The sequence below is a fragment of the Knoellia pratensis genome (assembly GCF_042666395.1).
GTDB classification, from domain to species: domain Bacteria; phylum Actinomycetota; class Actinomycetes; order Actinomycetales; family Dermatophilaceae; genus Knoellia; species Knoellia pratensis.
Genome location: NZ_JBHTDJ010000003.1, coordinates 1 through 54,747, shown reverse-complemented (window position 1 = coordinate 54,747; position 54,747 = coordinate 1). Strand labels below are relative to the sequence as shown.

General features: G+C 68.9%; 54 protein-coding genes. 24 read left to right on the top strand and 30 right to left on the bottom strand.

Annotated elements, in window-relative coordinates; translation table 11 throughout:
* Positions 1-79 precede the first annotated feature (79 nt).
* Positions 80-592 carry a hypothetical protein gene (locus ACFQRE_RS10045; protein WP_380121794.1) on the bottom strand — a complete coding sequence of 171 codons (513 nt, stop codon included), beginning with the start codon at positions 590-592 and terminating at the stop codon, positions 80-82.
* 95 nt (positions 593-687) lie between these two features.
* Here ACFQRE_RS10045 and ACFQRE_RS10040 point away from each other — a divergent pair, with 95 nt between their 5' ends.
* Positions 688-1,038 carry a hypothetical protein gene (locus tag ACFQRE_RS10040; protein ID WP_380121792.1) on the top strand — a complete coding sequence of 117 codons (351 nt, stop codon included), beginning with the start codon at positions 688-690 and terminating at the stop codon, positions 1,036-1,038.
* A gap of 48 nt (positions 1,039-1,086) precedes the next feature.
* Here ACFQRE_RS10040 and ACFQRE_RS10035 read toward each other — a convergent pair whose 3' ends face one another.
* The 3 genes from ACFQRE_RS10035 to ACFQRE_RS10025 all read right to left on the bottom strand — a co-directional run bounded on the left by ACFQRE_RS10035 (position 1,087) and on the right by ACFQRE_RS10025 (position 4,666).
* Positions 1,087-2,346 (bottom strand): acyl-CoA dehydrogenase family protein, encoded by a 1,260-nt coding sequence (locus ACFQRE_RS10035; protein WP_380121790.1) that lies wholly within the window; start codon positions 2,344-2,346, stop codon positions 1,087-1,089.
* Positions 2,347-2,383: 37 nt separating this feature from the next.
* Positions 2,384-3,709, bottom strand: a complete 1,326-nt coding sequence (locus tag ACFQRE_RS10030; protein ID WP_380121787.1) for an acyl-CoA dehydrogenase family protein — start codon at positions 3,707-3,709, stop codon at positions 2,384-2,386.
* A gap of 183 nt (positions 3,710-3,892) precedes the next feature.
* The gene (locus ACFQRE_RS10025; protein WP_380121785.1) at positions 3,893-4,666 is read right to left on the bottom strand and encodes a helix-turn-helix domain-containing protein; all 774 of its coding nucleotides are present in this window, start codon (positions 4,664-4,666) and stop codon (positions 3,893-3,895) included.
* A gap of 115 nt (positions 4,667-4,781) precedes the next feature.
* On the opposite strand from ACFQRE_RS10025, the gene ACFQRE_RS10020 reads away from it, so the two are divergent.
* On the top strand, positions 4,782-5,144 hold the full coding sequence (locus ACFQRE_RS10020) for a DUF1330 domain-containing protein (RefSeq protein ID WP_380121783.1): 363 nt from the start codon (positions 4,782-4,784) through the stop codon (positions 5,142-5,144).
* A 25-nt stretch (positions 5,145-5,169) separates the two neighbouring features.
* Here the strand turns inward: ACFQRE_RS10020 and ACFQRE_RS10015 are convergent, their stop codons facing one another.
* Positions 5,170-5,850, bottom strand: a complete 681-nt coding sequence (locus ACFQRE_RS10015; protein ID WP_380121780.1) for a hypothetical protein — start codon at positions 5,848-5,850, stop codon at positions 5,170-5,172.
* Positions 5,851-5,897: 47 nt separating this feature from the next.
* Between ACFQRE_RS10015 and ACFQRE_RS10010 the strand changes: the two genes are divergently transcribed.
* On the top strand, positions 5,898-6,065 hold the full coding sequence (locus ACFQRE_RS10010; protein ID WP_380121778.1) for a hypothetical protein: 168 nt from the start codon (positions 5,898-5,900) through the stop codon (positions 6,063-6,065).
* A 69-nt stretch (positions 6,066-6,134) separates the two neighbouring features.
* Here the strand turns inward: ACFQRE_RS10010 and ACFQRE_RS10005 are convergent, their stop codons facing one another.
* The 3 genes from ACFQRE_RS10005 to ACFQRE_RS09995 form a co-directional block, all read right to left on the bottom strand.
* The gene (locus ACFQRE_RS10005; protein WP_380121776.1) at positions 6,135-7,004 is read right to left on the bottom strand and encodes a dimethylarginine dimethylaminohydrolase family protein; all 870 of its coding nucleotides are present in this window, start codon (positions 7,002-7,004) and stop codon (positions 6,135-6,137) included.
* Between the two features lie 125 nt (positions 7,005-7,129).
* Positions 7,130-7,939 (bottom strand): 2-oxo acid dehydrogenase subunit E2, encoded by an 810-nt coding sequence (locus ACFQRE_RS10000; protein ID WP_380121774.1) that lies wholly within the window; start codon positions 7,937-7,939, stop codon positions 7,130-7,132.
* Positions 7,940-7,948: 9 nt separating this feature from the next.
* Positions 7,949-8,959, bottom strand: a complete 1,011-nt coding sequence (locus tag ACFQRE_RS09995) for an aldo/keto reductase family protein (protein ID WP_380121772.1) — start codon at positions 8,957-8,959, stop codon at positions 7,949-7,951.
* A gap of 152 nt (positions 8,960-9,111) precedes the next feature.
* Here ACFQRE_RS09995 and ACFQRE_RS09990 point away from each other — a divergent pair, with 152 nt between their 5' ends.
* Positions 9,112-9,555: a ferritin-like domain-containing protein gene (locus ACFQRE_RS09990; RefSeq protein ID WP_380121770.1), complete on the top strand. Its 444-nt coding sequence runs from the start codon at positions 9,112-9,114 to the stop codon at positions 9,553-9,555.
* Positions 9,556-9,659: 104 nt separating this feature from the next.
* Here the strand turns inward: ACFQRE_RS09990 and ACFQRE_RS09985 are convergent, their stop codons facing one another.
* Positions 9,660-10,661: a hydroxyacid dehydrogenase gene (locus ACFQRE_RS09985; protein WP_380121768.1), complete on the bottom strand. Its 1,002-nt coding sequence runs from the start codon at positions 10,659-10,661 to the stop codon at positions 9,660-9,662.
* 42 nt (positions 10,662-10,703) lie between these two features.
* Here ACFQRE_RS09985 and ACFQRE_RS09980 point away from each other — a divergent pair, with 42 nt between their 5' ends.
* Both ACFQRE_RS09980 and ACFQRE_RS09975 read left to right on the top strand, forming a co-directional pair.
* Positions 10,704-11,489, top strand: a complete 786-nt coding sequence (locus tag ACFQRE_RS09980; protein WP_380121766.1) for a sugar phosphate isomerase/epimerase family protein — start codon at positions 10,704-10,706, stop codon at positions 11,487-11,489.
* Positions 11,486-12,010: a hypothetical protein gene (locus ACFQRE_RS09975; RefSeq protein ID WP_380121764.1), complete on the top strand. Its 525-nt coding sequence runs from the start codon at positions 11,486-11,488 to the stop codon at positions 12,008-12,010. Before ACFQRE_RS09980 ends, ACFQRE_RS09975 begins: the two co-directional genes overlap by 4 nt.
* 74 nt (positions 12,011-12,084) lie before the next feature.
* On the opposite strand, the gene ACFQRE_RS09970 is transcribed toward ACFQRE_RS09975, so the two are convergent.
* Positions 12,085-12,684, bottom strand: coding sequence for a hypothetical protein (locus tag ACFQRE_RS09970; RefSeq protein ID WP_380121762.1), 600 nt, complete (start codon positions 12,682-12,684; stop codon positions 12,085-12,087).
* A 28-nt stretch (positions 12,685-12,712) separates the two neighbouring features.
* Between ACFQRE_RS09970 and ACFQRE_RS09965 the strand changes: the two genes are divergently transcribed.
* Positions 12,713-13,120, top strand: a complete 408-nt coding sequence (locus ACFQRE_RS09965) for a winged helix-turn-helix transcriptional regulator (protein ID WP_380121760.1) — start codon at positions 12,713-12,715, stop codon at positions 13,118-13,120.
* 136 nt (positions 13,121-13,256) lie between these two features.
* Here the strand turns inward: ACFQRE_RS09965 and ACFQRE_RS09960 are convergent, their stop codons facing one another.
* The gene (locus ACFQRE_RS09960; protein ID WP_380121757.1) at positions 13,257-13,883 is read right to left on the bottom strand and encodes a cation transporter; all 627 of its coding nucleotides are present in this window, start codon (positions 13,881-13,883) and stop codon (positions 13,257-13,259) included.
* A gap of 315 nt (positions 13,884-14,198) precedes the next feature.
* Here ACFQRE_RS09960 and ACFQRE_RS09955 point away from each other — a divergent pair, with 315 nt between their 5' ends.
* Positions 14,199-15,026, top strand: a complete 828-nt coding sequence (locus ACFQRE_RS09955; protein WP_380121755.1) for a sulfite exporter TauE/SafE family protein — start codon at positions 14,199-14,201, stop codon at positions 15,024-15,026.
* A gap of 67 nt (positions 15,027-15,093) precedes the next feature.
* Here the strand turns inward: ACFQRE_RS09955 and ACFQRE_RS09950 are convergent, their stop codons facing one another.
* On the bottom strand, positions 15,094-15,522 hold the full coding sequence (locus ACFQRE_RS09950; RefSeq protein WP_380121753.1) for a phosphotransferase: 429 nt from the start codon (positions 15,520-15,522) through the stop codon (positions 15,094-15,096).
* A gap of 434 nt (positions 15,523-15,956) precedes the next feature.
* Here ACFQRE_RS09950 and ACFQRE_RS09945 point away from each other — a divergent pair, with 434 nt between their 5' ends.
* From ACFQRE_RS09945 to ACFQRE_RS09920, 6 genes are all read left to right on the top strand, one after another.
* Complete coding sequence (locus ACFQRE_RS09945; protein WP_380121751.1) at positions 15,957-18,113, top strand: fibronectin type III domain-containing protein; 2,157 nt, start codon at positions 15,957-15,959, stop codon at positions 18,111-18,113.
* 179 nt (positions 18,114-18,292) lie between these two features.
* Entirely contained in the window at positions 18,293-18,697 is a 405-nt protein-coding gene (locus tag ACFQRE_RS09940) for a M28 family peptidase (RefSeq protein ID WP_380121749.1), read from the top strand.
* Entirely contained in the window at positions 18,694-19,242 is a 549-nt protein-coding gene (locus ACFQRE_RS09935; RefSeq protein WP_380121747.1) for a hypothetical protein, read from the top strand. The genes ACFQRE_RS09940 and ACFQRE_RS09935 overlap by 4 nt, the downstream gene beginning before the upstream one ends.
* The gene (locus ACFQRE_RS09930) at positions 19,233-20,156 is read left to right on the top strand and encodes a glutaminase (protein ID WP_380121745.1); all 924 of its coding nucleotides are present in this window, start codon (positions 19,233-19,235) and stop codon (positions 20,154-20,156) included. Before ACFQRE_RS09935 ends, ACFQRE_RS09930 begins: the two co-directional genes overlap by 10 nt.
* Positions 20,157-20,190: 34 nt before the next feature.
* Positions 20,191-21,141, top strand: a complete 951-nt coding sequence (locus tag ACFQRE_RS09925) for a LysR family transcriptional regulator (RefSeq protein ID WP_380121742.1) — start codon at positions 20,191-20,193, stop codon at positions 21,139-21,141.
* A 121-nt stretch (positions 21,142-21,262) separates the two neighbouring features.
* Complete coding sequence (locus ACFQRE_RS09920) at positions 21,263-22,231, top strand: hypothetical protein (RefSeq protein WP_380121740.1); 969 nt, start codon at positions 21,263-21,265, stop codon at positions 22,229-22,231.
* A 273-nt stretch (positions 22,232-22,504) separates the two neighbouring features.
* Here the strand turns inward: ACFQRE_RS09920 and ACFQRE_RS09915 are convergent, their stop codons facing one another.
* The 6 genes from ACFQRE_RS09915 to ACFQRE_RS09890 form a co-directional block, all read right to left on the bottom strand.
* Positions 22,505-24,505 (bottom strand): acetoacetate--CoA ligase, encoded by a 2,001-nt coding sequence (locus ACFQRE_RS09915; protein WP_380121738.1) that lies wholly within the window; start codon positions 24,503-24,505, stop codon positions 22,505-22,507.
* Positions 24,502-25,494 (bottom strand): amidohydrolase family protein, encoded by a 993-nt coding sequence (locus tag ACFQRE_RS09910; protein WP_380121735.1) that lies wholly within the window; start codon positions 25,492-25,494, stop codon positions 24,502-24,504. The genes ACFQRE_RS09915 and ACFQRE_RS09910 overlap by 4 nt, the downstream gene beginning before the upstream one ends.
* A complete protein-coding gene (locus tag ACFQRE_RS09905) occupies positions 25,491-26,222 on the bottom strand; it encodes a nuclear transport factor 2 family protein (RefSeq protein ID WP_380121732.1) in 732 nt (243 codons plus the stop codon). The genes ACFQRE_RS09910 and ACFQRE_RS09905 overlap by 4 nt, the downstream gene beginning before the upstream one ends.
* Positions 26,223-26,236: 14 nt before the next feature.
* Positions 26,237-27,160 carry a VOC family protein gene (locus ACFQRE_RS09900; RefSeq protein WP_380121730.1) on the bottom strand — a complete coding sequence of 308 codons (924 nt, stop codon included), beginning with the start codon at positions 27,158-27,160 and terminating at the stop codon, positions 26,237-26,239.
* A 78-nt stretch (positions 27,161-27,238) separates the two neighbouring features.
* Entirely contained in the window at positions 27,239-28,102 is an 864-nt protein-coding gene (locus tag ACFQRE_RS09895) for a fumarylacetoacetate hydrolase family protein (RefSeq protein ID WP_380121727.1), read from the bottom strand.
* 43 nt (positions 28,103-28,145) lie between these two features.
* Positions 28,146-29,363 (bottom strand): acyl-CoA dehydrogenase family protein, encoded by a 1,218-nt coding sequence (locus tag ACFQRE_RS09890; protein ID WP_380121724.1) that lies wholly within the window; start codon positions 29,361-29,363, stop codon positions 28,146-28,148.
* A gap of 265 nt (positions 29,364-29,628) precedes the next feature.
* Between ACFQRE_RS09890 and ACFQRE_RS09885 the strand changes: the two genes are divergently transcribed.
* Positions 29,629-30,210 carry a flavin reductase family protein gene (locus tag ACFQRE_RS09885; RefSeq protein ID WP_380121721.1) on the top strand — a complete coding sequence of 194 codons (582 nt, stop codon included), beginning with the start codon at positions 29,629-29,631 and terminating at the stop codon, positions 30,208-30,210.
* The gene (locus tag ACFQRE_RS09880) at positions 30,207-31,532 is read left to right on the top strand and encodes a PucR family transcriptional regulator (RefSeq protein WP_380121718.1); all 1,326 of its coding nucleotides are present in this window, start codon (positions 30,207-30,209) and stop codon (positions 31,530-31,532) included. Before ACFQRE_RS09885 ends, ACFQRE_RS09880 begins: the two co-directional genes overlap by 4 nt.
* Positions 31,533-31,677: 145 nt before the next feature.
* Here ACFQRE_RS09880 and ACFQRE_RS09875 read toward each other — a convergent pair whose 3' ends face one another.
* On the bottom strand, positions 31,678-33,156 hold the full coding sequence (locus tag ACFQRE_RS09875) for a PucR family transcriptional regulator (protein WP_380121716.1): 1,479 nt from the start codon (positions 33,154-33,156) through the stop codon (positions 31,678-31,680).
* Positions 33,157-33,232: 76 nt separating this feature from the next.
* On the opposite strand from ACFQRE_RS09875, the gene gabT reads away from it, so the two are divergent.
* The 4 genes from gabT to ACFQRE_RS09855 are packed head-to-tail and all read left to right on the top strand — an operon-like array spanning position 33,233 to position 38,473.
* A complete protein-coding gene (gene gabT, locus ACFQRE_RS09870; protein ID WP_380121712.1) occupies positions 33,233-34,573 on the top strand; it encodes a 4-aminobutyrate--2-oxoglutarate transaminase in 1,341 nt (446 codons plus the stop codon).
* Positions 34,570-35,835, top strand: a complete 1,266-nt coding sequence (locus tag ACFQRE_RS09865; protein ID WP_380121709.1) for a Glu/Leu/Phe/Val family dehydrogenase — start codon at positions 34,570-34,572, stop codon at positions 35,833-35,835. Before gabT ends, ACFQRE_RS09865 begins: the two co-directional genes overlap by 4 nt.
* Entirely contained in the window at positions 35,832-37,202 is a 1,371-nt protein-coding gene (locus tag ACFQRE_RS09860; RefSeq protein WP_380121707.1) for an NAD-dependent succinate-semialdehyde dehydrogenase, read from the top strand. Before ACFQRE_RS09865 ends, ACFQRE_RS09860 begins: the two co-directional genes overlap by 4 nt.
* A complete protein-coding gene (locus ACFQRE_RS09855) occupies positions 37,199-38,473 on the top strand; it encodes an NAD(P)/FAD-dependent oxidoreductase (RefSeq protein WP_380121704.1) in 1,275 nt (424 codons plus the stop codon). The genes ACFQRE_RS09860 and ACFQRE_RS09855 overlap by 4 nt, the downstream gene beginning before the upstream one ends.
* A 34-nt stretch (positions 38,474-38,507) precedes the next feature.
* On the opposite strand, the gene ACFQRE_RS09850 is transcribed toward ACFQRE_RS09855, so the two are convergent.
* The 5 genes from ACFQRE_RS09850 to ACFQRE_RS09830 form a co-directional block, all read right to left on the bottom strand.
* Positions 38,508-39,542, bottom strand: a complete 1,035-nt coding sequence (locus ACFQRE_RS09850) for an agmatine deiminase family protein (RefSeq protein ID WP_380121702.1) — start codon at positions 39,540-39,542, stop codon at positions 38,508-38,510.
* Positions 39,542-40,504 (bottom strand): nitrilase-related carbon-nitrogen hydrolase, encoded by a 963-nt coding sequence (locus tag ACFQRE_RS09845; RefSeq protein ID WP_380121700.1) that lies wholly within the window; start codon positions 40,502-40,504, stop codon positions 39,542-39,544. Before ACFQRE_RS09845 ends, ACFQRE_RS09850 begins: the two co-directional genes overlap by 1 nt.
* Before the next feature lie 38 nt (positions 40,505-40,542).
* The gene (locus ACFQRE_RS09840) at positions 40,543-41,112 is read right to left on the bottom strand and encodes a TetR/AcrR family transcriptional regulator (protein WP_380121698.1); all 570 of its coding nucleotides are present in this window, start codon (positions 41,110-41,112) and stop codon (positions 40,543-40,545) included.
* Complete coding sequence (locus tag ACFQRE_RS09835; protein ID WP_380121695.1) at positions 41,109-42,620, bottom strand: purine-cytosine permease family protein; 1,512 nt, start codon at positions 42,618-42,620, stop codon at positions 41,109-41,111. Before ACFQRE_RS09835 ends, ACFQRE_RS09840 begins: the two co-directional genes overlap by 4 nt.
* Positions 42,621-42,860: 240 nt before the next feature.
* Positions 42,861-43,187, bottom strand: coding sequence for a DMT family transporter (locus tag ACFQRE_RS09830; protein ID WP_380121693.1), 327 nt, complete (start codon positions 43,185-43,187; stop codon positions 42,861-42,863).
* 70 nt (positions 43,188-43,257) lie between these two features.
* Here ACFQRE_RS09830 and ACFQRE_RS09825 point away from each other — a divergent pair, with 70 nt between their 5' ends.
* The gene (locus tag ACFQRE_RS09825) at positions 43,258-43,821 is read left to right on the top strand and encodes a TetR/AcrR family transcriptional regulator (protein WP_380121690.1); all 564 of its coding nucleotides are present in this window, start codon (positions 43,258-43,260) and stop codon (positions 43,819-43,821) included.
* A gap of 3 nt (positions 43,822-43,824) precedes the next feature.
* On the opposite strand, the gene ACFQRE_RS09820 is transcribed toward ACFQRE_RS09825, so the two are convergent.
* From ACFQRE_RS09820 to ACFQRE_RS09795, 6 genes are read right to left on the bottom strand one after another with little or no spacing between them, the layout of a single operon-like run.
* Complete coding sequence (locus ACFQRE_RS09820; RefSeq protein WP_380121687.1) at positions 43,825-45,246, bottom strand: aminobutyraldehyde dehydrogenase; 1,422 nt, start codon at positions 45,244-45,246, stop codon at positions 43,825-43,827.
* A 5-nt stretch (positions 45,247-45,251) separates the two neighbouring features.
* On the bottom strand, positions 45,252-46,670 hold the full coding sequence (locus ACFQRE_RS09815) for a flavin monoamine oxidase family protein (protein ID WP_380124224.1): 1,419 nt from the start codon (positions 46,668-46,670) through the stop codon (positions 45,252-45,254).
* The gene (locus tag ACFQRE_RS09810; protein ID WP_380121684.1) at positions 46,610-47,548 is read right to left on the bottom strand and encodes a nitrilase-related carbon-nitrogen hydrolase; all 939 of its coding nucleotides are present in this window, start codon (positions 47,546-47,548) and stop codon (positions 46,610-46,612) included. The genes ACFQRE_RS09815 and ACFQRE_RS09810 overlap by 61 nt, the downstream gene beginning before the upstream one ends.
* Positions 47,545-48,579: an agmatine deiminase family protein gene (locus tag ACFQRE_RS09805; protein WP_380121682.1), complete on the bottom strand. Its 1,035-nt coding sequence runs from the start codon at positions 48,577-48,579 to the stop codon at positions 47,545-47,547. Before ACFQRE_RS09805 ends, ACFQRE_RS09810 begins: the two co-directional genes overlap by 4 nt.
* Positions 48,576-50,207 carry an amidohydrolase gene (locus ACFQRE_RS09800; RefSeq protein WP_380121679.1) on the bottom strand — a complete coding sequence of 544 codons (1,632 nt, stop codon included), beginning with the start codon at positions 50,205-50,207 and terminating at the stop codon, positions 48,576-48,578. The genes ACFQRE_RS09805 and ACFQRE_RS09800 overlap by 4 nt, the downstream gene beginning before the upstream one ends.
* Positions 50,204-51,685 (bottom strand): APC family permease, encoded by a 1,482-nt coding sequence (locus ACFQRE_RS09795; RefSeq protein WP_380121676.1) that lies wholly within the window; start codon positions 51,683-51,685, stop codon positions 50,204-50,206. Before ACFQRE_RS09795 ends, ACFQRE_RS09800 begins: the two co-directional genes overlap by 4 nt.
* A 36-nt stretch (positions 51,686-51,721) precedes the next feature.
* On the opposite strand from ACFQRE_RS09795, the gene ACFQRE_RS09790 reads away from it, so the two are divergent.
* The 3 genes from ACFQRE_RS09790 (at position 51,722) to ACFQRE_RS09780 (ending at position 54,637) form a co-directional block, all read left to right on the top strand.
* On the top strand, positions 51,722-52,255 hold the full coding sequence (locus ACFQRE_RS09790) for a TetR/AcrR family transcriptional regulator (protein ID WP_380121674.1): 534 nt from the start codon (positions 51,722-51,724) through the stop codon (positions 52,253-52,255).
* 198 nt (positions 52,256-52,453) lie between these two features.
* Positions 52,454-53,119, top strand: a complete 666-nt coding sequence (locus ACFQRE_RS09785; protein WP_380121671.1) for a TetR family transcriptional regulator — start codon at positions 52,454-52,456, stop codon at positions 53,117-53,119.
* Between the two features lie 213 nt (positions 53,120-53,332).
* Positions 53,333-54,637 carry an ABC transporter substrate-binding protein gene (locus ACFQRE_RS09780; RefSeq protein ID WP_380121668.1) on the top strand — a complete coding sequence of 435 codons (1,305 nt, stop codon included), beginning with the start codon at positions 53,333-53,335 and terminating at the stop codon, positions 54,635-54,637.
* Positions 54,638-54,747: the final 110 nt, after the last annotated feature.

Sequence of the window (54,747 nt, the reverse complement as noted above, 5' to 3'; positions counted from 1 at the left end):
GCCTGAGTGCGCGCCTCATCCCAACGTACGGGTGCGACTCGCCCAGCGACACCCTTTTGCCTGATCAAGTCCCTTTTCCTCAGCTCGACGGCTGCTCCCACGTGGCACGCGCGCCCGCGTCGCCGGTGAGGAAGACATAGACGAGCGTCAGCGCGCCCGCGACCACGATCACCACGGGCAGGGCCGTCTCCATCCAGGGCGCCGCCCGCTCCTTCTCGCCTCTCCCGCTTGCGAGACCGGAGGTGCTCCCGAGCAGCACGGCACCGAGCGCGACCACCACGAGGAAGCCGATCGCGACGAGCGACAGCAGCTCGCCGTAGTCCTCGTGCTCGAGGATCGCGGCCCGCACCGGGCTGTCCGTCGGGAGGGACTCAAAGCGGGATTCGAAGAAGTCCTGTCCGCTGAGGCGAGCAACCCAGACGACCCCGGTCGCCACGACCGCCAGCACGACGGCCGGCCACCGGGTGAGGTAGCGCCACCTCGGCATCACCGCAAAGAGGATCGCGGTGAGGGCCGCAAGTGGAGTGAGAACCACCGCCCCATGGACGACGAGTACGTGCGCGGGTAGACCGTTGATGTCGATGATGAGCACCTGCCTGTCGCGCGAACCAGCGATGGGCTCAGTTCTACCCGCCACACGCTTCGAGCACCAGAGGGGAAGCCGGTGCGGGGCCTATGCTTCGCGTCATGCCCAAGCGCCGCCGCTCTGAGCCGATGCCGGACGTCTTCGAGACGTTTGCCCATCGGGTTGATGAGTGCGACGAGCCGAGCGGCCCCATCGACGCCGCGCAGGTCGCCAAGGGTGCCGGGCTCTCACTCGGGCTGATGGTCCTCGCGGCCTTCGGCTTCGTCCTCGGCTTCTGGACGGGAACGCAGAACGAACCCGACCTTGCCTATGACCACCTCGTGTGGGAGGGCGTCATCAAGGTCGGGTTCGCTGCGTTGTGCGGGGTGCTCGCCGCGGCCGTGGTGCTCGCCCTGGCCGCGCTCGCGATCGGTGTGCCGTGGGTCCAGCGCCAGCGCAACCGCGGCCATTGAGTCAGTTCGCGTCCGAACCTCTCACCTCCGGCGGGAATGTTGAGCTGACTACTTGAGCTGGCTCGAGCTCATTCCGAGCAGGCGACGGGCGATGACGAGCAGCTGGATCTGCTGCGTGCCCTCGAAGATGTCGAGGATCTTGGAGTCGCGCGCCCACTTCTCGAGAAGCTCGCGCTCGCTGTAGCCGGTTGCGCCGGCGAGCTCGACACAGGCCAGGGCGACGTTGACGCAGGTGCGTCCCGCCTTGGCCTTGGCCATCGAGGCCTCCATCGAGTTCGGCTTGCCGTTGTCGGCCATCCACGCAGCGCGCAGCGTGAGCGCGTGCGCGGCCTCGTAGTCGGCCTCCATCTGAAGCAGCTTCGCTGCCGCGAACGACTGGGCGTATGCCGGCGTGTCCCAGTCGACCGTGACGCCCGCCTTCGCGAGCAGCTCGGTCGTCGTGTCGAGGCATCCGCGGGTCAGGCCCAGGGCCATGGCCGCGACCAGGGGACGGGTGTTGTCGAAGGTCTGCATGGCGCCGCCGAAGCCGCCCGCGATCTTGATCTCCGGGTCACCGAGGAGGTCGTCGGCGGGGACGCGGCAGTTGTCGAGGTGGAACGCGGCCGTGTCGGAGGCGCGGATGCCGAGCTTGTGCTCGAGCCGGACGAGCTTGAGGCCCGGGTTGTCGCGGCGCACGACGAACGACTTGATGGCCTGTTTGCCGAGGCTCCTGTCGAGGGTCGCCCAGACGACGACGAGCTCGGCACGCTCACCGGAGGTGACGAAGATCTTCTCGCCGTTGAGGACGTACTCGTCGCCGTCCTTGACCGCGCTGGTGCGGATGGCGCCGGAGTCCGAGCCCGTGTCGGGTTCGGTGATGGCCATGGCGGCCCACTTGCCGTCGTAGCGCGCCTTCTGATCGTCATTGGCGACGGCAGCGATGGCGGCGTTGCCGAGTCCCTGGCGCGGGATGGACAGGGTGAGTCCGACGTCGCCGCGGCAGGTCTCGAGGATCGAGAGCACCGAGGAGAGGTTCGAGCCGTTCTTGACCGTCTTGTCCTCGCGGGTGTTGCGACCCGAGCCGACGGCCGCGAGGACACCTTCCTGGTCGTCGTCCTTGGCGCGGGTGGTGTGGGACGCACCAGCCCCCTGACCGGCGCCCGAGGAGCCCATGCCGTCGATCAGGGCGGAGACGAGGTCGAGCTCCTGCGGGTAGGCGTGCTCGGCCAGGTCGTACTTGCGGGAGATGGGGCGGAAGACCTCTTCGGCCATGCCGCGGGCCTGCTCGATGAGCGGGCGAAACTTCTTGGGAACCTCAAGATCGATCACTGCTCGTCCTTTGATTGCTGAGTTCTTGGTATGCCGGTCAGACGAGCAGGGTGCCCTCGAGGACACCCGCTCCACGGAGGTCGCGGTACCAACGCTCGTTGTCGAACTCCTTGACGAAGCCATGACCGCCGAGCAGCTGCACGGCGTGCGAGCCGATCTGCGCGGCATACGTCGCGGTGAGCGCACGCGCCTCGCCGATGACCTGGGCGGCGTCGGTGTCGGCGTCGAGGCGGGCGGCCGCCTTGAGGGTGACGAGGCGAAGACCGTCGAGCTCGACGGCGATGTCGGCGATCATGAAGGCGACGGCCTGGCGCTGGCCGATGGGCTCGCCGAACGCCTTGCGCTCCTGGGCGTAGGTGATGACCTGGTCGAGCACGGCCCTGGCCGTGCCACAGGCAGCAGCAGCCCAGGCGACGCGGGCACGGCGCACGGCGTCACGGTGGTCGTCGGCGGTGCCGAGCAGGTTGGCGCTGGGGACGGTGACATCGGTGAAGATCGCGCGACCGGTGTGGGCAGCGCGCACGCCCATCGCCGGGTCGTCCTCGATCGTGATGCCGTCGCTCGCGGCCTCGACGACAACCAGGCGGGCTTCGCCGTCGACCATCGCGGAGATGATGAAGATCTCGGCCTTGTCGGCGTTGGCCACGATGGCCTTGGTGCCGTTGATGACGAGCGAATCTCCCTGTGCGACAGCGGTGGTCGTCAGGGCGAAGGGGTCGAAGAGCGGCTGCGGCTCCTGGAGGGCCAGGGCTGCGGCGGCCACCGGCTCATCGCCCGTGAAGTGCGGGAGGTAGGTCGCCTGCTGGTCGGCGTCGCCGTAGAGGGCGAGGGCGGTGGCGACGGCGGCGGTGGCCATCTGCGAGACGGCGATGCCCATGTCGCCGCGCGCGAGCTGCTCGAGGACGAGGACGCCGGCGACGGCCGAACGCTCTTCGGCGATGCCGCCGAGCTCCTCGGGCACACCGACGAGCGCGAGGCCCATCTCCTGCATGGCCTCACGGACCTCGTCGGGCACGGCGCGCTCGGCGTCGGCGCGGGACCCGGCCGGCCGGATCACCTCGTCGGCGAGGTCGCTCGCAGCCTGCTGGAGCATCTGTTGGTCTTCGGTCGGCGTGAGGTCGAAGAGACCGCCGCGCTTCGTCGTTGTCGGGCGGGTGGCGTTGCCGGAGCCCTTGGACTTCTTGAAGGCGCGGCCGACAGCGACCTGCGCCTTGAACCCGGAGTGGGCGCTGCGGTTGAGGAGCTTCTCAACGCGGCCACGAACCTTCGGGTCGGCCATGACGGGGAGACCGCCGGCCTTGGAGATGAGACGAAGACCGAGGCGCTGACCCCGGTCGGCGAGGGTGGGTGGCGTCATCGCCATGGTGGGCTTCCCTTCGAGGAAACGTCGTCGGTCACGCACTGGAGCGTTCGAAACTATCCGATACCGCTAGTGCCTGATACCGAGAGTACCGCACACTTGTCACCCGGTAACCAGTTGTGACGAACGTCCGACTGCAGGTCGCAAGCCGTGGGTCAGCAGTCATGGTGTCCGTCATGGGGTCCGTCATGGCGTCGCGAGCGCACGGGTGGCGTCGTCGGCCGGATAGAACGTCTCGATGGCCAGCTCGGACAGGGTCACCTCGTGGGGTGTCCCGAACACCGTGGTCGTGGCGATGAACGACCAGATGTCGTCACCGACGCGCAGTCGCAGCGGGATCACGAGGTCCACGCCCGTCCCGGAAGGGTCCCGCGCCCGACCGAACTCCGCGAGCAGTTCACCCAGCCGAGGGTCGGCCGAGACCTCGTACTCACGGGCGACCCGGGCAAGCAGGTGGTCGCGCCACTGGTCGAGGTTGACGATGCGCGGCGCCAGCCCCCTCGGGTCGAGCGACAGGCGGATGACGTTGACCGGCGGCTCGAGCAGGGCCGGGTCGACGCCCTCGAGGAAGCGGTAGGTGGCGTCGTTGGCCGCCACGAGCTCCCAGCCTCGGTCCAGAACGAGCGCGGGCCACCGGTCGTGCGCGGTGAGGATCTGCTCGATCGCCAGGTTGGCCTGCGCCAGCGAGGGGTCTGTCAGAGCGTGCTCGGGCAGGGTGGGCGCATGGCCCCCAGCAAGCAGGATCGCGTTCTGCTCGCGCGGCGGGACCTGCAGGTGGTCGCACAGGCGCAGGATCATCGTGCTGCTGGGTCGTGACCGGCCGTTCTCCACGTAGCTCAGGTGCCGGGACGACACGTCAGCCCGGTTGGCCAGGTCGAGCTGGGACAGTCGACGGCGCTGTCGCCACGTGCGCAACAGTTGCCCGGCGGTCTCACCCCGGTACCCGGCTGTCTCGCTCATACCTCGACACCGTACTCGGAGGGCGTCTGCGGACCATGACCTCAGAGGTCATCGACGCCATGACCAAGTGGGTCAAGGCTGGTCGCACCACACACCGAACACCAAGGAGTCGACCATGAGCACCACGTCCAGCCCCGTCCCCGCCTACGCCATCGCCTACCTCCGCGAGGTCCGCTTCGGCAGCGAGATCGTCGAGTACCTCGAGCGCATCGACGCCACCCTCGAGCCGTTCGGCGGCCACTTCCTCGCGCACACCTCACCCCTCGTGGGACTCGAGGGCGAGTGGGACGGCAACGTCGTCATCATCGCGTTCCCCTCGATGCAGGCTGCGCGGGACTGGTATGCCTCGCCGGGCTACCAGCAGATCCTGCCGCTGCGCACCGAGCAGTCCGAATCCATCGCCGCGATCGTCGGTGGCGTTCCCGAGGGCTACACGGCCCGGGACGGACTGGCCAAGCTGCTGTCCGAGGTTGCCTGACGCTGCTGGGGTTGCCTGACGGTCGTCAGCCCATCGCGTCCGAGGCCCCGTGCGCCTGTCCGACCGCAATCTCGGTGCCGAGCTCCCACCCATGGGCGAGAGGCAGCGCGTCGCCGCTCCAGAACTTGCCGGGGTCGTACCAGTTCATCGGCGCATCCGGTGTGAGCAGCCCCATCTCCTCGTAGGTGAGCGCGACGACCTCGGCGCAGTAGGCCACTTCCGGCCGCATCGCCTTGAGGTCGAGGTCCCGCTTGGACAGGTGGGCGTCGCGACCAGAGAGCCAGCGCCACGCGAGCCGTCCCGTCGACGGGAAGGAGACACCGTCGAGCCGGGCGATGCATCGCAGAGCCGCATCCTCGTGCTCCTCGCCCACCTCGGGACTGAGCTGCCGAAGCCAGGCCCGCTGCTCATAGGTCTCCTGCCATCGCGTCACCGCGGTGCGCAGGTCGTGCAGCTGGACGCCACGGTGGAAGTCGCCGGTCCACATGTCCTGCAACGACTTCCCGAGCTCGGCGTGCCACAGCAGTGGCGGCAGGTCCTCGAGGACGACCGCCATGCCGACATGGTTGACCGGCGCGTTTGTCGCCGTCTGGATCGCCCGGTCGGCAACGGACCGCCCCCGGAAGATCCAGACGTCGCCGGTGCGGGTCAGCTCGACGGCCTCGTCGAGCGAGAGTCCGGCGGAGGTCTCGTGCGCAAAAGGCATGACCGCAGCGTATGCCGGGTGGCGAGCACCCGGCATACGCTGCGGTCATGCAGTCGAACTGGTGGAAGCTTCTCGGGCTGGCCGGCGTCGCGTCAGTGGTCGCGACCGGCGCGGTCATCGCGCGCAACGAGCGCCAGCGCCAGGCCTACACGCCGGAGGAGATCCGCGACCGCCTTCACGAGCGCCACGCCCGCGCCCAGCAGTCCCGTCCCTAACTCACCCAATAGGACGGTTAGGGACGCGGGCAGGGTGTCCCCAAGCGTCCTATTGGTGGGTTCGGGACGTCAGATCCAGAGGCTGGTGCAGCGGATGTAGCCGCCACCCTTGGCGAGCTCGTCGACGTGCGGGGTGATGACCGAAAGACCGGCGCTCTCGACGTCGGCCCGCAGCTGCGGCGCGCTGTCGCTCATGACGACGGTCGTCCCGGTGGAGACGAGGTTGCAGGCGAAGGACGCCCGTGCCTCGGCCTCGGAGATCTCGATCGTGTCGACGATGTCGAGGTTGGCCAGCAGCTCGCGACTCTCGGCCGTGAAGGCTTCGGGGCAGTACGCGATGAGGCCCTTGCTGGTCGAGTCCGGTTCGCGCAGAACGGAAAGCGTGAGGTCGATGTCGTACCAGTAGCTGTCGGGCCATCCGCTCACCACGTTGATGACGGGCTGGCCGGCGTCGTCGAGCTGCGGAAGCGTCTGCAACTGGATGCGTTCGAGACCGAAGTGCTGGGCGGCATACGCCAGGGCTTCTTCGTCCGAGCGGTAGCCGGCTCCGCAGAACACCAGGTCTCCACAGACCAGAGCATCGCCCTGGCCGCTGAAGCGCCACGGCTGCGGCAGGTCATCGATCTGGTAGCCGAGCTCGGTGAGCTGGGTGCGCGCCCAGGCCTCCTCGGTCTGGCGTGACGGGGGCAGGGTCGCCATGAGGGCGCGGCCACCTCGCACGAGCGCCCAGTTCGCGGTGTAGACGCCGTCCTGGCTCGTCGGGGGCGCCTTGACAGTGACGATCTCGGCGCCCGCGCGGTGCAACGCGTCCTTGATGCCGTTGTGCTCGACCTCGGCCTTGGCCGTGTTCACGGTCGCGCCGTCCTCGTAATAGGGGTTGAGCTTGTGGTCGTTGCCGAAGTAGTGCGCCGACGACATGAGGAGCGTTGAGTTCAGCAATGCCCCACCTCCTGATCCGAACGGACCCAGGGCGTCAACAGGCCGCGCACGACTGGGTCACCCTGCGCGGCCACGCCAGTGTGACACCCACCCGAAGCGAACACACAAACGCGCTGATGCGGTCCTCAGGCGCCGGCTCCGCCGACGGTGTCGAGCTGGTCGGGATGCAGCAGAAGGTCGCGCACGATGCTGACCATCTGCCCCGCGTGCGCACCGTCGACGATGCGGTGGTCCGCGGTCGCCACGAGCACGACGATCGGCCGCGCGACGACCTCGCCGTCCACCACGACCGCCCTCTCCCGGACCCCTCCGATCGCGAGGTAGAGCGGGGTGCGCGCGAAGGGCAGTGGAGCCAAGAACGCCTCCTCGAGCCCGAGCGAGCCGACGTTGGACACGAATGCCGCGCCGAGGGGGAAGCCGGGCTGACCCAGCACCGCCCGCCCCAGCCCTCCCGCGACGAGGCTCGCGACCGCGAGGCCGGGTCGGATCGCCCAGCTTGGTGCCAGCCGCACGATCCCGGAGCTACGACGGTAGGCCGCGTCCTCGTGGGCACGCAGCCGGCCGGCACCCGCGCCGAGGGCCTGGGCCACCTCCAACGGAGTCAACCTGTCCACGTCGTGCACCTTGACCGGCGCCAGGTCGGACCCCTCGTCGATGTCGACGGCGAAACCGATGTCACAGGTGTCGAGATCGACGAGGCGGCCCAGCACGACACGGGCGCGGATCTCGGGGACCTGCCGCAGCGCTCGCCCCAGCGCCGCCCCGACGAGGTGGGTGATGGTGACCCGCTCCCCCGTCTCGGACCGCACGCGCTCCAGATAGGCGAGGGCCGCGGTGACGTCCACCTCCATGCGCGCATAGATCCGGCCGTCCCGCGACGGTCGCCAAGACGCCACCGCGATCTTCCGGCGGATCGAGGTTCGGCGTCGGCTCATCCGACGATCTCAGACGACGCGCTGATGGGGCGCCGTCTCGGCGGTCTTGCCCGGGTCACGCTCGACCACGTCACCGAGGACGTCGTCGATGCGGCCCATGAGTTCCGGCTCCAGCCGCACACCCGCGGCCTTGACGTTCTCGTGGACCTGCTCCGGGCGCGAGGCCCCGACGAGAGCAGCCGCAACGTTGTCGTTCTGGAGCACCCAGGCGACAGCGAGCTGGGCCATGGTCAGCCCGGCCTCGTCGGCGATCGGCTTGAGACCCTGGACCCGCGTGAGGACGTCGTCGTTCATGAATCGCTTGATCATGTCGGCGCCGCCCTTCTCGTCGGTGGCGCGCGAGCCCTCCGGGGGCGCCTGTCCCGGCGCGTACTTGCCGGTGAGCACGCCCTGCGCGATCGGGCTCCAGACGATCTGACTGACCCCGAGTTCCGCGGACGTCGGGACGACCTCGTCCTCGATGACGCGCCACAGCATGGAGTACTGCGGCTGGCTCGAGATGAGCTGGATGTTCAGCTGCTTGGCGAGCGCCACGCCATCGCGGATCTGGTCGGCAGTCCACTCGCTGACGCCGATGTAGAGCGCCTTGCCCTGGCGCACGACGTCGGCGAAGGCCTGCATCGTCTCCTCGAGCGGGGTCTCGGTGTCGTAGCGGTGCGCTTGGTAGAGGTCGACGTAGTCGGTCTGCAGGCGCGTCAGTGAGCCGTTGATCGACTCCATGATGTGCTTGCGCGACAAGCCCGTGTCGTTCTTGCCGCCCGGGCCGGTGGGCCAGTAGACCTTGGTGAAGATCTCGAGGCTTTCGCGCCGCTCCCCCTTGAGCGCCTCGCCCAGAACTGTCTCGGCCTTGGTGTTGGCGTAGACGTCAGCAGTGTCGAAGGTGCTGATGCCCACCTCCAGTGCGGCCTGAACGCACTGCGTCGCCATGTCGTTCTCGACCTGGGAGCCGTGCGTGAGCCAGTTGCCGTAGGTGATCTCGGAGATCTTGAGTCCGCTGTTGCCGAGGTATCGATAGTCCATGCCCCCAACCGTATGCCGGGTCGCCACGGGCGCCGCACGTCACATGCCATTTTCGCAGGTCAGATGCCCTCTTTGGCCCTGCTTGCCCTCGTGTCCGCGTAACGTCGATGACGGACCCCCCTTGGTCCGCACCCCTATGCGAAGGAGCACCCATGTCGGACGACGAGAAGGCCGCCAAGGAACTGGTCGAAACCCTGCGCGACGGCGAGAAAGGCTTCACTGCGGCAGCCGACAAGCTGCGTGACGGCGATCGCCCCGAGTGGGCGACGCTGATGCAGCGCCTGTCCGAGCAGCGCGCGGGCTTCCGCCAGGAGATCGTCGCCCTCGGTCATGAGTACGGCGAGGACGTCGACGAGAGTGGCACCGCTGCAGCCGCCCTGCACCGCGGATGGATCTCGCTCAAGGACGCCCTGACCGGTGATGACGCTGGCGGTGTCCTTGGCGCGGCCGCGACCGGCGAGGACCACGCCGTGTCCGAGTACGAGAAGGCGCTCGAGCAGGACCTCAGCGCCGGGTTCCGTGAGGTCGTCTCCCGCCAGCACCAGGCCGTGGTCGCGGCGCGCGACGAGGTCAAGGCCCTCCAGGCCGCCGACTGACCCAGCTGAACCACGCGGCCGTGGCCGGCGCCCCCTGATGGGAGGCGCCGGCCACGGTCGTTCAGCGTGGGAGGTCAGGACATCATGTCCTCGAGGCGCACGAATCAGGCGGACGAACCGAGTCTGTCCGGGTCAACCGGTGCCGCGAAACGTTGGCCAGCACTCCAGCGCTCGAGCTCGTCGAGGGCGTGATCGACGAGGCGAGCGAGTTCGTCACCCATGGAGCCGGCGAGGTGTGGCGTGAGCAGGACGTTGGGGAGATCCCACAGTGGCGAGTCGGACGCGAGAACGTCGTCCTCGGTGACGTCCAGGACGCCGTGCAACCGCCCGGAGACGAGCTCGTCGGTGAGCGCAGCCTCGTCCACCAGGGCCCCGCGGGCGGTGTTGATGAACACCGCGCCGTCGGGCATGAGGCTGAGCCGCTGGCGGTCGATCATGCCTGCCGTCTCCGGGATGCTCGGCGCGTGCAAGGACACCGTGTCTGCCACGGTCATGAGCTGGTCGAGCTCGACGAGAGTGGCACCGAGACTTTGCGCCTCGGCATCGTCGATGGTCGGGTCGGCCAGCACGACCTCGACGTCGAAGGGCTTGAGGAGTTCGATGACTCGCCGCCCGATGCGCGACGCACCGACGATCCCGACAGTCCTGCGGTAGTTGCCCATGGACGGGTATGCCGCCGCCCACGCCACTTGTCCGCGTATCGCCCGATAGGCGTGACTCACCTCGATAACCCGCTTCTGGGAGAAGAGGATCGCGGCCAGCGTGTACTCGGCCACGGGGAGGGCGTTCTCCTCGACGGCCGAGGAGACGACGATGCCGCGGTCCCAACAGGCCTGGGTGACGTGGTGCTTGACGGAACCGGCGGTGTGGACGATCGCCTTGAGGTTGGGGGCGCGGTCGAGCACTGACGCGTCGACAGGCGGACAGCCCCAGCCAGTGAGCAGCACCTCGACGTCGGTCAGGTCTGGCACCCGGTCGAAGTCCTCCACCACGACGGAGGGGTCGACGTCCGCGAGTGCGGTGAGGCGGTGGGCGACCTCAGGGGTGTAGAGATCGGTCCAGGTCGCCCGCGACATGGCGACGAGGATTGTTGGGCGCCTGCTCATGTCGATCTCCACTCGTGGGTCCACCTGACATCATTCGGTGCCATGAACCGTCGCGACACCTGGTCCGATCATCTCGGACTCTGCTCCGTCACGCTGCGGCACCTGCCCGCGGAGGCTGTCATCGACGTCACGCGCTCGGCCGGACTGAGCCGCATCGAGTGGGGCGCCGACGTGCACGCCCCTCCCACGGATCTGGCTCGAGTGGCAGAGGTGCGCGAACTCACCGAGGCCGCCGGGCTGACCGTGGCGTCCTACGGCAGCTACTGGCGGGCGGGAGTCTCGCCCATGTCCGACCTGGAGTTGCTCATCACGGCTGCCGCGTCGCTCGGTGCGCCACGAATTCGGGTGTGGGCAGGCGAGATCGGGACGGCGCAGGCGGACCGAGCAACGTGGGACGGCGTCGTCGCTGGCCTGCGTGAGGCGTGCGTCGTGGCGCGAGATCACGACATCGAGCTCGCCCTCGAGTTCCACCCAAACACCCTCACTGACAGCGTCGACACCACTCTTGAGCTGCTCGAGCGCGTGGCCGACGACGGGTTGCGCACGTATTGGCAGCCGCGCCTCGACGAGGAGACCGAGCCCAGCGTCGCTGGTCTGCGACGACTCGTTCCGGTGCTCGCCGGCATACACGTCTTCTCCTGGTGGCCGGCCGCGAACCGGTTGCGCTTGGCGGAGCGCACAGAGCTGTGGGCTGCGGTGGCTGACCTGCTCGTCAGGGCGGTGACGCCCTGCGACCTGTTGCTCGAGTTCGTCCCCGACGACGACCAGGACCTCGTCGCCGAGGAAGCCGCCACCCTCCGCGACCTCTTCGCAGCGGCCGTGACGTGATGCGTTCGCGAGACGAACCGACGGTTGTTGGCACGGTCTCGTGGACGATCCACCGGCGGACCGGTCTGCGCGGATTCCTCGCCAGGGCCATCGAGATCGTCGCGGCGTTGATCGCCCTTCGATCGCAGGGTGGCTGGACCTTGTCACCGGTGAACGCACGGGTGCCCACCGACCCGACCATCGAGATGAAGCTGGATTCTCCCCTGGTGCGCGGCAAGGCCTCCTTCATGCCGCGCTACGTGGACGACAACGGGACCTTCATGGCGGTGTATGCCGACCGCGCCACGGTGGCGGTGCCGCGCCGCTTCGAGACCGTGGACGTCGTGGTCCCGTTGTCGGCGTTCGCACCCTTCCACGCGCGATGCCTGTCGGGCGGACGCTTCCCGAAGGCGGCCACGGCCGAGTGGGAACTCGTCCTCGGATCCGATGACACGGGAGAACGCGTCACCGTGACGGCCCCGTGGCTGACCCTGGCATGGCTCGGTCACCTCGGCGGCTGGCCCGAGCCCACGAACTCGTAGTCGCGGCTGTACGAAATGGTGCTGCAGGACGCGCGCCATTTCGCGCGCCCTGCAGCACTGCCGATCACCACCCGTCACATACGGCGGTCGACCGCGATCCAGTTGGTCTCCCAGGTGGCGCCGCCATCGTTCGAGAAAGCCTGAGTGAACGCGGCACGGTTGGGACCCTGGCGCTCGACGATGAACCGGACCTTGATGGGCTGCCCATTCAAGGTGTCGTCGCCATAGAACGTGCCGACGCCGCCGTCGAAGGTGCCGTATACCGACGGGGTCAGCATCCCGTCGCGCAGGTTGGCAAAGGTCGAGCTCCAGCGCTGGGCTCCCGGTTCGAAGAGCCGGAAGTTGAGCCCCTTGACCGTCCCGGCTGGTCCCGTGAGCCGCAGCTCCACGACGTTTGCATTGCCGTCCATGAGGGGTTTCACGACGCTGGTGCCATCGAACTTCAACCACTGGTCCTCGGTCGGCGACAGAGGCTCGGCGAGCACCTGGACGCTGGAGAGCCACGACCCGATCTCCCAGTCGAAGGCGTGTTGGGGGGTGCTCGATCCGGCCTTGCCTGCGACCGCTGAGGTCGGCGCCGCGCTGTAGGTCGCGAACACCACCACCGCGAACAGAGACAGGATCGTGGCCAGGATTCGCTTGCCATGCATGGACATCTTCGAGTGAATTGTCATGACACGACTATCCGAATGGAGTAGGTCGATGGACAAGAAGGCACTTTCAGGTAACCCCTCGGCGTCGCGCCCCAACCCCCTGCCCGGCTGCCCGATGGCCGCCACCTTCGCCGCGGTCGGCGGCAAGTGGAAGCTGACGATCCTCTACTGGCTCGCCCACGGTGAGACCCACTTCGCTGGCCTTCGCCGTCGCGTGCACCCCATCTCGGCGAAGGTGCTGGCCGAGCAGCTGCGCGAGCTCGAGGCCGACGGTCTCGTCCACCGTGACGAGACCGGACCGGTGCCGGCGCCCGTCTTCTATCGGCTGACCGACTATGGGCAGACCGCCCTCCCCCTCGTCGAGGCCGTCCGAGTCTGGGGTGAGGCCCACCTGGACCACACCGGCGCGGCCCACGCCTGCGACAGTCCCCGCGGCTGCGCCGACGAAGTGGCCTAGCTCCGGGTCGCTCGGGACTCAGGTCAGGCCGTTCGTCCAGACGGCCTGATGCCGACCGATGTAGGCAGCAGTGGTCTTCCAGTGGTCCCCGTGCCCGTCGACGTACATCGATGGTCAGCTCCCCGGAAAGGTCCCGTCAGTCGATCGCCTCGCCGGACAGTGCTTTCGCGGCCAGCCTCTCCTCTTCGCTGACTTCCCACACCTCATAGGCCGCATGCAGGGCCAACAAGATGATCAGACAGCCCAGGATCAGGTCCGGCCAGCCCGAGGCGGTCCACAGAGTCACCACAGCCATCACGATGATGGACACGTTGACCAGGACGTCGTTGCGGGCCGAGACAAAGGCCGCCCGGCTCAAGGAACCGCCCTGGCCACGAACGTTGACGAGCAGCCAAGCACTGGTGCCGTTAATGGCGATCGCGCCCAGCGAAGCGAGCACAACCGGAACGACAGCGGGCGCGACCGGGTCAGCGAAGCGCTGAACAGCCTCCCAGCCAGCGACGGCCGCCGGGCCCAAGATGACGATGGCCATGGCCTTTCCCATCGCGGCCCGCCGGGCCAGCGGCCACCCCAACGCAACGAAGATCAGCAGATTGATGGCCGTGTCTTCGAGGAAATCGACGCTGTCCGCCAAAAGGGACACCGAACCGGCACTCAACGCAACGGTGAACTCGACGAAGAAATACGACAGGTTCAGGACAGCGACCACCAGGACGATCCGACGCAGTCGACCCGCGATGAGCCGCTGCGCGTGCTGCTCCACCGGAACAGGCTGACCCTCTCGATCCATGCCCGCAATCTAGCCGCGTGCCCGAGGCCAAATCGGGCCGGGCGGGTTCCAGTGCGGCGTTGCAACACGGTTGGGGCAGCCAAACCCTGCGGTCGGTCGGGCTGTGCCAGTTGAGGATCTGTGGCGGTGGCGGGGCGGCTGGTTGATCAACGTGATCCCCAGTAACCGATCCGGATCGGGCAATGCTGAGCCGCATCTCTCCCGCCGGGCCCCGGTGCGAATCCGTCCCCGTGCCGGAACGTGAACCATCTAACCTGAGCAGGTGCCTCTCCCGCCATGCTCGTCGGTATGAGCGCGTCACCCGTCAAAAAGCCGACGCAGGTGTTGCGCCCACCACGGCGCAACGGCTGGGTCGCTGCCGGCGCGGGAGCGGCCGTGGGGCTGCTCGGCGGGATGATCGGTCTCGGTGGTGCCGAGTTCCGGTTGCCGCTGCTCATCGGACTCTTCGGCTTCCTGGCCCTACAAGCCGTCATCCTCAACAAAGCGATGAGCCTGCTCGTGGTCGCCACCGCTCTGCCCGCCCGGCTGATCGCGGTCCCCCTGGACCAGATCACCCCGCACTGGCCGATCATCGTCAACCTCCTCGCGGGAAGCCTGCTGGGCGCCTACCTTGGCGCGACCTGGGCAACCCGCATGCGCAGCCGCACCCTCTATCGCGTCCTGGCCGCCCTGCTCATCCTGATCGCCGCAGCCCTCCTGGCCACCCACCTAGGACACGTGCAACCCGCTGGACTCGACGGCCCTGCCCAAGTGATCGCCGGCATTCTCGCCGGAGCCGCCATCGGGGTCGTCGCCGCCCTCATGGGTGTCGCTGGCGGCGAGCTCCTCATCCCCACGATCGTGCTGCTCTACAGCGCAGACATCAAAGTCGCCGGGAGCCTGTCCCTGGCCGTATCACTGCCAACGATGCTGGTCGCGTTCGCCCGATACAGCCAAGACAAATCCTTCACCGTGCTGGGGCACAACCGCTCCTTCCTGCTGGCCATGGCCACCGGATCAGTGATCGGGACCGTGGCAGGCGGAGCCCTCCTGGGTGTCGTACCCACCCAAGTGCTCGTCCCACTCCTGGCCGCGCTACTCATCATCTCCGCGCGCAAAGTCTGGCAACACGGCTAACCCACAACCGAGGCCCGGCTGGAGCCAGAACAAGCCGTCAGAGTGGGGCCACTTGAGGTTGACATAGTCACCGGACAGCGTGAGAGTCACGAAGGAGGTCGTGCATGGCCTGCGCGCGCCGCACCATCGTCACGGGTAAGGCACGACGCAGGTCGGCGGCAGCGTCATACCCCTCCAGGAACGCGACCAGCCGGACCAGCGCATCGCTCGGGTTCTCACCGGGGAACACGTGGCCGAACGAAGTGGCGGCATAGGCGAGGTCCCACAGCCGAGTGCTCGGCCCTGCGCCGTCCCAGTCGATGAACGCGAGACGGTCACCATCGATGATGAGGTTCCACGCCGCAAGATCGTTGTGGCACAGCAGGTCTGGCTGCGTTGCAGGCAGAAGCACCGGCCAGTCGTCGGGAACCGCCAATCCGACGCTGCGGTCGTGGATCTCCCGGACAAGAGCACCGATGCGGCGCACCAGCAAGGTGTCCAGGGGGCCCCGCTCCATCGCGAGTTCACCCGGGACAAATTCACGGACGAGCCGACCTTGTCATCCCGACCGCGCGGCCGCGGCAGGTCGAGACCGCGGTCACGCAAGGCGCCCAGGTGGGCACCCGTCCGCTCCGTCGAAAGGCAGCCACGGCTTGCGCACCAAGCGCCGCGGCAAGAATTGTCCGGTGTCAAAAGGTGAATTCCACGACGCCAGACGATTGGCAATCTTCTTGGCCGCTTGGTCCTTCCTGGTGCGCCGCCGTCTCCCCTGACAGACGGCACCACAGGGCTGCGCCCTGAGCGGGGTGCCCTGTCTTAACAGTTAATTGGAGCTTCACGGCGCTGATCATCGGAGTCTTAACTGTTACGGCTTTCAGGCCCTGATACTCGTGGATTCTCGTCACTACGGTCTTGTCACCTTGCAACATTTCCGCTCAAGGAGACAAGCACATGGCATTTCGCACGAAATTCCTGACTATCAGCTGCGGCCTGGCGTTGGCCGCCAGCACGCTGGGCGTCGCCCAGAGCCATGCCGGGACGCCGGACCGGCAGGCAGGCGCGACGTCAGCCGTCCCACGACCCGGCGGCGACACGCCACCCGCGGCCCAGGTCGCCGGGGTCGCGAAGGCGCTGGGGATCTCCCACGACCAGGCCCGCGACCGACTGCAGCAGCAGGACAAGGCGCATGCGACCTACAAGCAGCTGCCGGCCGTAGTGCTCCACGATCTGGCCGGACACTGGTTCGACGCCGAGAGCGGCAAGCTCACGGTGGCAGTGACCAGCAGTTCCGTCGCCAAGCGGGCTCGGGCGGCGGGTGCAGAGGCCAAGGTCGTCGCCCGCAGCCAGTCCGAGCTGGACCGCCTGATCGGCGAAGTTCGCCGCCTGACCGGTGGCCACGTGGACGGGCTGAGCTCCTTCGGGGTCGATGTGAGGCAGAACGACGTGCTGATCACCGTCAGCCGCACCAAGCAGAACGCCGAGACCGCAGCTTTCCTGCGGAAGGCGAAGCAGCTCGACGGGATCCGGATCGCCGAGACTGCCGCTTCGCCGGTGCAGCAGGCTGGTGACGTCAACCCGGGCGATGCCTGGTACCCGAACACCGAGAGCCCCTGCTCGGTCGGTTTCGGCGCCACCGACGCCAACGGCGGCAAGCACTTTGTGACCGCCGGTCACTGCACCAACGACGCCAACCAGCCGGCATACGCCGAGGCAAGTGCGCAGAACAAGATCGGCACGTCGAACGTGGGTGGCACCCGGAGCGTGAACGGCAACGAAGGTGACATGGGCGTGGTCGCGGTGACCGAGCCCGGTTGGACGCTGTCGGCTGCCGTGAACACCTATGGCAGCCCGGCCGTCACGGTCACCGGGTCTGCCGAGGCCATCGTTGGTGACGCGGTCTGTCACTCCGGCAAGACCTCGCCGTACTGGGAATGTGGCACCGTCACCAAGCTCAACCAGACGGTCGACTACGGCTCCATCGTGGTGGAGGGTCTGACCGTCACCACTGCCTGCTCGGAGGGCGGTGACTCGGGCGGGGCCTGGCTGCGCGGCGACAAGGCGGTCGGCCTGCACGAAGGAGGGATGAACGGCAACAGCTGCCCGGCTGGCGACAATGCAATCTTCCAGCCGGTCAATGAAGCTCTCACCAAGTGGGGGCTCACCCTGACAACGGGTGGCGGCGACACGCAGGCGCCGACGGCGCCGAGCGCGTTGCGATCCACCAGCACCACTGCGAGCAGCGTCTCGCTGAGCTGGACCGCGTCGAGTGACAACGTCGGGGTCACGGCCTACGACGTCTACAACGGCAGCGCGCTGGCGACCACGGTCACCAGCACCACGGCCACGGTCAGCGGCCTCCGCGCCGACACCGAGTACTCGTTCACCGTCAAGGCCCGCGACGCGGCCGGCAACGTCTCGAGCACCAGCGGCCCGGTCACCGCGCGCACGCAGCCCGGCGACCCGGGCGGCGACAACGAGCCGCCGACCACCCCCGGCGGGCTGCGAACGGCCGGCATCACCAGCACCACCGTGTCGCTCGCCTGGGACGCCGCCGTCGACAACGTCGGCGTGACCGCGTACGACGTCTACCGCGGCACCACGTTGGCGACCACCTCCGCGTCGACCTCGGCGACGGTGACCGGGCTGAGCCCCAACACCGAGTACTCCTTCACCGTGCTGGCCAAGGATGCGGCCGGCAACGCGTCCAAACCGACCGGTGCGCTCACGGTCCGGACCAGCGGCGAGGGCGGCGGCGAGCGGACCTTCAGCAACGAGACCGACTACCCCATCCGCGACTTCCAGGTCACCACGAGCAACGTCAGCTCGACGGCGACCGGCACCGCGGCTGGGCCGGTCACGGTCAAGATCACCGCTACCCACCCGTGCCAGGAGGACCTCCAGATCGGGGTCCGCTCGCCGAGTGGGCGCTACCAACAGCTGAAGCCGAGCGGCGACAACGGCTGGAACTGCACGCCGTTCCCGACCACTCGCACCTTCACCTTCACCCCGGCCGCGGGCGAGGCGGCCCGCGGCACCTGGCAGCTGCGGATCGCTGACAACGGACCCGGCGACACCGGTGTCCTCGGCGGCTGGTCGATCACCGTCTGACGGGCTCCTCGACCGGGGTCCCGTCCGGGTCCCCGGTCAGGGGGTGGGCAGTGTGACCGGCCAACCCCTCACCCACAGCCCTCACCCACGCCCAGTCACCCACCACACCCCTGCCCCAGCTCTCACCATCGGAGAAGAACCATGTCCATACCCACCCGCGGCAGCAGGCCCGGTCTGCGGTGCTGACGGCGAGCACGCTGACGCTGGCCGCCCTGGCGGCCGCCTACGTCGCGGGGAAGCTGCACGGGGCCGGCTACACGGTGACCGAGCAGGCGTGCACCAACGGGTGCGGTGCGCAGGACAAGAACGTCATCGCCGAGTGGAAGGGTGGCGACGAGAGTCAGGTGTACCTGCTGGGCGCACACCTCGACAGTGTCACCGCAGGCCCCGGCATGAACGACAACGCGTCGGGCTCGGCGGCTCTCCCGGAGGTGGCGCTCACCCTGGCGGAGAAGAACCCGGTCATGGCCAAGAGAGTGCGATTCGGTTGGTGGGCGACCGAGGAGACCGGCTTGAACGGGTCAAAGTTCTACGCCAACTCGCTGTCGTCGACCGAGCGCTCAAGGATCAGGGGCGCCTGGTGACCACCGCGACCGGCATCTCGGCGACGGTAAGTGGGTTGGCCGCCGACACGGCATACACCTTCTCGGTGCGAGCCAAGGACGCCGCGGGCAACGTCTCACCGGTCAGCAACCAGGTCACGGTCCGCACTGATCCTGGTGGCTCCGGCGGCAGCCTTGTCAACGGCGGCTTCGAGGCCGGTGACCTGTCCGGCTGGACCGTCGGCGGCACGGCGAAGGTCGCCTCCGTTGTCAGCACCAGTGCGCAGGAAGGCACCCGGGCCGCACGGCTGGGGTCGACCGAGCCCAGCAACGGCGGGTCGACGCTGAGCCAGACCTTCACGGCTCCAGCGGGCAGCAGCCAGCTGTCCCTGTACTACTCGCAGACGTGTCCGGACCCCGTGACCTATGCCTGGGCGAAGGTCGTCCTGGTCGACGGCACGACCGGCCAGACCAGCACCCCGCTCGCCAGGACGTGCACCAACGGTGCGGGCTGGAAGCAGGTCACCGCCCGGACGACCCGGCGCACACCAGCTATGACTCCGTCATCGTTCGGTAGGTGGTGGTGATCGAGCCGTCGTACCAGCGCGTGCTCGACGAGGTGTACGACGACGTCCTGCCCGTGATCGGGCAGGGCGTCGTCGCGACGAGCATCCACGCGCTCGCTCAGGTTGACCCGGCCCGGTTCGGCATCGCTCTGGCGACGCCGGCCGGGGAGGTGTTCGGCGCGGGCGAGTTCCAAGCGCCGTTCTCCATCCAGAGCATCGCCAAGGTGTTCTCGTTCGGCCTCGTGCTTGCCGCCGACGACCAGATCTGGAAGCGGATCGGGCACGAGCCCTCCGCCGACCCCTACAACTCGCTGGTCCAGCTGGAGCGGCACCGCGGGATCCCGCGCAATCCCTTCCTGAACGCCGGCGCCCTGGTCACGGCGGACCGGCTGCTCGGGCTCACCGGTGACGCAGTCGCGGAACTGCTGGGGTTCGTGCGCGGCGAGTCGGGCAACCACAGTGTGATCGTGGACCGGGCGGTCGCGGCCTCGGAGCTGGCGAACTGTCATCGCAACGCCGCGCTGGCTCACCTGATCGCCGACTTCGGGAACCTCGACCACCCCGTGCACGTGGTGCTCGAGCAGTACGTCGCGCAGTGCGCGCTGGCCATGAGCTGCGCAGACGTGGCGCTCGCCGCGCGGTTCCTGGCCAACGGAGGGCTCCGGTCGAACGGGTCCCGGTTGATGCCGCCCGCCGACGTCAAGCGGTTGAACGCGACGATGCTGGTGTGCGGGATGTACGACCGCGCCGGCGAGGCGGCATACCGGTTCGGACTTCCCGCGAAGAGCGGGATCGGCGGCGGCATCGTCGCGGTGGTGCCGGGTCGCTGCGTGCTGTGCGTGTGGAGTCCGGGACTGGACGCCAGCGGCAACTCGGTGGCCGGCGTGGCCGCCCTCGAGTCGTTCTCGGCGCGGACCGGCTGGTCGGTGTTCTGACCCGGACAGTGCAATGACCCATAACATCGCGAGTATGGATGTGGAGATCAGGCACCTGCGGGTGCTGGTCGCGGTGGCCGAGCACGGCAGCATCAGCAAGGCGGCTGCCGCTCTTGGGCAGTCACAACCGGCGCTGAGTTCCCAGCTCGGCAGGATCGAGCGGAGCTTGGGGGCTCAGCTGTTCGAGCGGACCCGGACCGGCGTCGTTTCCACGTCGCACGGTCGATCGGTGCTCGCCCGGGCGCAACTGGTGCTGGCCGAGATGGCCGAGCTGCGGGGCCTGGACATCGACTCGCACGCGTCGCCCGGCGCGGTCGAACTGCGACTGGGCGGGATGCCCGGACCGCTGCTTCCGGCCGTGATCCACCGGCTGACTCGGCGCGAAGGCGGCGAGCTGACGCTGCGGGCGCAGGCGGAGACCTCCATGTCCACCCTGTTGCGACGGGTGCAGGACGGTCAGCTGGACGCGGCGCTCATCGCCGACTTCGACGGCTACCCGACGCCAACACCCGCCGGAGTGCGGCGTGAGGTGCTGGTGCCGATCGAGCCGGTGTTCATCGGGCTTTCAGAGCACCACCCGCTGGCAGCACGGGACGTCGTCGAGCTGCGTGAGCTGGCCGACGAGCAGTGGCTGATCGACCCCACCGACGACTTCGGCGGAAGCCCGCCCCTTCGCAGAGCCTGCCGTGACGCAGGCTTCGAGCCGCACATCGCCCATGAGGTCAGCGACAGCGCCACTGCGCGAGCATTCGTCCGCAGCGGCCACTACGTCGGGCTGTTCATGGCGATGGCGCCGGAGGACTCGGGAGTGGTGGTCCGGCCGCTGGCCGGCGACCCGATCGTCCAGCGCTACGACCTGGCCTGGTCGGAGCGCTGTCCCGTCGACCCGGCGGAGATCCGCCGAGCGGCTTCGGACGCCTACCTCAGTTTCGTCGATCGCAACGCGAGCTTCTACCGGTGGTGGACCGAGCACCACCAGTCTTAACTGTTGACAGACAAATCTGCCGTCGGGCGTCCACCGGCCCCGATCACGCCCTTCCCTTCGTCTGTGCCACAACCTATGGTCGAGCCCCACGGGGGTTGGAACACCTGACGATGGAGTCAAGATGACCGTCCCGCCGCAACACCCCTTCGACTCCGGCGATGCCCACCCCGAGTCAGGGTCGGCCGAGCTTGAGGTGCTGCTGACCACGGGGCCGTTCGACGCCGCACTGAAGGCGGCCATCGCGACTCGCGGGCTGGGGTTGACTCGCATTCATGACCGCCTCCGTCGCGACGGCGTCACGGTCAGCCTGGCCACGTTGAGCTACTGGCAGTCCGGTCGCAGCCGGCCAGAGCGCCGCGAGTCACTTGTCGCCCTCGCGCAGCTGGAGCAGGTGCTCGAGGTGCCGGCGGGGTCGCTCAAGTCCCTGCTCGGGCCGCCACGCCCGCGCGGCCAGTGGTTCGGCAAGCAGCCCATCGCCACCGGCACCGCGGTCTGGTGGTCGGACCCGGCCGCTGTGGACGACGCCCTTGACGAGGTCAACATGCGCTGGGACGAACGGCTGACCAGGATCAGCCAGCACGACGTGGTCCGGGTCGGTCCCGCGCGCGAGGAGCTGTCCTTCGGATCCCGCCAAGTGCTGCGTGCCGAAGAGGATGGTGCCGACCGGTGGGTGGCGATCCTGCACCTCGACGACCACGACCACGTGCCGCCTCTGGTGCGCCCGCGCAAGAACTGCCGACTAGGCCGGGTGGTCAGTCGTCCCGCGGATGGACTGCTGGTCACAGAGCTGCTCTTCGACCGGCCGCTCACGCGTGGCGAGACGATCATCACCGAGCACGAACTGGTCAACCGGGCGCCGTACCCGCAGGCAACCAACTACGAGCGGAAGTTCCGGTTGCCGGCGCGCGAGTTCGGTCTCGAGGTCTGTTTCGACCCGGCCGCGCTGCCCCGGCGGATCGAGCAGCACTCGCGGCTGGAGGGCCAACCGGAGCAGGTCCGTGAGGCGGTGCTGGACGGCTCCCACTCCGTCCACTCCATCGCGTTGAGCTTCGGGCCGGGATGCTATGGCTTCCGGTGGGAGTGGGAGTGAGCCCGGATCTGAACTGTGTTCGCTCGCCCACACGGTGCGACTGCTCGGCGAGGTGACCGATGGAACGAGTAAGGCCCCGGATCGCTTTCGCGTTCCGGGGCCCCATACGTCTGTCTCAACAGAGTGCGCCCGAAGGGATTCGAACCCCTAACCTTCTGATCCGAATCTGGGCTTCAGCACGGCACAACTGATCGCGAGGACGCCGACGCAGCGCTCCGCGCCGGCTTGGGGAGGAGTCGCCGGGTGCCATTTTCAAGAGCCTGTCGGGTCGCCTCATGACGAACCCGTCCGCCACTGCTCCGCGAGCGCAACGTAGTCGGCGACGAGCGACTCGTCGTCCACAGCGCCCGGGTCGAGCACATCCCTGGCGTCCGCGCCCTGGAGGATGCGCTTGAGAGGCACCTCGAGCTTCTTGCCGGTTCGGGTGTGCGGGATGGCTCTCACGACATGCATCTCGTCGGGCACATGACGCGGCGAACCCTCGGTCCGCAGCCGGTGGCGCAATCGCTCAAGCTCCGGTTCGGCGAGCTCGTGGCCCGTCGCCGGCACGAGGAACATGGGCATCCGGTAGCTCCCGTCAGCGCGTTCAACACCGAGGACGAGGGCCTCGGCGACAGCGGCGTCGGACTCGACGATCTCGTAGAGCTCGCTGGAGCCGAGCCGGACCCCGTTGCGGTTGAGGGTCGAGTCGGAGCGACCGTGGACGACAAAGCTGCCGCGGCTCATCTGCGTCACCCAGTCGCCCTGCCGCCAACTGCCGGGGTAGGCCTCGAAGTACGTCTCGCGGTAGCGCTTCTCGTCAGGGTCGTCCCAGAAGAACAGCGGCATCGAGGGACCGGGGCTCGTCACGACGAGCTCGCCAACCTCGTCGCGCACGGCACGCCCCGTGGCGTCGAAGGCATGTGCCGCGACGCCGAGCGACGGACCGGAGATCTCACCGTCCCAGACCGGAAGCCACGGCGAGCAGCCGAGGAACGCACTGACCACGTCGGTCCCACCGCACACGGACAGGACAGGCACGTCGGCCCCGACGGCCTCGCGAACCCAGGCGTTGAGGGCAGCCGGCACGGGCGCACCCGTCGCAGCGATCACCCGCAGACTTTCGGTGCCGGGGCCCTCCTTCGGCACGACGCCGGCGCCGCGCGTGGCCTGGAGGTGACCCGGGCTCGTGCCGAACATCGTCACCCCCTCGTCCGCGACGATCCCCCACAGCCTGGCGGGGTCGGGATGGACGGGGCTGCCCTCGTAGGTCACCGTCCGGACGCCGGCGAGCAGCACCGAGACGACGATGTTCCACATCATCCAGTTCGGCGTCGTGTACCAGAACATCGTGTCCCCCGGCCTGAGGTCGTGGGCGAGGCCGAGCATCGAGAGCTGGACGGCGACGACGCCCGCGTGCCCGTGGACGATCCCCTTCGGCACCCCGGTCGTCCCCGAGCTGAACAGCACCCAGAGCGGGTGGTCCGCCTCCACCTGCTCGACGTGGTCGATCGGGCGGCTCGCCAGCGCGTCGGTCCAGGAGATGGCCCGTATGCCGTCCAGTGCGTTCGCGTCCAGCCGCCGGTCCCCGCGTGGGACCTCCACGACCGCTCGCACGCTCAGGGACGCCGCCAGCTCTGCGACGGCTTCTCGGCGGCCGTGTCCGCGGCCGTTCCAGTCGTAGCCCGTCGCCGCGACGAGAACCGAGGGTTCGAGCTGGGACATCCGGTCGGCGGCCGTCGCTGCCCCGTAGTCGGGGGCGCATCCGGCCCAGATCGCCCCGAGCGCAACGGTGCCCAGGAACGCCACGATCGCCTCGGGCCCGTTCGTGAGGTAGCCGACGACACGATCTCCCTTCGTCACGCCGAGGCCGCGGAGGGCACCCGCGAAGGCCAGTGCCTGCTCCTCGAGCTCGCGCCACGTGAGCTCCGACCGTGATCCCGCCTCGTCGATCGAGACGACGGCCGCGCCGGGGAGGTCGCGGTGCCGGAAGACCTGGTCGACGAAGTTGAGGCGGGCGCCCGGGAACCAGGTGTGGTCGGGCATCGGCCCGCCCGTGAGGACCTGCTCGTAGGGGTGGGACGTGACGACGTCGAAGTACTCCCAGACGTCGCCCCAGAACTCCTCCGGGTGCTCCGTCGACCACGCGTGCAGTTCCGAGTAGTCACCCAGCCTGCGCCGGTGCCTGGGTCCGGCCCACGCGGCGAACTCGTCGAGGCGACTGCCGTCCTGGCCCCACTGCATGACGTGTGGGGCGGCCGAGGTGTCTGCGGTGTTCTGGAGCTCGTCGGTCATGTCCCGATCCTGCCCGCAGTCTCGGCGACGCGGTTCGGCCAGAGGTGTCGCGCATTCGCCGCCACCAGGTCGCGCCACGACCCGTGCACATCGGCGGACCAGTGGGCATCGAGGGTGGCGACCTGGGCTGCGACCAGCGGCGCTGGCGTCCAGCAGTAGTCGCTCCCATAGAGGAGGTGGGTGCTGTTCACCTGCCGGATCAGGGCATCTGCTTGCGCAGGGACAGGCGTGCCGGCGAGGTCAAACCACAGCTGGGACAGCGACTCCCGGACAAGGGACGCGTCGCCTCCCGCGATCCCCAAGCCCTGGACGAAGAGCTCCAGGCGCTCGACGACCAGCGAGAGGAAGCCGCCGCAGTGGGTGGCGATGACATTCAGGTCAGGATGCCGCTTCAGCGCTCCGGACAGGATGAGATCCGTCATGGAGCGCGTCGTCTCGAAGAGGAACTCCAGCATCGGCCGCGGGTAGCCCAGCGCCGTGTCCTCCGCCCCGGGGGGCGACGTCGGGTGCACGAAGAGCACCGAGCTCCGTCGGTCGAGCTCTGCGAGCAGGGGCGCGAAGGCAGGGTCGCCGACGTAGCGGCCGTGGGTGTTCGTCTCGACGACGACGCCGCTGGCACCGAGCTCGTCGATGGCGTGGGCCGCCTCCGCCACCGCGGCGTCGACATCCGGCAGCGGGACAGAGGCGAAGAAGCCGAACCGGTCCGGGTGGCGCTCGACGGCGTTGGCCGCGGCCAGGTTCACCTCGCGCGCCAGCTCGACGGCCTGCGCATCGTCGCCGAAGTGGACTCCCGGCGACGAGATCGACAGGACTGAACGCTCGATCCCGTTCGCGTCCATGACGCGGAGGTGGTCCTCTGCGCTCCAGCTCGGCCACCCAGCCATCCCGTCAGGACGCGTGTGGCCTGCGGCCACCGCCGCGTCGACGTAGGACGTCGTGACGAAGTGCGCATGCACGTCGACGACGCCCCACGTCGACGCGCTCGTCATGGGCGGCCGCCGTTCCGGCCGGCCGACAGCCAGGCGGCATTCGCGGCATACAGGGCGTTGATCGTCGCTGGCTGGTCGATCCCGGGAAGGTCCATCCGCACCGCGGCAGGACCGCGGGTCCGTCCGACCCAGTACGACAGCCCCGAGTAGCTCTCGCGGTAGCTCGCGAGGACGTCCGCGTCGATGTCGAGCTCGTCACTCGGGTTCGCCGGGGAGAGCTGGTCGAACTGGTAGATGCAGCGCAGCTCGCTGATCCGCCAGGTGTCGCCGCGCCTCTCGAGCCGCTCCACGATGCGGGCGTAGGCGGTGAGGGCAGTGAGCACTCCGTCGAGCACGACCTGCCCGGCGATGACGGCTCCCGTGTCCGCCGTGGCGCGGTCGCCACGCACGTCCGTGAGGATCGGGCTCAGGACATGGCAGCTACGGGTGCCATTCGCCGCGCTCGCCTTCGAGAGTCGGACGAACTCGGGGCCGCTCGTCTTGATCCAGGAGATGTCGACGACGGAGTCAGGGTGGTACTGCTCGGCCATGACGTCCCACCGCCCCATGTCACGTGCCCACCGTTCCAGCAGGACCGTACGCTCGACCTCTGCGACGGCCACGAGGTCCTCCTTGCTCGGGTTTCCCTGTGCCACAGCCCTTTCGGGCGCACCGAGGGCTGCGACTCCCAGGCCGCCTGCGGTTGCCGCGAGGAGGGCTCGACGGGACTGTCCAGTGCTGTTGCTCATCTGCGTCCCTGTCGTCACTGGGCCGCGTGGGCGCCGGCCATGAGGGCCGCGAGGTCCTCGGGGGCGAGGAAGGACGGGGGCGGGGGCGGGCCCCAGTTGAACAGCCCGTGGGCGCCCTCCCACACGCTCGGCTTCCACAGCGCGTCGTCGACGATGCAGTCGATGTCTGAGTAGTACTCGGAGAAGTTGCCGGCCGGGTCCTTGAGGTACCAGAAGAAGTTCGACCCGACGTGGTGGCGTCCCAGACCCCACACGTGGCGGTTGGGGTCGTTCTCGAGCATCGCGGTCGCGGCACGGCCGATCTCGTCGACATCCTCGACCTGCCAGGACGTGTGGTGCAGGAAGTTCAGCGGCGCCTGCTGGACGAGCACGTTGTGGTGGTCGGTCGAGCAGCGCATGAAGGCCGCGAGGCCCGCCACCTCGTCACTGATCCTGAAGCCGAGCCCTTCCGCGAAGAACTTCTGGGTCGCCTCTCGGTCGGTCGACCCGATGACGACGTGGCCGAGCTTGCGGGGCTTCACCTGTCCCTCTCGCAGGACGCCGTCGGCGCGCACGTTCTTCCGGTCGTTCCGTCCGGGGCCGTTGTAGAGCGGTGCAGGGACCTCCGGCTGCTCGATGCGCGGGCTGGCCGTGACGATCGCCCGGAACGCGGCGACCGGCTCCTCGGTGACGAGGCGTCCTTCCGAGCGCTCGCTGCCGAGCCCGAGACCCTCGAGCTGGCGCGCGATGCGGTCGACATCGTCCTGGTCGTCGACACCCACGCCGATCTCGAGGAGCCGGCGCTGCGGGGCATGGGCGATGCGCAGCTGCTGGCCGCCGTCGACGGTGTCGAAGCTGCCATCACCGCGTGGGGTGAGGCCGAACTCGGTGTAGTAGGCGATCGTCTCCTCGACGTTCGGGACGCCGATCGTGATCGAGGTGAGGCGGTGAAGTCCCATGAGAATGCCTTTCCGGGCGTAACGCTGGGCGGAACGGGGATGGTGTGGTGCGTGGGGTGGAACGCGTGGGGTGACGGGTCAGCCGGCGACGAAGGTCTGGTGCTGCTCGCCCAGGCCCTCGATCCAGCTCCTGAGCTGGTCGCCGTCGGCGAGGAAGCGCGGGGGCTTGCGCCCGGCGCCGACACCGGCCGGGGTGCCGGTGAAGAGGAGGTCACCGGGGTGCAGCGTGATGGTGCACGACAGGGCGGCGATGAGGCGCGGCACCGACTGGATGAGGTTGCTCGTACGCCCGTCCTGCATCGTCACGCCGTTGACCAGGCACCCAAGCGCCAGGTCGTCCTTGTCGCCTGCTGAGTCGACCTCATCGACCGTGACGAGCCACGGACCGACAGGGGCGAAGCCGGGAAAGGACTTGCCGAGGCTGAACTGTGGAGCAGGGCCGGCCAGCTGGCTCTTCCGCTCGGACAGGTCCTGGCCGATGGTGAGGCCGGCGACGTGGTCCCAGGCCTCGTCCTCGGAGACGTTCTTGGCCTCGCGGCCGATCACGGCGACGAGCTCGACCTCCCAGTCCGTTGCCCCGTCGGGCGGAAGGGTCACCGTCGTGTCGGGACCGGTCAGCGCCGAGACGAACTTCGTGAACGTCGGGGGCAGTCCCGTGGGCACGTCGAGCCCCGACTCCTTCGCGTGGTCGATGTAGTTGAGCCCGATGGCGACGATCTGCCGCGGCGTGGGCGACGGCGATCCCACCAGCCCACGGTCGAAGCTGATCTGTTCGGCCTCGGCCGTGTCGGCGCCGTTCGCCCACTCACGGAAGTCGTCCCACTGTTCGAGGACCGAGCCGGGCTCGGGGCCGAAGCGCCCGTCACTGAGGTCTGCCACGTCGACACCGGTCGTGTCGCTGGTCAGGAGGACGGCGCGACCGTCCACGTTCGCCAGACGCATGTCTGAACTCCAATCGTTGTGAGGGTGCTGAGCGGTGCGCCGGTCAGATGAGTGCGGTGATCTGTTCCTGGACGCCGAGGAGGGCGCGTCCGTAGAGCTCGAAGCCGATGTCCGGGTTGACCACGGCGTGGCGCGTGCCGGTCTCGAGGTCACGCCAGATGCGCTGCATCGGGTTGGCCTCGGCGAAGCTGCCGGCACCGCTCACGTTGAGCAGCAGGTCGACCGCCTCCCGTGCCGCGAGGACGGTCGAGGAGACGTCGGCGCGGACGCGTGCGCGGGTCTGGAAGTCCAGATACACGCCGGAGGCGGCGGCCGTGTCGATGTCGTTCGCGGCGCGCATGAGGTGCAGCTCCGCGGTGTCGATGAGCTGCGCCGCCTTGGCGACGCTCAGGTGGGACGTCGGGGCGAGCGAGGCCTTGTCGTAGAACGTGTAGCTGATGCCGCGGCCCTTGGCCAGCGAGGCCTGCACGAGTTCCATGGCGTGCTTGGCGAGCCCGACGGGCGGTGCCGCGAGGACGAGGGCGAGCACGGGCACGAGCGCGGACCGGTAGAGCGATTCTTCCTTGTGCTCGGTGGGGTAGTCGCCACCAACGGCTCGGGTCACCGAGAGGATCCGATGGTCGGGGACGAAGACCTCGTCGGCGACCAGGGTGTTGCTTCCGGTGCCTCGCATACCAGCGACGTACCACGTGTCCTCGATGGACAGTTCGGTCATGGGGATGAGCGCCATGCCCTGGTCCACGGGCTGGCCGGTCTCGTCGACGATCGGCACGCCGAGGCCCGCCCATTGCGAGTGGTAGGAGCCGGAGGCGAAGCCCCACTTGCCCGTGACGACGAGGCCGCCGTCGACGCGGCGCGTCGTGGCCGTCGGCGCGAGGACGCCACAGACACGAGCGTCGGGGTTCTCCCCCCAGACCTCCTGCTGTGCCTGCTCGGGGAAGAGGCCGGCCATCCAGTTGCAGACATTCATGAGCGTGCTGGCCCATGCCGTCGAGCCGTCACCCTGCGCGAGGGTCATGCTCACCTGCAGGCTGGTGCCCAGGTCTGACTGGTAGCCACCAAACCGGGCCGGGACCATGAGCTTGTAGATGCCGGCGTCCGCAATGGCTTCGATCGACTCCTCGACGACGCGACGGTCGGTTTCGGACTGCTCCGCATTCTGGCGAAGGAGCGGGAGGAGGGCGGTGGCCCGAGAGACCATCTCCTCGGTGGTGGGCGACGACTCGGCGACCGGCGATTCGGCCTGCGCGGTGAGGGTCATGGGGAAGCTCCTTTGCATCCTGGGAGACTGAGGCGGCTCTGCCTGGGTGTCTCGCTCGCGGCCGGGCGGCCTGCGCTGACAGACAGGTTCCCTCGGGCGCCGCAGCCCGCGCTCGGTCTGTCAGCCCAAAGTCGACACGACGCATGGGACTCCCGGGCCAAGAGGGCTCTTGCCAGATGCTGCTTCACTCGGGGAACCTTGCGACGAGATGGCCCGGCTCCCCGCCCGGTCACGGCCGCTGGAGAACGAACCGGAGGTGCCCCAGATGACCGCCACGACTGCGGATGTGCCCGCCATGACGACCGACGCGACCCCATCCTTCGACGGCGCGACCTTCCGCCGGGCGCTCGGCCACGTGCCCACCTCGGTGTGCATCGTGACGCTGAGCGACGAGCTCGGCGACGCCGGCATGACCGTCGGCTCGTTCACGTCGATCTCGCTGGAGCCACCACTCGTCGGCTTCTTCGTCGACGCGAGGTCCTCCACGCTCACGCGGTTGCGCACGGCGAGCCGGATGACGGTCAATCTCCTCAACGACGCCCAGGGCGAGCTGTGCTATCGCTTCGCCAAGCCCAGCGACGACCGCTTCGCAGGGGTGGACCTCGTCCCCGGCGACCACCCCGCGCCGCGGTTCGCCGAGAGCGTCGCGTGGATCGACTGTGCGGTGGACCAGATGGTGACCGTCGGCGACCACGAGCTCATCGTCGGCCGCGTCCTCGACTTCGAGGTGCCCTCATGGCCGCGCCGTCCGCTCGTCTTCTTCCGCGGAGTGCTGAGCCAGCTCGACGCCCGCACCGTCCCCAGCGCCAGCTCCTGGTCCCGGGACCACTACGGCGACGAGTGGTGAGCAGCACGCCCGGGGAGTGGGTGCGGGGACTCGAGTCCTCCGCCGACACCACACCCGCGAGCACGCCACAGCTTGTCGCCCTGGTCCGGTCCGCTGTGGGAGACGGACCGCTCGACTGGGGGGTCGCAGTGGGGCGGGCCATGGCCGAGCACATCGGCAGCGAGATGCCGGAGTTCGCCCGAAGCGAGGACGCGCTGCAGACGCTGCGGATGGGGACCGAGGCGGTGACCCTCCAGTCCCTGCTGCTGCTCGCCTCCCCCGAGCCCGAGTCGGCCAGCCCCTTCGCCGTGCCCAAGGAGTCGCTCGTCGGTGACCGCGACTTCGTCCGCCGCGGCATCCCCCTCGACCTCGTCCTCCGTGGGATCCGCATCAGCCACGCTCTCCTGCACGAGCGGATGCAGGAGGAGGTGGCGCGCCGGGTGCCGGCTTCCGAGCTGACGGCGGAGGCGGCGCGAGTGTCGCGACTGCTCTTCACCATCGTCGACCAGTTCTCCATGGGCATGGCTGCGGCCTATGCCGCCGAGCGCGAGGAGTGGATCACGAGTGCCGCCGCGGCCCGGGCCGAGATGGTGCGGCGCATCGTGAGCGGGGAGGACGTCTCGGCGCAGGAGGCGACGAGCGTCCTCGGTTACCCCCTGCGCGTCGACCACGTCGCCGCGGTCGTGTGGCGTGACGCCACGGCGCCCACCCCCGCCGAGGACCTCCAGGCCTTGGCCCTCGACATCTTCCGTGCCGCCGAGCCCATCGCGACCCTCGTCCTTCCTGACGGTCCGAACGTCCTCCGCGTGTGGGCCGCCTGGCGCTGGCCCAAATCCGCCCCGGAGTTCAGCACGCCCACCGCGGCTGGCGTCCACGCGACGGTCAGCGCGCTCGGACGCGGGGTCGAAGGCTTCCGCCGAGCGCACCACGAGGCAGCCCTCACGGCTGACCTCGTTCGCGCGGAGCTCGGCCCGACCTCGGGCACCGCCACCCTCACCGACTACCCGGACGTCGAGCTCGCCGTCCTGCTCAGCCGCGACGCGGCCCTCGCCCGCTGGTTCGTCAGGCGTGAGCTCGGTCCCCTCGCCATCGATGAGCCCTCCACAGCCGACCTGCGCAAGACGCTCGCGGCCTACCTGGGCGAGGGCCGGTCACTGGTTCGCGCCGCCGCACGCCTCCACGTCGCGCGCAACACCGTCGCCTACCGGGTGCGCAAGGCCGAAGAGCTCCTCGGCCGCGACCTGCGCGAGCGCCGCCTGGAGCTCGAGTGCGCGCTCCGTCTGGCTCGGACCATGGGCTCGCAGGTCCTGGTCGCTCCGGACATGCATCCCTCGGCTCGCTGAGCCACGCCGATCAGGAGATGCGATCTCGTGGCTACCCACTGGGACAAGGCATCACGGGCGAAGTCCTCGTTGTGGGTGAGGTGCTCGCCCGCCGCGTGCGCAGCGACGTGCGGGTCGCGCTTACCACTGCGCGGGCCAGAGCCCCCTACACCGGATATTGCCTTGCCTGCAAGGCAAGCCACGCGGCCGCACGGGAGTCGGGATCGTCGAGGGAGCGCCCCAGCGTTCGCTCGATCTGCGCGACGCGGTTGCGCACGGTGTTGCGATGCAGGCCGAGTTCCTCCGCGACCTTGAGCCGTGACCCGTGGTGTCGAAGGAACGATCCGAGGGTCGCCGTCTGGTCGTCCTCCAGGCCGCCGAGGAAGGACACCGAGAAGGACTCGGCAACCTCTCTGGGAAGCAGGCCGACGACACCCTCACGGACCACGAGTTCCCACTTGACGACTCCGGTAGCGGTGGTGGCCCGCGCGAGCGCGAGCATCGCCGTGGCGTGAGCGGCCGCCACCTCGGATAGCCGAACTGGGTCGCCGACTCCAACGACGAGCCCCCGACCGGCCAGGTCCTCCGCCACCCGGAGGGCATGTGCCGGAGCGGCGATGACACGGAGGACCCCGGCGTCGACGGTGGCCAGCACCTGGTCCCGCTCCAGCCCGACCAGCGCGTCCTCGAGGACGTCCTCCGGGCCGGTGACCTGGACGATCTGGACACGTCCGGGGAGGCTCGGAACACCGGACGCCTCGCCCACGACCGCGGCCGCGTCCACCTCCCCACGGCTCAGCAGTTCGTAGGTCTTTCCCAGCAGATGGCGACGCGTTTCCCGGCGGTCGCGTTCCTGCTCAAGGGTGAGGCCGAGCAAGGCCACTGCCGTGGCGATCGCGCTTCGGCGTACGTTCGTGACCCGGCCGGGTACGGCGACGGCGAGGTAGTAGCCCGGTCGACCGCGCAGCCCCACCGGGACGACAAGCTTGGTATGCCGGTCGTCGCTGACGGTCGAGGCCGCGCGAAGTCCCTGGGGTCGGATCCGGTTGAGCTCCACGGCGGCGGCGGCCACGTCGGCGAGCTGCCGGCGCGGTCCTACGGGCCTCACCTCGAGGCGGCCGTCGGCCGCGAGCAGGAAGGCCGCTCCGTCGAGGAGCTGCGCGAGGCGGCCGACGACGGCCTGACGCGGGTCGTCGCGGACCGCTGCCGCGGTCAACTGCCGCTGCGTCTCGAGGGCGAGCCTCGCCTCGCTCTCGTCCCGCTGCTCGATCAGGCTGACCGCGGCGCGACTGACGGCGACGAAGGTGGTCTCGCGGGGCACCTCCAACAGGTTCAGGTTGTGCTGCTCGCAAGCGCGGGCGAGAGCCACAGGAGCGCGACGGTGTGTCAGGCCAACGCCCAGCGCGAGCGTGCTGACGCCGGCGGAGACCAGCCGTTCGGCGTACCCGTCCCACTGGGACCGCCAACCCCGGGTGGCGAGGCCGGTCGTGAGCAGGAGCTCGCCACCCTCGAGGAATGGCGCCGGATCCTCGAGCTCGCTCGTGGCGACCCAGCGGATCGCCGCATCCGGCTTGGCCAGGTGCACCGCGTGGAGGCGGAGCTCGCCCTGCTCGAGCAGGAGTGCGACATCGACCATGAGTGTCATGATTGCACAAGAGCAGTCTTGAACTTGTGCGGAACGGACGTGGCCGGAGTGGCCCAGCCCGCCTAACGTTCAGGCCATGAGCGAGCACACCACCGGCGGCCCGGCACTCCCCCAGGAGCGCCGCCTCGTCACGTCCATCCCCGGTCCGAAGTCGCAGGAGCTGCAGCGCCGCAAGAGCGCGTCCGTACCGACCGGCGTCGGGACGACCCTCCCCGTCTACACCGTCGCGGCAGGTGGCGGCGTCATCGTCGACGTCGACGACAACTCGCTGATCGACTTCGGCTCCGGCATCGCCGTGACCACGGTGGGCAACAGCTCCCCACGCGTGGCGGCGGCAGTGGCCGAGCAGGCGCAGGCCTTCACCCACACCTGCTTCATGGTCACTCCCTACGACGCCTACGTGCGCGTCGCCGAGGCCCTCAACCGGCTCACCCCTGGCACGCACGACAAGCGCACCGTGCTCTTCAACTCCGGCGCGGAAGCGGTCGAGAACGCCGTCAAGATCGCCCGTACCCACACGAAGCGGCAGGCAGTCGTCGTCTTCGACCACGCCTACCACGGCCGCACCAACCTGACGATGGCGATGACCTCGAAGAACATGCCGTACAAGAGCGGCTTCGGGCCCTTCGCCTCCGAGGTCTACCGCGCACCGCTGTCCTACCCCTACCGCGACCATGGAGTCGACGGCCCTACTGCCGCCCGGCGTGCCATCGACACCATCGAGAAGCAGATCGGCGCCGACAACCTCGCAGCGCTCGTGATCGAACCGATCCAGGGCGAGGGCGGCTTCATCGTCCCCGCCGACGGATTCCTCGGCACGCTGGTGGAGTGGTGCCGCGCCAACGGCGTCGTGTTCGTCGCCGACGAGGTGCAGACCGGCTTCGCCCGCACCGGCGAGATGTTCGCCTGCGACCACGAGGGCGTCGTGCCCGACCTCATCGTCACCGCCAAGGGCATCGCCGGCGGCCTACCTCTGTCCGCGGTCACCGGCCGCGCCGAGATCATGGACGCCCCCCACGTCGGCGGACTCGGAGGCACCTACGGCGGCAACCCGATCGCCTGCGCCGCCGCCCTCGCCGTCATCGAGACCATCGAGCAGGACGGCCTCGTCGACCGTGCCCGCAACATCGGCAAGACCATGGTCGAGCGGCTGCAGTCCTTCGGCGACGCGCGCATCGGCGACATCCGCGGCCGCGGAGCCATGATCGCCGTCGAGCTCGTCAAGACCGGCACCACCGAGCCCGACGCCGACCTCACCAAAGCGGTCGCGGCCGCCGCCCACCAGCAGGGCCTCGTCGTCCTGACCTGCGGCACCTACGGCAACGTGCTCCGCTTCCTGCCGCCACTCTCCATGCCCGACCACCTCCTCGTCGAGGGACTCGACGTCCTCGAGCAGATCTTCAAGGACCTCCGATGACGAACACCCTCGAGCTCACGCTCACCACCGGCGGCCCACTGGACGACGCCCGCACCCAGCTTCGCGAGGCGACCACGATCCTCGGCTACGACGACGGCCTCTATGCCATGCTCGCCACGCCCCGCCGCGAGGTGACCGTCAGCATCCCGCTGCGCCGCGACAACGGCGACACAGAGCTCCTGGTCGGCCACCGTGTCCAGCACAACTTCTCCCGCGGCCCGGCCAAGGGCGGCCTGCGCTACTCCCCCGACGTCAACCTCGACGAGGTGCGAGCACTGGCCATGTGGATGACCTGGAAGTGCGCCCTCCTTGACGTCCCCTACGGGGGCGCCAAGGGCGGCATACGCATCGATCCACGCTACTACTCGCAGGCCGAGCTCGAGCGCGTCACCCGCCGCTACACCAGCGAGATCAGCCCGCTGATCGGACCCGAACGCGACATCCCGGCACCCGACATCGGCACCGACGAGCAGACCATGGCCTGGCTGATGGACACCTATTCCGTCCAGCAGGGCCACACCGTCCTCGGCGTCACGACCGGCAAACCGGTCAGCCTCGGCGGCTCCCTCGGGCGCGCGACCGCCACCTCACGAGGCGTCGCGCACGTCGCCCTCGCCGCACTGCGCTCGCGCGGCATCGACCCCGCCGGCGCCACGGCGTCGGTGCAGGGCTTCGGCAAGGTCGGCCGGTACGCCGCACGCTTCCTCGCCGAGGCCGGCGTCCGCGTGATCGCCGTCTCGGACCAGTACGGCACCATCGGGTCCCACACCGGACTGCACATCCCGTCCGTCGAGAAGCACGTCGACGCCCACGGCTCGGTCGTCGGCTTCCCCGCCGGCGAGGAGGTCGACGACGTCCTCACCCTCGACGTCGACCTGCTCGTCCCCGCTGCCGTCGAAGGCGTCATCCACGCCGGCAACGCCGACCGCGTTCGCGCCAAGGTCATCGTCGAAGGGGCCAACGGTCCGACCACGCCCGAGGCCGACGCAATCCTGCACGCCCGTGGCTGCCTCGTCGTGCCCGACATCCTGGCCAACGCCGGCGGCGTGATCGTGTCCTACTTCGAGTGGGTCCAGGCCAACCAGGCCTACTGGTGGTCCGAGGACGAGGTCGAGGCCAAGCTTGCCAACCGCATGACCACCGCGTGGTACCGGGTGACTGAGCACGCGGCCCGGCTCGACCTTCCCCTGCGTACTGCGGCGACCTGCCTTGCTGTCGAGCGCGTCGCCCAAGCCCACCTCCTGAGAGGCCTCTACCCGTGACCATCACGATCCCCTCCACCACCACCTTTGCCGTCCACGACCCCGCGACCACCGAAGTCATCGCCCAGGTGGCCGACGGCACCGCCGCGGATGCCCGGGCCGCCGTCGACGCCGCTGCCGCCGCATTCCCGGCCTGGGCCGCCACGCCGTCCCGCGTGCGGGCCGAGGTCCTCCGCCGGGCCTTCGCGCTGATCGTCGCCGACACCGAGCACCTCGCGGCCCTGATCCACTCGGAGAACGGCAAGTCCCTGGACGACGCCCGCGCCGAGGTCGGCTACGCCGCGGAGTTCTTCCGCTGGTTCTCGGAGGAAGCGGTGCGCACCGAAGGTTCGTACGGCGAATCGCCGGCCGGCGGCACGCGGACGATCGTGATGCACAAGCCGGTCGGCGTCGCGGCGCTCGTCACGCCGTGGAACTTTCCCGCGGCCATGGCGACCCGCAAGATCGCCCCTGCCTTGGCTGCGGGCTGCACGGTGGTGCTCAAGCCCGCGGCCGAGACGCCGCTCACCGCCCTCGCGATCGCCGAGCTCCTCACCGCGGCCGGGGTCCCCGAGGGCGTCGTCGGCGTTGTACCCACCACGGCTCCGGCCGAGGTCGTCAGCACCTGGCTCACGGACGACCGCGTCCGCAAGGTGTCCTTCACCGGCTCCACCGATGTCGGGAAGGTGCTGCTCAAGCTGGCGGCCGACCGCGTTCTCAACTCGAGCATGGAGCTCGGCGGCAACGCTCCCTTCGTGGTGACCGCCGACGCCGACATCGAGGCGGCTGTCGCGGGCGCGATGATCGCCAAGTTCCGCAATGCCGGCCAAGCGTGCACGGCCGCCAACCGGTTCTTCGTGCACGAGGACGTGCTCGACAAGTTCGTCGCCAGCCTCGGCGAGGCGATCGAAGGTCTCCAGGTGGCGCCGCTGATCAGTGCCAAGGCAGTCGACGGCGTCACCGCGCTGGTCGACGAGGCTGTGGACGCGGGCGCACGACTGACCCACCGGGGCAGCACCGACACCGGCGGCTGGTTCTACCCGGCGACGCTACTGGTCGACGTACACCCCGGCATGCGGATCGCGCGCGAGGAGATCTTCGGGCCCGTCGTCTCGGTGATCACGTGGCGCGACGAGCAGGCCATGCTCGCGCAGGCGAACGACAGCGAGTCAGGGCTTGCCGCCTACGTCTATGCCGGACGACTGCAGGATGCGCTGAGGATCGCCGAGGGTCTCGAGGCGGGGATGGTCGGGGTCAACCGTGGCGTCGTGTCCGACCCGTCCACGCCGTTCGGTGGCGTGAAGCAGAGTGGGATCGGTCGCGAGGGCGCACGCGAGGGCATCCGCGAGTACCAGGAGACTCAGTACTTCAGCGTGGACTGGACGTGACGCAGCGAGTTGTCGTTGTCGGCGGCGGCTACGCAGGCCTGACAGCAGCCCGTCGCCTGCTGCGCCGCGGCTGCGACGTGACCCTGGTGAACCCACACGGCTACATGACCTACCAGCCACTCCTACCCGAGACCGCGGCCGGCACGGTGCTCGCGGCCCACGTTGTGGTCCCGCTTCGTTCGGCTGTCCCCGGCGCCCACGTGCTTGCCGGATCCCTCACCCTCCTGGACACCAAAGCACGAGTCGCGACCTGCTCGACCTCAGACGGCACAACCCAGCGCATCGAGTACGACGAGGTGGTGCTCGCGCTCGGCTCGGTCGCGCGGACGTTCCCCGTGCCCGGGCTGGCCGAGCACGCCGTCGGCTTCCGGACTGTCGAGGAGGCGCAACACCTGGGCAGCCGCATTCTGTCGCGGCTCGAGCTGGCCGCGTCGACCACCGACGCGGCCACCCGCGAACGTGCGCTGACCTTCGTCTTCGTCGGCGGCGGGTATGCCGGCATCGAGGCGCTGGCCGAGCTGGAGGACATGGTGCGCCGGGTGATCTTCCGATACGAGCAACTCACCATGGCCGATACCCGCTGGGTGCTCGTCGAGGCAACCCCACGGATCCTGGGGCAACTGCCGGAGCGGCTGGCGACGTACGCCACCACCGAACTGGCGGGACGCGGCATCGAGATCCGCACCGGCACCGCCCTGGCTTCCCTCACCGACGGTCATGCCGTGCTCAGCGACGGCACCACCATCCGCACCGACACGGTCGTGTGGACCGCCGGCGTTGTCGCCAATCCACTGCTGCGCGCCCTCGGGCTCCAGTGCGACCCGGCCGGCCGAGTGGTCACCGATAAGCACCTGCGCGTCGTCGACGGCGTCTGGGCGATCGGCGACTGCGCCGCCGTGCCCGACCTCGTGACCGGTGGGCCGTGCGCGCCGACCGCCCAACACGCCGTACGCCAAGCAGTGCGACTGAGCAAGAATCTCACCGGCCGAGTCCGCCCCTACCGGCACAAGGACGCCGGCGCCGTGGCGTCGCTGGGGCTGCACAAGGGTGTCGCCGAGCTGTACGGCGTCTCGGTGCGGGGTCGGCTCGCCTGGCTGGTGCACCGGCTCTACCACGGCTCGCGACTGCCCTGCTCCCGGCGAAAGCTGCTGGTGAACCTGGTGTGGCTGCTCGGAGCCCGAGGTCGCGACCCGGTCGCTGTCACTGCGCTCGAGTCGCCGCGCTCTCCACTGAGGGACGCGGTGGAGGCTAGTGAGCGTCCTGCAGGTTGAGCCGCCGCCGCCGGCGGCTCAACCGTGGTTGATGTCAGGAAACGGAACGTCGTGCTGTCGGTTGCTGCTGGGTGATGCAGTGGATGCCGCCACCGCGGGAGAAGATCGGACGCGCGTCGACGCTCACAACCTTCCGGCCGGGATAGGCGGCGGCAAGGATGTCCGCAGCCTCCGCGTCGCGCCGATCGTCGAACGAGCAGGCGATCACTCCGTCATTGACGACCAAGTGGTTCACGTAGCTGTAGTCGACCCAGCCCTCGTCGTCGACCAACACGTCCGGCGCCGGCAGGTCGATGACCTCCCAGGACCGACCGTGGGCGTCGCGCGTCCCGGCGAGCAGTTCGCGCAGCTCGCGCCACAGCTCGTGGTCTGGATGCGTCTTGTCTTCCTGGGCATGGAGCAGCAGTACGCCGGGTGACGGGATGGTCGCGACGATGTCGACGTGCCCCCGGGTGCCGAACATCTCACGATCACGCGCGAGCCCTCTCGGCAGCCAGATGAAGTGCGTCCCACCGATGGTGCGGCTCAGCTCCGCTTCGATGTCGGCCTTGGTGAGGCCAGGGTTGCGATCGGGGTCGAGCTGCACGCTCTCGGTGAGCAGGACGGTCCCCTGGCCGTCGACGTGGATGCCGCCACCCTCGTTGACGATGGAGGACGAGACCCGCTTGACCCCGGCTCGGTCGATGACGGCGCTGCCGATCCGTGAGTCCTTGGCCCACGTGGCCCACTCCTGCTGACCCCAGCCGTTGAAGATCCAGTCGACGGCGGCGACCTGGCCGGCTTCGTCGTGGACGAAGGTGGGCCCGATGTCACGCATCCACGCGTCATCGAGCGGCTCCGTGACGAGGTCGATCTCGGCGGAGAGGTAGGAGCGCGCCAGGTCGAGATCAGCCGGATCAACCACCATCGACACCGGTTCGAACTCCGTGATGGCATTCGCGACGGCGGCCCAGGTGGTGCGAGCCTCGTCAGCATCTGCTGCGGACTCGCCGAGGGTGTAACCCTGCGGCGGGAAGGACATCCACACCCGCTCCTGGCGGGCCGTCTCACTCGGCATCAGCCACGTCATCAGGAGCCGCCATGAGGACGAGCATGGTCGACGGGTGCGGTGAGCCGCCCGTACGTGTCGGGACGTCTCGTCGTCAGGAACGGAAACAGGTCGAGCCAGTCCTTGCGCTGGTCCAGGTCGAGGTCGGTCACGATCACTGCTTCCTCGTCGCGCGGCGCCTCGGCCAGCACGCGACCGTAGGGGTCGGACACGAACGAGGAGCCGTAGAACGTCAGTCCGCCCTCGTCGCCGGTGCGGTTGGGCACGACCATGTAGGTGCCGCCGGCGATGCCATTGGCGACGATGACCTGGCGCCACAGCGGCTGGGTGTCGAAGTGGGGGAACGTGGGCTCGGAGCCGATGGCCGTGGGGTAGACCAGGATCTCCGCGCCATCGAGCGAATAGCTGCGGGCGACCTCAGGGAACCACTCGTCCCAGCAGGTCGGAAGTCCGACGCGTGCGCCGTCGAGTGCCTTCACTTCGTGGACCGGGTAGGCGTCGTCAGCCGGTCCGCCACGGAAGTAGGTGTCCTCGTAGTAGCCCGCGCTCACCGGGATGTGCAGCTTGCGCGTGCGACCGAGAAGCTCACCCTCGGGCGACACGAGGAAGGCGGTGTTGAACCCGAGACCGTCGGGACCGTCGGCGCGTTCGTAGAGAGAGGCGTGGACCACAACGCCGTGTGCCGCTGCTGCCGCGGCGGCGAAGGTGAATGTCGGGCCTTCGAGCAGCCGCTCGGCGTGGTCGCCCGGCGCGCCAGTTGCGCGGGTGTCGGCGGGGTACTTGCTCAGCGTCAGCTCGGGCAGGAACACCGCTTGCGCTCCTTCGCCTGCGGCCTGACCGATCGCATCGCGGAGGACGGCCACGAGATCGGCGACGTCCTCACGCCAGCGGTGCTGGACCAGGCCGACGCGCACTGGCGGGCGACTGGACGGCGTGGAGCGTGCCAACGAGGGCAGGGGGGAGGTGGCGGTGATGAGTCTCATCGTGTTCCTAGCTGTGGTGGCGATCGGGTCGTCGTGCGTCAGTGGTCGAAATACGTGTGAATCGTGTCGCGGAGAAGCCCGCGTGCCTCGTCGGCACTGAGTTCGCCGGTCAGCCATCGACCGGACAGTCCCTCGACGAGTGAGGTAAGGACGACGGCGGTCTTGCGTGCGTCCTGGTCTGCCGTCTGCTTGTCCTCGCGCTGTACTTCCACGATCAGGCTGGCGATGTCGTGATGCCAGACCGCAGTCGTCTGAGCCAGGGGGGTCGCGATGTCCGGCTCGAAGACGGCGGTGGCTCGCAGCTCGTTCCAGGCAACAGAGTTTGCCCACACCTGGTCGCGATCCTGGATCTCGCCCAGGAGACGGGCTTCCAGCCGCTCGAGCGCGGAGGCGCCTTCGCTCCCCTGGGTGCGGTAGTCACTGGCGGTGCCGTTGATGTGCTCCAGGGTCGCCGCGAGGAGTCCGTTGCGGTCCTTGAAGTGGTAGTAGAGAAGGCTTGTCGACACCTCCGCCTGCTTCGCGACGTCATGGACCCTGAGTCCACGAACTCCGCTCCGTGCGATGCACTGCGTGGCCGCTTCCAGGATGATCGTCTGTCGCTCGTTCATGCCGGTATCCCATCATCGGCGTGCTCAAGCTCGGGTCCGGGTGCGACTGGCGTCGCATCCTCTGGCCAGAGCCTGAGGGTGACGAGGTAGCCGACGGCGGCGATGAGGCCGGATCCCACGAGGCTCACGTCGACACCTCCGGCGATGTTGGCAAGAGGACCTACGTATGCCGTCGTGTTGACGGCGAGGACCCCGCACACCGACGCGATTGCGAACGGGACGACAGCGCGAAGATCCCACCCTGCGGTGAACCAGTAGCGGCCACCATGGCGACCCTCGTTGAACACCTGGAGATCGGCGGGGTCGTAGATGCCGCGACGCGCGACCAGGAAGCCCACGACGTTGATCGCGACCCACGGGCCGGCAACGCCGTTCAGGATCAGGGTCATGGCGGTGATCGCGTCTACCGCGTCGATCACGAACACGCCGACGTACAGCAGTGCGACGGCCGCGGCTGAGGTGATCAGCGTCGTGTGAATGCGCTTGAGTCGAGGAATGAGCGCTTCCAGATCCAGTCCGCTCGCGTAGATGTTGAGGACTCCTTGGCCGAGGCCGCCGGCGAGGGCGATCACCACGATCGGGAGCACGTACCAGCCGGGTGCCGCAGCGACGAGGTCGCGGACGTAGGAATCTCCGAGGGTCGTGAAGGTCGCGGCGGTGAAGATGCCGAAGGCTGCGGTGACGAAGAGTCCGAGGAACCCACCGGCACCGCTCGCGAGTGCCACGATGCGGTCACTGAACTGGGCACCCGAGACGCGCCGGGTGTAGTCGCCCAGTGTCGGCGCGTAGGAAAGTGGGCCTCCGATCGACACTGTCACGCAGAGAAACCACGTCGACCAGTAACTACCGAGGAGGTAGTCGCCGCCAGGCCTGGCGCTGTCGAAGCCCGGAGCGAAGGCGACGATGCCGAGCAACAGAAGGACGCCGATGACAGGGATCACGAACTTCTGTAGGGCGACCACCGTCGCATGGCCGAGGCTCGCGACGACCACGATCTCCAAGGCGATCACCCCGTAGCCAAGCGCAAGCACCAGGTCGTTGTCCGGAGTGCCGAAAGCGCGGTGTGCAGCCGCCACGAGGGCGTCCCCAGCGGTCCAGACCGAGATGGCCGCATAGGCGAGCGCGAAGGCCAGCGTGAGAAGGGAGCCGATGAGACGTCCGCGAACTCCGAAGTGCGCGCCGCTCGAGACCACGTTGTTGGTGCCGGTCCGCGGTCCGAGCAGGGACAGCGGGGTGACCAGCAGGGTGCCTATGGCCAGCCCCACAAAGCTGGAAGTCACAGCGCTGTGCCAACTCAGACCGAAGCTGATCGGCAGCCAGCCAAAGATGATGACCGAGAACGCGAGGTTGCCCCCGAAGAAGACGGCGAACACATTGCCGGGAGTGGAGTCGCGCTCCGACTCGGGAATGTACTCGACGCCGGTTGTCTCTACGCGGCCGAAGCGGTCGGACCCGCGGTCGTGTGTCGCGGGGTGCCCGTCGTCGGAACTTCGCGGAGCTGATGTCATGCGCGCACCCATGTCTCGTTCGAGGCTCGAGGAGCCGGTCGCTGTGCCACGAGAATAGATCCTGACTGAATATTCAGTCAAGCCTTTTTGACGGCGACATTCCCCCCTCTGTCGACCGACTCTCGCGTAGCGCCACGTTCGCGAGAGGCCGCAGATCGTCTGGTCGACGCGAAGCGCGCGAGGGCATTCGCGAATCCAGGGGACCCGCTGCTTCAACGCCGACTGGTCACGCAGTCATCATCAGTGAGCGCCCTGCAGGTTGAGGACGACGACCCCGGCGATGATCATGCCCAGCGCGGCGATCTTCATGGCGTTGAGGGATTCGCCCAACCACAGCGCGCCGACGACGGCCACGGCGGCCGTGCCGACGCCGGCCCAGATGGCGTACGCGGTGGACACCGGCATGTGGCGCACCACGAGGGCGAGCAGCCAGATCGAGACCGCATATCCGCCGACGACGAACACCGTCCAGAGCGGGTCCTTGAAGCCCTGGGTGCGCGGAAGCGCCGCGCTGGCGGCGACCTCGGCAGCGATCGCGGCCATCAGGAGTCCGAATGCGGCATACATGTTCAGCGGTCCTTTCGAGAAAATGTAGCAGTCGCTACACACTCAATGTAGCAGATGCTACAATCTGATGGTGGCCAAGGATCCGGCACGCCGAGAGGTGTGGACGCGCGAGGCGACCGACTACGCGCTCGAGCACGGGCTGATCGGGCTGAGCCTTCGGCCGCTGGCGGCGTCGCTCGGCACGAGCGACCGGATGCTGCTCTACCACTTCGGCACCAAGGACGACCTCGTCGCCGCCGTGCTTCGCGACTCCAACGACCGAGCGGTGGCCGCCATCTCCGCCCTCGCGCCGTCGCCGGACCTGCGCGCGGCCGTCCACGACCTCTGGTCGGTGGTGCGATCGCCCGAGTTCGAGCCCTGTACCCGGTTGTACGTCGAGGCGGCCGCGCTCGGCCTGCTGGGCCGCGAGCCCTACGCGAGCGTCGTCCGGGAGGCCAACGAGCACTGGCTGCGGTCGTTCGTCACGCACCTGTCGAAGTCTGGCGTCGCCCGACCGTTGGCCAAGCGGGCCGCCACGATCATCGACGCGGCCTTCATGGGCTTCCAGCTCGACGCTCCCCTGGACGTCGGGACCACCGCCCGGAAACGGGCGGTGGTCGACCTGGCCGACGCCGTGGCGGCGCTGGGCCGCTGACGGTCAGCCGTGCGCGTGCATCACGTGCTTGATGCGCGTGTAGTCCTCCAGCCCGTACTGGGAAAGGTCCTTGCCGTAGCCGCTCTGCTTGAAGCCCCCGTGCGGCATCTCCGCGACCAGCGGGATGTGCGTGTTGACCCACACGCAGCCGAAGTCGAGGTCGATCGAGCAGCGGTGCGCGGTGCCGTGGTCGGTGGTCCACACGCTCGCGGCGAGGCCGAAGTCCACGTCATTGGCCAGTTCGATCGCCTCCTTCTCGGTCTCGAAGGTCTGCAGCGTCACGAGCGGACCGAAGGTCTCCTCCTGCACGACCGGGTCGTCTTGCCGCACGCCGGCAACGAGCGTCGGCGCGAAGTAGTAGCCGGTCTCCCCGACCCGGGCGCCCCCGGTCATCACGCGCGCGTGAGCCGGAAGTGCGTCGATGACACCCTGGACCCGCGCCAGCTGGTCGGCGTTGTTGAGCGGTCCGTAGAACGGGCTTTCGACATCCGGGCCGGTCGCGACGTCGCCGATCGCGGTGACGAGCGCCTTCTCGAGCTGCTCGGCGATCGAGGAGTGGACCAAGATCCGGGTCACGGCGGTGCAGTCCTGACCGGCGTTGAAGAACGCCCCGACCACGATGCCCTCGACCGCTGCCGGGAGGTCGGCGTCTGCGAAGACCACGGCTGGCGCCTTGCCACCGAGCTCGAGGTGGACCCGCTTCACGTCGACCGCGGCCGCCGCGGCGACCTGCTTCCCGGCACCAGTCGAGCCGGTGATCGAGACCTGCGCCGCGGCCGGGTGGGCGACGACGAGGCGGCCGGTGTCCCGGTCACCGCAGACGACGTTGAGCACACCGGGAGGCAGCACCCCCGCAGCGATCTCCCCGACCAGCGAGGCCGAAGCAGGCGTGGTGTCCGACGGCTTGAGCACGACGGTGTTGCCCGCGGCGAGCGCCGGCGCGATCTTCCAGATCGACATCATGAACGGGTAGTTCCACGGGGCGACCTGGCCGACGACGCCGACCGGCTCGCGGCGTACGTAGGAGGTGTGGCCGGCGAGGTACTCCGCCGCGGCGGCGCCCTCGAGCGAGCGCGCCATGCCGGCGAAGTAGCGGAGCTGGTCCATGCCGACCGTGATCTCCTCGTCGCGGGTGAGCTCGACCGGCTTGCCGGTGTCGCGCACCTCGGCGGCGAGGATGTCGTCGGCGCGTGCCTCGAGAGCGGCGGCCAGGGCGATCAGCAGCCGCTGCCGCTCGGCGGGGGTGGTCTTGCGCCACGTGCGGAAGGCGCGCTTCGCAGCGTCGTACGCCGCGTCGACGTCAGCCGTCCCAGAGAGCGCTGCCGTGCCGTAGACCTCGCCGGTGCGTGGATCGAGGATGTCGCTGGTGCGACCGTTGGCCGCGGCGACGAGCGAGCCATCGATGACGTTGTTGATCAAGAGCATGCCTTTCACTGAACCGACGTGGGCTGGGCGAGGATCTGCTCGGCGAGGCGGGTGCCCATGCGCACCGCTCCGTCGACGTGCTGGAAGCCGAGGCCGGCGATGTCGCTGGAGCCGAAGCGGATCGGGCCGACCGGCTCGTGCAGCGCGTGCCCGTAGCGGGTCAGGCTGCCGACGTCGAAGCTGGTGGCGTAGGCGCCGCCGGTGAGCTCATGGTGTTGCCAGTCGCTCTCCACGTAGGTGCGCGGGGTGAGACCGGCGTCGCCGAAGTACGCCGCGAGCGAGGCAAGAATCTGTGCCCGGCGCTCGTCGTCGGAGAGTCGACCCATCGCGTCGGCGTTCACGTCGGAGACAAAACCGACCAGGTGGCCGGTGGTGGAGCCGTCGGGGGTGTTGTCGTAGACCTCGTGCACCAGCTGGTAGGGCGCGAAGCCGGTGCCGGACAGGCCCGACTCCCGCCAGAACGGGGTGTCGTACTCCGCCTGCACCTTGATCACCAGGCCGAACGACTGGTGCTCGCGGGCGTGACGGTGCTCGGCGGGAAGTTCGGGCCAGATCCGGATCCGGCGGACGTGGGTCGGCGGGAGTGCGAGGACGACGTTGCCCGCCCGCACCTGCTCACCGTCGACCGTGACTGTCGCCCCGGACTCGTCCCAGTCGACGTGGGTGACGTCGGCACTGAGCCGGATCTTGTCGCCGAGACGCGCGGCCAGAGCAGCCGGCACCGAGGCGAGGCCGCCGACCACGCGCTTGTCGAGGATGAAGTCCGCGTCGACCAGGTTCGTGAACGAGCTGGCGCTGGCCGACATCAGCACCGCGGTGAGCGCGGAGAACGACCACGTGGGCTTGGTCAGCATGGCCGGGCCGAGGTAGAGCGCGATGTTGTCGCGCGCCTCCTGGTCGTCGGTCTGCCCGTCGAGCCAGTGGGCGAAGGAGACCCGGTCGAGCAGGTCAGCCTGCGGGTGCTCCCACGGCCGGTCGGGGTCCATGAGCCCGGCCAGTTCATCGATGACGCCGATGATCCGGTCGATCTCCTTGGCGGTCTGCGCGTCGACCGGGAGGTCCTCGCCGGTGAAGCGACGGGCGACACCGGCGCGGTCGACGTACAGGGATTCGCCCTCGCGGTGCCGTGAGTAGGTCTCGAGGTCGAGCTCGACAAGGAGGGCGATCAGCGCCTCCTGGTCGGGGGAGACCCACTGGCCGCCGATCTCGAACAGGGAGCCGTCGTGCTCCTCGCTGCGCAGCCGCCCGCCGACGCGGTCGCGCGCCTCGAGCACCACGACGTCCTGGCCAGCCTGTGCGAGACGCCAGGCGGCCATGAGGCCGGTGACTCCTCCGCCGACGATGACGGTGTCATGAGTGGACATCAGTTGCCCCCCTTCTCGACGAGGGACCCGTAGGTGTCCGGACGCCGGGTCTGCAGGAATGGGAAGAGGTCGAGCCAGTCCCGGCGTTGCGCCAGGTCGAGGTTCGCCACGAGCACGGCGTCATCCTCACGGTCGGCCTGCACCAGGACACGGCCGTAGGGGTCACTGATGAAGGACGAGCCGTAGAAGTGGACGAGACCCTCGTTGCCCCATCGGTTGGGGACGACCATGAAGAGCCCGTTGGCGATGCCGTTGCCCACGATGACGCTCTGCCACAGCGGCTGGGTGTCGAAGTCGGGGTGATCCGGCTCGGAGCCGATCGCCGTGGGGTAGGCCAGGATCTCCGCGTCAGCCAGCGAGTAGGCCCGGGCCAGCTCTGGGAACCATTGGTCCCAACAGGTCGGCAGACCCAGTCGCGGCGCGCCCGGTAGGTCGACGGCGTGGACCGGGTATGACGACTCCGCCGGCCCCGGACGGAAGTACAGGTCCTCGTAGTAGCCGGAGGTCACGGGGATGTGCAGCTTGCGCGTGCGCGCCACGATGCGCCCGTCTGGCGCCACCAGGATGGCGGTGTTGAAGCCGAGTCCGTCGTCGGCGTCCGCCTTCTCGTAGAGCGAGGCGTGTACGAGGACGCCGTACGCCGCGGCCGCCGCGGCGGCGAAGGTGTGCGTCGGGCCGCCATCGAGCGGCTCGGCGATGTCTGCCGGCACTCCCTCGGGCCTGGTGTCCGCCGGGTAGCGCGACAAGGTGAGCTCCGGCAGGAACACGATCGAGGCGCCCGCCCCGGCCGCGGTGGCGATGCCCTCGGTCAGGGTGGCGATGTGCTCCTCGGGGTCGGCGGCCCAGTGCATCTGGACCAGACCCACCGTCACCTGTCGGTCAGGGGCCCTGCCCACACGGGACAGGGGCGGCTGGGCGGGTACGGCAATGAGTTTCATGAGAAATCCTCGGTCAGTGCGGGTTGCTGTTGGGTGATGCAGTGGATGCCCCCGCCGCGGGCGAAGAGTGGCCGGGCATCGAGCTGGACGACGGTGCGTCCCGGGTATGCCTCGGCGAGCACCACACGGGCCTCGTCGTCGGCCGGGTCGTCAAAGGCGCACGCGATGACGGCGCCGTTGGCGACGTAGTGGTTCACGTAGCTGTGGTCGACCCAGCCCTCGCTGTCGCGGAGGTGCGACGGCGCCGGCAGCGTGACGACCTCCAGCGGCTTGCCCTCGGCGTCGGTCTCGTTGAGGAGGAGCGCCGCCAGCTCACGGCTGATCGCGGCGTCAGGGTGGGCCTCGTTGCGCTGCTCGTGGAGCAGCACCCGGCCGGGCGCGCTGAACGTGGCCACGATGTCGACGTGACCGCGCGTCCCGAACCGCTCACGGTCCCGGGTCAGGCCGCGCGGGAGCCAGATCACCTTGCGGGCGCCAACTGTCCGGGCGAGCTCGGCCTCGACCCGCTCGCGGGTCCAGCCGGGATTTCGCTCCGGGTCGAGCTGCACGGTCTCGGTGACCAGGAAGGTGCCGGCCCCGTCGGTGTGGATGCCTCCGCCCTCGTTGACCATCGGCGAGTCGATGCGTTCGGCACCGCTGACCTCGGTGGCGACCAGACTGGCCACGGCGTCGTACTCCCAGGTGGCCCAGTCCTGGGCGCCCCAGCCGTTGAAGACCCAGTTGACGGCGCCGAGTCCTTTCGGCCCGAGCACGAACGTTGGGCCGATGTCGCGATACCACGCGTCGTCGAGCGGGGCTTCGTGCAGCACGGCCTCGGAGGAGAGCCGGCGGCGCGCCTCACCGACCTCCTGCGGCGGCACCAGCATGTGGAGTGGTTCATGCTCGGCCACGGCGTTCGCCACCGAGGCCCAGGTCCGACGCGCGTCCTCGGCCTCCGCCGGCGTTTCTCCGAGGGTGTAGCTGCCGGACGGCCAAGCCATCCAGGTGCGGTCGTGCGGCTCGGTCTCGGCCGGCATCGTCCAGGTCGTCATGATGCGTATCTCCGTTCTCCGCCGACCCAGGTCTCCAGCACCGCGACGTCCGCGAGCTTGGCCGGGTCGACGATGTGCGGGTCCTGGTCCAGAACCACCAGGTCGGCGAGCTTGCCCACCGTGATCGAGCCCCGGTCGTGCTCACAGAAGTTGGCCACGGCGCTACCCATCGTGTAACCGTGCACAGCGTCGGCGACCGAGACCGCCTCCTCGGGCTGCCATGCGGCGCCACCGGCCAGCGGTGAGCGGGTCACCGCGCTGTAGATGCCGACCATGGGCTCCATCTCGGCGACGTTCCAGTCACTGGAGAACGCCAGCGTCGCGCCGTGCTCCTGCAACGACCGCAACGGCCAGGCCTGGTGCCAACGGCTCTCCCCCACCGCCTCGGCCCACGCGTGCCCCGGCCCGGCCAAGTCTGGGCTGGCGTGGCGCGGCTGCATGCAGGCCACCACTCCGAGGCTCGCGAACCGCGGCAGGTCGTCGTGCCGGAGGCACTCGACGTGCACGATCTGGTGGCGCGCGTCGCGTGGTCCGTTGGTCCGCCGGGCGTGCTCGACCGCGTCCAGCACCGTGGTGATGCCCCGGTCTCCGGTCGCGTGCACGAACAGCTGGAAGCCGTCGCGGTCCAGGCCTGTCACCAACTCGGCGAAGACCGCCGGCTCGTAGTACGTCGTCCCGCGCTGGCCCGGCTCGTTGGCGTAGTCCTCGTGCAGCGCCGCGGTGTGCGGCTCCACCACGTCGTCGATGTAGAGCTTGAGCGGCCCGACCCGCAGGTGGTCGTCGTCGTACACCGACCCCAGGCGGGCGAACTCCTTGCGCTCCTCCGGTGTCGTCGTGGGCGGGTGGAACATCGCCAGCACCATGCGTGGGTCGAGCCGTCCCTCGGCGCGCGCGCGCTCGAACAGTGCGATGTCGTCGGGCGAGTTCTGGGGCTCGACGACGGTGGTGATGCCGCAGGCGACAGCGTGTTCGAGGCTGGTCAGCAGGCGGGAGTACTGCCGGTCCGTGCTCGCCCACGGCAGCCCACGATCGCGTAGTGCACGCATGCCCGCACGCGACAGACCCTTCACCGCGAAATCGGCGACGAACCCCGTCGGGATCCCGCCGGCGTCCAGCTCGGCGGTGCCGAACGGCTGGTCCGCGTCGTCGATCCCGAGAGCCGTCAGGCCCAGCGTGTTCAACCAGAGGGTGTGCACGTCGTAGCTGAACACCACGACGGGACGGTCGGGAATGATCGCGTCGAGCTGCTGCCGGGTCGGGTGCGCGCCGTTCTCCAGCCCGGTGTACGCGTAGCCCTCGGCCTCCACCCAACCGACTCCTGGGTGTGCGCTGTTCCAGTCCCGCACACGCGCCGCGACGGTCTCGAAAGAGTCGGCTCCGGCGAGCTGGACGCACTCGCGATCCGAGCCGAGGCGGACGTGGTTGTGTGCGTCGACGAACCCGGGGAGGACGGTGCGCCCGTCGAGCCGTACGACGTCGGGGGCGCCGGTCACCCAGGCGGGCGCTTCCGCGGCGTACCCGACCCAGACGATGCTGCCGTCGCGGATCGCGACCGTGTCTGCGTGCGGCCGGGTCGGGTCGACCGTGTGCACGGTGCCGCCGGTGAGGACGAGGTCGGCGGTGGTCATCGGTCCTCCCTCGCGTCGACCAGGAAGCGGGTGCCGCGGCGCGTCCGGAGATACAGCACCTCATAGACGAGGGCTGCGACCACGACCCCGGCGGTAATGGCCAGGTCAACGCCAGCCGACTGGGACAGCGCGTAGGTGAGCGCGACAATCACCACCACCGGGGCGAGCGGCCAAAGGGGCATCTTCCAGCCCGCGTGGGGCGTACGACGGACCGCCAGCGCCCCGACGGCGAGTAACAGGTAGACCGCAGCGACCATCACCGACGTAACCCCCAGCAGCGACTCGATGTCGACCAGGTAGGCCAGCACGGCGCCCGGTATCGCGACCCCGAGCGTCGCGACGACGGGTGTGTTGAATCGTGGATGCAGCCGGGTCAAGGCGGCGTTGACCGGTGCGGGCCAGGCCTGGTCGCGCCCCGAGGAGTAGATGACACGGCCGTTCTGGAGCACCATCACGATGACTGCGTTGAGGATGGCAAGTGCGATCCCCACGCTCACTGCGGCGGCGACTCCCGGACCTGCCCAGCCCTCGACGAAGTCGGGAAAGCTCAAGACGCCAAGGTCCTCAAGAGAACCCGCACCGACGACGACAGCGGCGGTCGGGACGATGATCACCAGCGCTGCGATGAAGAGGGAGCCAAAGACGGCACGCGCCACATCGCGCCGAGGCTCCAGCATCTCTTCTGCGAGGTAGGACGCCGTACCGAAGCCGTTGACGACGAACATCGCGACGGCGAGCCCGGACACGAGGATGCCGAGCGTGAACGGCGAGAGGGCACTGTCGGTGAGCGCCTGTGGGTGGATCAGAGTGCTGACCGAGCGTTCGGAGTGGGTGAAGCCAAGGAAGGCGACCACGCTCGCAGCCAGGATCTCCAGGGCCAGGAAGCAACTGGTCACGAGGGCGTTCGCGCGTACGTCGAGCACCGCAGTGCATGTGGCCAGCAGCATCACGACCGCTCCGGTCGTGGCCCGGTCAAGGTCAACGATGGAGCTCAGGTAGTCGGCGGTGCCAAGGGCGATGACAGGTGGGATGACCACGAGCAGTGCGGCCGTCATCGCGAACGTCAGCCAGCCTACGGTGCGCCCGATGGTGTGGGTGATCATCGCGTACTCCCCACCGGAGCTCGGCGTACGCGTCCCAAGCTCGGCGTAGCAGGCGCCGACCGCGATCGAAATGACGAGGCCGAAGGCCAGAGCGATCACCACTCCGGAGCCCTGAGTTGCCAAGAGCGTCGGAACGATGATGAACAGGCTCGACGCCGGTGTGATGCACGAGACCGTCAGCAAGATCGCAGCGGTCACACCTAGCACCGGCGTGAGGCGCACGGGGGCCGCCCTCGACACGGCAGTAGCGTCTTGGTGCGCAGCGCCATCTACTGTCTTGGATCCTCGTCGCATTTGAAAGCCTTTCAAAGTAGTGTCACCGGTCACTATGAAGGTCAGGCCGATTACAGTCAAGGGGTGCTTGGTCAGGAACATCGGCGACACCGACGACTTGAGCGTCCGCGCGAGCGCGTGCTTGAGGAGGCCTGGGAACTGCTGGCCCAGAAGGGCCTGGCCGACCTGACCCTCTCCGAACTGGGCCGCCGGCTGGGCACCAACGCCAGCCACCTCTCCTACTACTTCGGCAGCAAGAACGGCCTGCTGCTCGACCTCCTGCGTTGGAGCGAAGACGAACTGAGCGAGCAGCTAGCCGGCGTCCTCGCTTCCGACGCCTCAGCCGAGGAGCGCGTGCGCGGGCTGTGTGAGCTGTTCCTTCCCCGCGCAGCCGGGGACCCGCGCTGGCTACTATGGGTCGAGTTGTGGCCACGCGTACTGCGCGATCCCGCTCTTCGCGAAGCACAACGAGAACTGGACGCCGCGTGGCGCAGCGCGCTCGCGACGTTGCTTGCCGAGATGACCGATGAAGATGTCGACCCGACAGCTCGACGAATGCTGGCGCTCCTGGATGGCCTGAGTGTCGCCCTGCTGACCGGAGAACCCGGACTCAGCAAGGAGGCAGCGTGGGAGCACGTGCGCACGCTGTTGCCGACCCAAAGGGGCGTCTGAAGGACTGATCTCCAGTACCCACGCTTGGTACGCCGACGAGCCCACCTGCGAACTTTCGTAGCACCAGATCAGCGCCGGCGCGCCGACGCTGAGATGCCCTGATCGCCGGGTCCAAGCAGGGTTGGGCGCGACGTACGTAGCGCGGGTTATGACGTGAGCTCATACGTCGGCGTAGTAGGTCTTGAGTAGTCTCACCTCATGAGCCAGCGAGGCACCACCCCACGACCATCGGCTCGCAACGTTCGCAAGCGGGCTCCCCGCCTCCCGGCCGACGAGCGTAGGCGGGAGATTGTGCTCGCGGCCCAGGACGTCTTCGGGGCTCGCGGCTACCACAAGGCCTCACTGGGTGAGATCGCGGAGCGAGTGGGACTGACGCACCAAGGGGTGTTGCACCACTTCGGCTCCAAGGAGCAGCTCTTTGTCGAGGTGCTGGCGCTGCGCGAACAGCTGGACGTGGCTGACTTTGAGAACCACGAGCCCCCTCACGGGCCCGATCTGCTCCGGCATCTCGTCAGCACGGCCGAGGTCAACGCCGGACGGGCGGGGCTGGTCCAGGCCTACGTCGTGCTCTCTGCCGAGTCCGTGACCGAGGACCATCCCGCACAGACTTCCTTCCGGGAACGGTTCGCGGTGCTCCGCCGACTCATCGCCGACGCTCTGGCCACGTCGGTCCCGTCGGACGCCGTCTCGGAGCACGAGATCGACGATGCTGCCTGCGCCGTCATCGCGGTGATGGACGGGCTGCAGGTCCAGTGGCTGTTGGAGCCCGATGCGGTCCGGATGCCGGAGACGGTCTCGTTGGTGATAGAAGCGCTGCTCCATCGCCTGCGCAGTCAGGCCGAGCTGCCGGGTGCACCGGACTGAGCAGGTGCGCGCCGTTTCCCAAAAAAATTTTCCGCGCACTACTTCCTTACCTGTCAGCAAGTGTGTTTGACTTCGGTCCCACCAGCCCGCCACATCGTCGTGGCGGATCTGCCGGGTGTGCCCGGCGGACGGCCTGCAGAGAAGGGATCCAGGATGCACCTGAGTCAGTTGAGGACCGGTCGACCCGGCCGCACCATTGCAGGGGCCGCCGTCGTGGGCGCGCTGCTTTTGACGGCCGCGTGCGGGGGCAGCTCAGAGGGGGACACGGGCGGCACCGCCGCAGGGACCTGCGAGCCGGCAGCCAAGGGGACCAAGGTCGCCCTGACGTTCACGTCCTGGGTCCCCGGCATGCAGGCGACAGTCGACGCCTGGAACAAGGCGAACCCCGACATCCAGGTCACGTACAAGGAGGTCGTGGGCGGCAACCAAGGTACCTACCAGGCCTACTCGAACCAGATCAAGGCAGGGAAGACGCCGGACATCGGGATGGTCGAGTTCGACAACCTTCCCTCGTTCCGGTTGCAGAACGGCTTGACCGACATCGGCGGGTGCGCACCTGTCAAGGAGGCCGCGAGCAAGTTCGTTCCTTGGACGGTGTCCCAGGTCGGCTTCGGCGAGAAGGACGCTGTCTACGGCGTACCCATGGACATCGGTCCGATGGCGCTGTACTACCGCAAGGACCTCTTCGACAGGGCCGGTATCCCAGCACCCGCCACCTGGGAGGAGTACTACGGGGCCGCGAAGAAGATCAAGGCTCAGGGCGCGACGATCGGCGCCTTCCCCACCGACCAGCCGGCCTGGTTCACCTCCTTGGCGTGGCAGAACGGCGCGCAGTGGTTCTCGGTCAAGGACAACGCGTGGAGTGTCAGTCTCACCGACGATGCGACGACGAAGGTCGCCGACTACTGGCAGAAGCTCATCGACGAGCGTCTCGTGGACACCATCCCGGGTCTCGGGGATCCGCAGTGGAAGGCACTCGACTCCGGCAAGGAGTGGTCGATCATCGGTGCGGCGTGGACGACCAAGCTGCTCGAGAGCTCAGCGCCCAAGACCAAGGGCAAGTGGGCCGTGGCGCCCATGCCGCAGTGGACCGCCGGTGGCAACACGACCGGCAACTGGGGCGGCTCGACGGCGGTGGTGTTCAAGAACTCCAAGCACCCCTATGAGGCGGCGAAGTTTGCCACGTGGGCCTTCAGCGACCTGGAGGCTCTGGCCCTCAACAACAAGAACGGCGGTCAGTACCCCGCGACGAGCGAAGGTCAGAAGCAGCTCCCCGCACTGAGCGAGGGCCTGCCCTACTACGGGAATCAGAAGGTCTGGGAGGTCTTCGCCACGGCCTCCGCGGGAGTTGACCCAAGCTTCCAGTGGGGGCCCACCATGACCCAGACCTACGCTGAGCTCGCTGACGGCATCGGCAAGGCCGTCAACGGCAAGGGCACCCTCAGCGGTGCCTTGGAGACAGCCCAGGCCAAGACCGTCCAGACCATGAAGTCGCAGTCGCTCACCGTCTCGGAGTGAGCAGACGACGTCGCGTCGGTCGGCGAGGTCACTCCTCGCCGCCCGACGGCGTGCCCGCGCGCGTGGGCCGCCCGGAGCAGGAGGGAGCAGCGACATGACGGTTCCGCCGC

What these genes read in the sequence shown, in the direction of transcription:
- ACFQRE_RS10040 (WP_380121792.1), top strand. Translation starts at nt 688, where the DNA reads ATGCCCAAGCGCCGCCGCTCTGAGCCGATGCCGGACGTCTTCGAGACG.
- ACFQRE_RS10030 (WP_380121787.1), bottom strand. Translation starts at nt 3,709, where the DNA reads ATGGCGATGACGCCACCCACCCTCGCCGACCGGGGTCAGCGCCTCGGT.
- ACFQRE_RS10025 (WP_380121785.1), bottom strand. Translation starts at nt 4,666, where the DNA reads ATGAGCGAGACAGCCGGGTACCGGGGTGAGACCGCCGGGCAACTGTTG.
- ACFQRE_RS10020 (WP_380121783.1), top strand. Translation starts at nt 4,782, where the DNA reads ATGAGCACCACGTCCAGCCCCGTCCCCGCCTACGCCATCGCCTACCTC.
- ACFQRE_RS10015 (WP_380121780.1), bottom strand. Translation starts at nt 5,850, where the DNA reads ATGCCTTTTGCGCACGAGACCTCCGCCGGACTCTCGCTCGACGAGGCC.
- ACFQRE_RS10010 (WP_380121778.1), top strand. Translation starts at nt 5,898, where the DNA reads ATGCAGTCGAACTGGTGGAAGCTTCTCGGGCTGGCCGGCGTCGCGTCA.
- ACFQRE_RS10000 (WP_380121774.1), bottom strand. Translation starts at nt 7,939, where the DNA reads ATGAGCCGACGCCGAACCTCGATCCGCCGGAAGATCGCGGTGGCGTCT.
- ACFQRE_RS09995 (WP_380121772.1), bottom strand. Translation starts at nt 8,959, where the DNA reads ATGGACTATCGATACCTCGGCAACAGCGGACTCAAGATCTCCGAGATC.
- ACFQRE_RS09990 (WP_380121770.1), top strand. Translation starts at nt 9,112, where the DNA reads ATGTCGGACGACGAGAAGGCCGCCAAGGAACTGGTCGAAACCCTGCGC.
- ACFQRE_RS09985 (WP_380121768.1), bottom strand. Translation starts at nt 10,661, where the DNA reads ATGAGCAGGCGCCCAACAATCCTCGTCGCCATGTCGCGGGCGACCTGG.
- ACFQRE_RS09980 (WP_380121766.1), top strand. Translation starts at nt 10,704, where the DNA reads ATGAACCGTCGCGACACCTGGTCCGATCATCTCGGACTCTGCTCCGTC.
- ACFQRE_RS09970 (WP_380121762.1), bottom strand. Translation starts at nt 12,684, where the DNA reads ATGACAATTCACTCGAAGATGTCCATGCATGGCAAGCGAATCCTGGCC.
- ACFQRE_RS09965 (WP_380121760.1), top strand. Translation starts at nt 12,713, where the DNA reads ATGGACAAGAAGGCACTTTCAGGTAACCCCTCGGCGTCGCGCCCCAAC.
- ACFQRE_RS09955 (WP_380121755.1), top strand. Translation starts at nt 14,199, where the DNA reads ATGAGCGCGTCACCCGTCAAAAAGCCGACGCAGGTGTTGCGCCCACCA.
- ACFQRE_RS09950 (WP_380121753.1), bottom strand. Translation starts at nt 15,522, where the DNA reads ATGGAGCGGGGCCCCCTGGACACCTTGCTGGTGCGCCGCATCGGTGCT.
- ACFQRE_RS09945 (WP_380121751.1), top strand. Translation starts at nt 15,957, where the DNA reads ATGGCATTTCGCACGAAATTCCTGACTATCAGCTGCGGCCTGGCGTTG.
- ACFQRE_RS09925 (WP_380121742.1), top strand. Translation starts at nt 20,191, where the DNA reads ATGGATGTGGAGATCAGGCACCTGCGGGTGCTGGTCGCGGTGGCCGAG.
- ACFQRE_RS09920 (WP_380121740.1), top strand. Translation starts at nt 21,263, where the DNA reads ATGACCGTCCCGCCGCAACACCCCTTCGACTCCGGCGATGCCCACCCC.
- ACFQRE_RS09915 (WP_380121738.1), bottom strand. Translation starts at nt 24,505, where the DNA reads ATGACCGACGAGCTCCAGAACACCGCAGACACCTCGGCCGCCCCACAC.
- ACFQRE_RS09910 (WP_380121735.1), bottom strand. Translation starts at nt 25,494, where the DNA reads ATGACGAGCGCGTCGACGTGGGGCGTCGTCGACGTGCATGCGCACTTC.
- ACFQRE_RS09905 (WP_380121732.1), bottom strand. Translation starts at nt 26,222, where the DNA reads ATGAGCAACAGCACTGGACAGTCCCGTCGAGCCCTCCTCGCGGCAACC.
- ACFQRE_RS09900 (WP_380121730.1), bottom strand. Translation starts at nt 27,160, where the DNA reads ATGGGACTTCACCGCCTCACCTCGATCACGATCGGCGTCCCGAACGTC.
- ACFQRE_RS09895 (WP_380121727.1), bottom strand. Translation starts at nt 28,102, where the DNA reads ATGCGTCTGGCGAACGTGGACGGTCGCGCCGTCCTCCTGACCAGCGAC.
- ACFQRE_RS09890 (WP_380121724.1), bottom strand. Translation starts at nt 29,363, where the DNA reads ATGACCCTCACCGCGCAGGCCGAATCGCCGGTCGCCGAGTCGTCGCCC.
- ACFQRE_RS09885 (WP_380121721.1), top strand. Translation starts at nt 29,629, where the DNA reads ATGACCGCCACGACTGCGGATGTGCCCGCCATGACGACCGACGCGACC.
- ACFQRE_RS09875 (WP_380121716.1), bottom strand. Translation starts at nt 33,156, where the DNA reads ATGACACTCATGGTCGATGTCGCACTCCTGCTCGAGCAGGGCGAGCTC.
- gabT (WP_380121712.1), top strand. Translation starts at nt 33,233, where the DNA reads ATGAGCGAGCACACCACCGGCGGCCCGGCACTCCCCCAGGAGCGCCGC.
- ACFQRE_RS09865 (WP_380121709.1), top strand. Translation starts at nt 34,570, where the DNA reads ATGACGAACACCCTCGAGCTCACGCTCACCACCGGCGGCCCACTGGAC.
- ACFQRE_RS09850 (WP_380121702.1), bottom strand. Translation starts at nt 39,542, where the DNA reads ATGACGTGGCTGATGCCGAGTGAGACGGCCCGCCAGGAGCGGGTGTGG.
- ACFQRE_RS09845 (WP_380121700.1), bottom strand. Translation starts at nt 40,504, where the DNA reads ATGAGACTCATCACCGCCACCTCCCCCCTGCCCTCGTTGGCACGCTCC.
- ACFQRE_RS09840 (WP_380121698.1), bottom strand. Translation starts at nt 41,112, where the DNA reads ATGAACGAGCGACAGACGATCATCCTGGAAGCGGCCACGCAGTGCATC.
- ACFQRE_RS09835 (WP_380121695.1), bottom strand. Translation starts at nt 42,620, where the DNA reads ATGACATCAGCTCCGCGAAGTTCCGACGACGGGCACCCCGCGACACAC.
- ACFQRE_RS09830 (WP_380121693.1), bottom strand. Translation starts at nt 43,187, where the DNA reads ATGTATGCCGCATTCGGACTCCTGATGGCCGCGATCGCTGCCGAGGTC.
- ACFQRE_RS09820 (WP_380121687.1), bottom strand. Translation starts at nt 45,246, where the DNA reads ATGCTCTTGATCAACAACGTCATCGATGGCTCGCTCGTCGCCGCGGCC.
- ACFQRE_RS09810 (WP_380121684.1), bottom strand. Translation starts at nt 47,548, where the DNA reads ATGAAACTCATTGCCGTACCCGCCCAGCCGCCCCTGTCCCGTGTGGGC.
- ACFQRE_RS09805 (WP_380121682.1), bottom strand. Translation starts at nt 48,579, where the DNA reads ATGACGACCTGGACGATGCCGGCCGAGACCGAGCCGCACGACCGCACC.
- ACFQRE_RS09800 (WP_380121679.1), bottom strand. Translation starts at nt 50,207, where the DNA reads ATGACCACCGCCGACCTCGTCCTCACCGGCGGCACCGTGCACACGGTC.
- ACFQRE_RS09795 (WP_380121676.1), bottom strand. Translation starts at nt 51,685, where the DNA reads ATGTTCCTGACCAAGCACCCCTTGACTGTAATCGGCCTGACCTTCATA.
- ACFQRE_RS09785 (WP_380121671.1), top strand. Translation starts at nt 52,454, where the DNA reads ATGAGCCAGCGAGGCACCACCCCACGACCATCGGCTCGCAACGTTCGC.